This window comes from Pauljensenia sp. UMB9872 (genome assembly GCF_030212665.1).
Lineage (GTDB): Bacteria > Actinomycetota > Actinomycetes > Actinomycetales > Actinomycetaceae > Pauljensenia > Pauljensenia turicensis_B.
The window spans coordinates 1-57,671 of the sequence record NZ_JASOER010000007.1; the positions used below are offsets into that span (position 1 = coordinate 1).

Below are 57,671 nucleotides of genomic sequence, written 5' to 3' on the forward strand. Positions count from 1 at the left end.
CGCGTCATTAGCTCAATTGGCAGAGCAGCTGACTCTTAATCAGCGGGTTGAGGGTTCAAGTCCCCCATGACGCACAAACGAAAACGGAGCAACCAATTGGTTGCTCCGTTTTGTTGTTTCCTGCCCTGAATTAGTGTTTCTGTCCCTGCTTCGAGAAGCGATGATGAGACACGGCGATCAAGGAAAGACGTATAAGGCGACAAAGTTAGCCACGGGCCGGTATCAGTCGTCCAGACCGAGGTCGCGACATAGGCGCGCCACATGACCCGTCGCCTTCACGTTGTACTGAGCAAGCGCAACCGTGCCATCCTTGCCAACAACAATGGTCGAACGAATGATGCCCGTGAAGATACGGCCGTAGTTCTTCTTTTCACCCCACGCGCCCCACGGTTCAAGGATTGCATGCTCGGGATCCGAGATCAGCGGGAAGTTAAGTCCCTGCTTCTGAGTGAACTTCTCCAAGGCTGGAATTGTGTCCGCGCTTACGCCCACAACCGTGTACCCAGCTGCCTTCATTGTGTTCAGGTTGTCACGGAAATCGCAGGCCTGCGTCGTGCAACCAGGGGTCGAGGCCTTCGGATAGAAGTAGACGATAACGCCCTTTTCACTGCCCGCAAGCAACTCAGGCAGTGAGATCAGTCCCTGCGTAGATTCAGCGGTAAACTCCGGAGCCTTCGCTCCAATTTCAAGTTGAGTCATGTCAAAAGCATATCGACGCCGATAGCGCTGCGCTCGTCGAATCCTGCACTACCCGCGCAATCAAAATGTCCAGAGTAAGAACACCGAAGACGCGGCCTCATGCGCCTTGCCTAGCCTGAATTCATCCCAACTGTACTGAGGAGACCCCCGTGACCGAGGCATACCCCGTTCTCACACTCATCCCACCGATTCTTGCGATTGCTCTTGTCATCACGACCAAGAAGGTCATCATGTCGCTCGCAGCCGGCGTTATCTCCGCTGCATTCCTGATCGAAAACGGTGGAATCGTAGGAACAGTCGTCAAAATCTGGGGTGCGTTCTCTCAGATATTCTGGACCGAAGGGGCAATCAACGCCTATTACGTTCTGATTCTCTTATTCCTTATCACGTTGGGCATCATCACCTCGCTTGTCCTGATGGCTGGTGGCACCGCAGCGTTTGCAGAATGGACGATGACGAAGATCAAAGGTCGGCGAGGTGCCCACATTCTCGCCGCCGCACTCGGTACCGCGATTTTCATTGACGACTATTTCAACGCGCTTGCCGTAGGCCAGGTGGCACGCCCTGTTAGCGACCGCCACAAGGTGTCTCGCGCAAAGCTCGCCTACCTGATCGACTCATCGTCGGCACCGGTCGCTGTTCTTGCACCGTTTTCTTCGTGGGGCGCCTCGATCATCGGCATCATGGCACCGATCGTTGCAGCAACCTCAATTCAGGTGACCGACGCGGGCGCATTCCTGCGTAGCGCGGGCATGAACTATTACGCCATCGGCGCAGTCATCCTGTTGTGGTTGACCGTCATCTTCGAAGTCGACTTCGGCTCGATGCGACGCGAAGAACGTCGCGCGGTCGAGCACGGTCACGTCTACGATCCGGGAGAGCAGATTCCCGGCCAGTTGACCGACAACCTACCACGTCACGAACCTGGCGCCATGCGCGCACTGATCGTCCCCTTCGTCATCCTGATCCTGGGCGTTCTTGCTGGCATCGCATGGACCGGCCATTCTGCTTCTAAGTCGTGGAATGCCCTGGATATCTTGGCAAACACCGACGTCGCCGTGTCGCTGAATGTCGGTGGTGTTCTTGGCCTGATCTCCGCGGCATACTACTACTTCCACTACACGCACAAGGATCCTGCTTTCGAGCTAAAGACTGCCGGCAAGGGTGTCGTCGAGGGCGCTCGTTCGATGCTTCCGGCTATCGAGATCCTGCTGTTTGCATGGATGCTGGGCTCGCTCATTTCTGAGCTCGGTACCGGCGCCTACCTTGGTGCGCTGGTTGAATCCTCAAGCCTGCCTGCCCAGTGGCTGGTGCCACTGATATTTGTCATCGCAGGTGCTATGGCGTTCGCGACGGGCACATCGTGGGGTTCCTTCGGAATCCTGCTCCCAATTGCCGGCGAAGTTATGGCAGCTGTTCCCAACGGTTCCGACCTGCTGATTCCCGCGTTCGGCGCTGTTCTTGCTGGAGCCGTCTGGGGCGACCACTGCTCCCCGATCTCCGATACGACGATTCTGTCGTCGACCGGCGCTGGCTGTAACCACATCACGCACGTCAACACTCAGCTTCCCTATGCGCTTGCCGGTGCAGGAGCTGCGTTGCTTGGCTACATCACGTTCTCCATCACCAGTTCAGGACTCATCGGCCTGGCGATTGTGCTCACAGCGCTCGTTGCACTGACCGTGTACGTGCGTACTCGCCTGCCGCTCATCGCCTGATCCTTACGATTCATGGTTGTGCCTCCGAGACTTTCCTCTTGGAGGCACAACTGTATTCGGGCTATTGGCGAAAGAAGGACACCAGCATTTAGCTGGTGTCCTTCCGTTGTGCGCGAGATGGGACTTCGGACCCATCACAAAGACCAACAAAGCGTTAGCCCACTCTTGCGACCACAGTCCTGCTAATGGTCTGACCACCCAACAAAGGCTCACCAGAAACTGGACACACCCCACCACCCATCAACGCTTCCTCCTTCTGCGCCTCTTCCTAGACCGGCGACCGCCAGCCCCACCCGAGTCAGCCCCTGCCTTACCCATGACATCGCATTACCTCCTCACCCTCGACCCCCACACATTCATGGCGGAATCACCTCCTCCTCAGGCATTTCGCACCCTAGGCATTGGTAACAGGAGTTGACAATATGGGGAATGGTAACTATAGTTACCGTTATGGGGTTTCTGAACAGCGCCTGGAAACATGGCTTCTCTCGCCAAGAGATCGACCACGCTTTGAACAACCCCATCCTTGTCCACTATTTCGACGGCTACGTCATAGTCATCGGCTCGACAGCTACAGGCACACTCCTCGAAATCGGCGTGAATAACGAAAACAACGTTTTCCACGCCATGCCCGCCCGAAAGAAGTTCCTCAGGAAGAAGTGACCCATGAAAACCACTGCACAGATGCTTAACGAAATCGAAAACGCCAACAACGGAGCAGGACCCGATCCTCTGACCACCATTGACGATCCGACCCTGGCTAGGATCGCAGTCGCTCAACTGCGCGCCCGCGAAGCCGAAACAGCCCTTGACGCCGCCGTTGCGTCCGCCCGAGAAGCAGGCATTTCCTGGCAAGCAATCGGCGACGTTCTCGGCATGACCCGCCAAGGAGCAAACAAACGCTTCCATGCCGCCTGACTTACAGCTCATCGAGCTTACTCCCGTCATTGTGATCGAGGGTGGAAACCACACGAAGGGGCCGACACGGTCGATGAGGGCGCAGAAGTCGAGGGCCTGCCGGTAAGTCTCGAAACGGTCGGACGTTGGGGTCGCGCCGGGGCGTAGACGGTATTGGACGCGGTAGATGATCGTGCCGCTTTTGAGAACGACGGGGGGACGGTTTGAGCATGAGGATACGCCTCGCAAGGCCATCCGAAACTAGGTCAACGATTCTTCAAGATAACCCCTTGCACTGGCCATCTGTAGTCTCGCTGTAGTCTCGGTGCTTGTGGCACCTCGGCCTTTCCGCAGAATCATGCGGGAAAACCTGGTGCGCGAGATGGGACTCGAACCCACACGTCAAAGACACTGGAACCTAAATCCAGCGCGTCTGCCAATTCCGCCACTCGCGCGCGAACCTGTTTTCGAGGGTGACGAGGTTCCGCATGGAACCTATGCTCGCAAACAGTGCTCGTTTAGTGTACAAGGTCGGTGGTAGCCCCGGCGAACTGAGCTTATCTGTGGACCTCGTAAGAAACCATCAGGCTGCGAACGACGAGGCTCGGCTTGCCCGCATGATCGTTGCTTCCCCCAAGACACGGGTGTCACGGTATATGACCAGCGACTGGCCGGCAGCAACGCCACGGATCGATTCGGAAAGGGACACGACCAAGTGGCGTTCCCCTCCTTCACGCGCCTCGTCTTCGGAGTCGTGCTCGACTAGGGAAACGGGGACGGGCGTACCGTGGGCGCGAACCTGGACAAACAGGTCATCCGTTGAGGCCCCCAGATCGTCGGGAGCCAACCAGACGACGTCCTCACATTCAATTCGATCCACGCTGAGCAGAGTCGATGCTCCAACGACGACCTGGTTCGATTCCGGACGGGTTTCCAGAACATAGCGAGGCTTGCCATCTTCGGCGGGACGATCAATATGCAGACCTCGTCGCTGACCAACCGTGAAGTTCCAGTAGCCCTGGTGGGTGCCGAGGACCTCGCCGTCGGGGCTCACGATCTCACCTTCATCGCTACCCAATCGAGTGCGCAAGAAGCCCTGCGTATCTCCATCGGGAATGAAGCAAATGTCATAGGAATCCGGCTTGTTGGACACGCCCAAGCCAAGACGCTGCGCTTCGGAGCGCACCCACGCCTTGGTGGGCGCATCGCCAAGGGGTAGTAGAACGCGTGACAGTTCATCACGCCCCATGATTGCCAGAACATACGACTGGTCTTTCAGAGAATCCGCGCCGCGGTGCAATTCCGGGCCGGATGGACCATCAACGATTGCAGCGTAGTGGCCAGTGCAGACAGCATCAAAACCCAGTGCCTTCGCGCGCGTTGCAAGTTCACGGAATTTCACGAACTCGTTGCAACGCACACACGGGTTCGGCGTATGCCCCAGCTTGTACTGTTCAACGAAGTCTTCGATGACGGTTTCTTCGAATTCTTGGGCGAGGTCCCACACGTAGAACGGGATCCCCATGATTTCGGCTGCTCGCGCAGCATCGCCCGCATCTTCAACGGAGCAACAACCTCGCGAGCCGATACGGCATTCCTGCGGTTGACTCGACAAAGCCATGTGGACGCCGACAACATCGTGGCCGGCCTCGACCGCTTTCGCTGCAGCGACAGCCGAATCCACCCCTCCGGAAAGTGCGGCAAGAACACGCATTCAATTGTCCTTTCAGTGGGTTCGACCGTGCATGCGGTCTCGATCGTGAGAGTCTAACGCCTGCCCTGCAAGGACGGCGCGTTCAAGAGCATCCACGAATGCATCAATATCCGCTTCGGTCGTGTCATGTCCGGTGGAAATGCGCAGGACTCCCAGCGCTTCAGCTTCGGTGGCTCCCAGTGCCAGGACAACGTTGGACGGGCGCGTCACCCCCGCGTGGCACGCAGAACCAGCAGAGACGTGGACATCTGCCATGTCCATCGCCATCAGGACCGCTTCAGGATGCGACGTCGGAATCGACAGATGAACGATCGAAGCCAACGCGTCATCCGGAGAAACAGTCAGTCGCGCACAGTCCGGCAGAGCGCGCGCCAAACGATCGCGCAGAAGCGTCGCGCGGACCTGCCACTCTTGGCGCTGAGCAACCGTTTCTTCAAGCGCTACTGCGAACGCGCACGCGCCGGCAACATCGGGGGTTCCTGAACGAATCCCGCGCTCGTGCCCACCGCCGGGACGATCGGTTGGAATCTTCAGCCCGCGACGTGCAACCAGCACGCCAGTCCCTGCCGGCCCACCAATCTTGTGACCACCCACGGTCATCAAGTCAACGCCGAGTTCCGCATAGGACACGTCCATCAGAGACATTGCCTGCGCGGCATCGGTGTGGGTCAGTGGACGCTGAGCGATCGGCATGGAGCGACCATCAAGTGCCTCGACCATCTGCGATACCGGCTGAATTGTGCCAATTTCTGAGCTGACCAGGGTGAGCGAAGCAAGAGAACACTGATCTTTCACCTGCGCCAACGCGTCAGTATCGATGACGCACACGCCGTTGGACGCCACAGGGAAAAGCTCAACAGCAAACCCGCGCGATTCTAAATACTCGCGCTGATTTCCTACAGCATCGTGCTCAACCGGGGACAGAAAAACAGTGTTCCGATCAGCACTAAATGCACGCCCAGCGAGCGCTCCCCCGTGTACGCCGATGGCATCTGACTCAGTAGCACCGGAAGTAAAGATCACTTCGGGCTTCTCGCAGCCCAGGGCGATAGCGACACGTTCGCGGGCGTCCTCCAACATCCTCTTTGCGCGTCTACCGCCACCGTGCAATGAAGCCGGGTTCCCGGGATGGGCGCTGAGCTCACGCTGAGCCTCGACCCATGCCTCCAACGCTGAAGGACGGATCGGGGTTGTTGCAGCGTGATCCAGGTAGTGCGTCACTCGGCGTCGCGCGCCTTCTTGATTTCTTCCAGTGCAGCCGGAATAACCTCGAACATGTCGCCAACAACGCCGAAATCTGCGATCTCAAAGATCGGAGCATCAGGGTCATCGCAGACAGCGACGATGTGGGCGCTGGACTGCATACCAACCGTGTGATGGATAGCTCCGGAAACACCCAGTCCAATGTAGAGGTTCGGTGACACTGACAGACCGGTCTGGCCGATCTGCATGGTACGAGGTGCCCACCCTTCGTCGCAGACAACGCGGGTAGCGCCGACGGCCGCGCCGAGTTCATCTGCCAATTCATTGACGATGTTCATATCACCGTTTGTTCCGCGACCCGCAACAACAACGGTGGAAGCCTCGGTCAGCGAAACGCCCGTTGACTCCAGTGCAGACGAGCAGACGACCGTCACTGCACGAGCCTCATCGCTGAGCTCAACGTCGATGGATTCGACGACCGGACTAACCGGCGCGGACTCGAGGACATCAAAGGATCCGGGTCGAAGCGCCACAACCGGAAGCGAACCCGAGACCTTCAGGCGATTCGACCACGAGCCCGCGAGCGCGGTGGTCGTGACAACCAGGGAGTCGTCATCGACCTCAACGCCGATGGCGTCGCAGACAACTCCGGAGTTGGTCAGGGTGGCGATACGAGATGCGACTTCACGGCCTCGGTAGGTCGAGACAACGAAGAGGGCTCCGAATTCCTGTGTCGTGACTGCGGATGCGACGGCGTCTGCGACGACTGCGCTGACGCGTGCGTCGGAGTGGTCAATACCGGGGATGAGGATCTTTTCCACGCCGAGGGTGCCCAGCGTGGTCATATCCGGGTTCGTGGTTAGGGAAAGTGCGACAACTCCAGCGTCACTCAATGTGGAGGCGAGAGAAATGATCTGCGCCGATGCTGGGGTCAGGTGCCAGCCGTCGGCGTCACTGCCCTGGTGGTCAGCAAGGACGAGGATCGGTTGAGAAAGAGTTGCCATGTCACTTCACCACTTCGAGGAGGTACTGGGCCAGTCGGACGCCTGCATCACCGGAGTCGGGGATGATCGTTCCGGCGCTGTCGCGGGTGATCTCGTTGGATTCGAGGACCTCGGTAACCTGGCCACGCTGGGCGATAGCCGAGCCGGCAACGCTTTCTTCGATGTCGGCCAGTTCCCAGGTGTCCATTGGCTTCTTGCGTGCGGCCTTCATGGCCGCGAATGCCGGATAGCGGGGTTCGTTGATCTGGTCGGTGACCGAGACAACTGCCGGCATGGGTGCGGAAAGGACGTCCTCGTACCCATCGGCGTTGCGTTTGATTTCAATGGTCGAGGCGCCGGTATCGACGGAGATTTCGTGGGCCAGACCGAGCAACGGGAAGTGTAAGCGGGTCGCAAGCGCCGCGGGAAGCATTGAGGTCATCGAGTCGAGCGATGCCATACCCGTAATAACAAGGTCAATGGGTTTTTCGTCGGCGAGCGTCTGAACGGCTCCAGCCAATGCGAGCGCGGTCAGACCGGCATCAGCTCCAGCCAGTGCCTCGTCGCTGATAAGAACACCCCGGTCGGCCCCCATCTGGAGCGCGCGCATCAGGGCGTCTTCAGCGTCCTCGGGCCCCATGGTCAGGGCGATGACTTCACCGCCGTTATCTTCGACCAGTTGAACGGCTGCTTCAATGGCGTTTTCGTCCAGTTCGTTGAGGACGTCATCTTCGCCACGAACAATGCGACCATCTTCGAATCGGCGTTCCGACTGCATGTCTGGAACGTGTTTCACGCATACGACAATTCTCATAGCTTCTAGCGTGCCACAAAGGGCGAGTAAGCCCGAAGAGCAAGGGGTGTGAGATGGGTTTTCCCACACGCTTTGACTACGTTGCGTCAGAAACCTTGCCGGCTTGCAATAATAGTGCGGGTGGTAGCGCACATTTTTTGAGTATGTGCGCGATACATTGACAAGAAGACGCAGTTCCCATCAACAGTTTCTTGAACCATTACCGTTCAAGCATGTTCTGGCTAGAGAGAGGACATCATGGGCCACGACCATTCGCACGATCACTCGGTGGCGCTCGTGAATGTTACTCAGCCGAACCCTGTTCCTCCTCGCTTCGGTGTCCACGTTGCAAACGGTGGTCTTGACGTTTCCGTCGTGGCACGCCTGGCGACGCGCGTTGATTTCTGTGTTCTGGAGTCTGACGACTCTGAAACGCGGTATGCGCTGATTCCTAGCAACGAGGGCATTTGGCACGGTCATATCAATGGCTTGGGTGTGGGCACGCGTTACGGTTTCCGCGCTGATGGCCCGTGGGATCCCGATCATGGCTTCTTCTATAATCCGGCGAAGTTCCTGTTGGATCCCTATGGACGAGGCCTCGAGGGAAGCGTTGACATGAGTGCCGCGGTCTACGGGCATATCGTTGACGAGAACCTATATCCGACTTCTTATCCATTTGCACGTTCGCCTCTTGATTCGCGTGAGCATGTCCCCTGCTCCGTTGTCGTTGATTCTCGCTTCCCCGTGGCACCAAAGCCACGCATCCCGTGGGAAAAGACGATTGTGTACGAGGTCCATGTCAAGGGCTTTACGAAGAACATGCCCGGTATTCCTGGCGAATTGCAGGGAACATACGCGGGCTTGGCACATCCTGCGTCAGTGGATTACCTGAAGAACCTGGGAATCACTTCCATTGAACTTCTCCCCGTTCACGCGAAGTGTGAGGAACCGTTCCTATCGGAACGTGGTCTGACTAATTACTGGGGTTATTCGACCCTGAACTTCTTCACTCCTGAGCCTTCTTACGCAACTCATTCAGCGCAAGAGCGTGGCGCCCAAGCGGTCGTCGACGAGTTCCGTGGAATGGTGTCGATCCTGCACGAGGCAGGGATCGAAGTCATCCTCGACGTCGTCTACAACCACACGTGTGAAGGTGGCGACGCCGGCCCGTCACTTTCGTGGCGTGGACTCGATTCTGACCTGTACTACCGCCACACGAACACGGTTCCCGTCGCCTGTATTGACGACACGGGCACCGGAAATACCGTGAACGTCGACAATCCCAAGACAATGTCGATGATCCTCGATTCCCTGCGCTACTGGGCAGACACAATGGGCGTCGACGGTTTCCGCTTCGACTTGGCCGCAACCCTTGGACGCTTCGCCACGGGATTCGACCCGAAGCACCCGTTGCTGATGGCAATGGCAACCGACCGAACACTGTCAACGGCAAAGCTCATCGCTGAGCCCTGGGATATCGGCCCCGGAGGCTGGCAGACCGGCAATTTCCCGCTCCCCTTCTCAGAGTGGAATGACCACTACCGCGGGGCACTGCGTGGCTTCTGGCTCTCCGACGTTCGTTCCCTCGTCGAAGGTCACGGCGCGTCTGGCCCGAATAACCTAGCGACCCGTTTGGCCGGTTCCCGCCCCGTTTTCGATCATGGCACCGGAATCGGACGCGGGCCTCGTGCCTCAATTAACTTCATTACCGCGCACGACGGCTTCACCCTCGCTGACCTCACGGCGTTCGATACCAAGCACAATTGGGCGAACTTGGAAGGCAACCGCGACGGATCGAACGACAATCGTTCATGGAACCACGGAATTGAAGGCTGGGTCGCATCAATCGCGAACATGACCGATGACGAAGTTGACCCGGTTGAGGCAAAAGAAGCAATCAAAACGACCTCTCGTCGTCGCTACCAGACCCAGCGCAACCTACTGACCTCCCTGCTCATTTCTGCGGGCACCCCGATGATCCTCGGCGGCGATGAATTTAGTCGCACTCAGCAGGGCAATAACAATGCGTACTGTCAGGATTCCCCAATCTCGTGGTTCGACTGGAATCTGACACCCGAGCAACTGGCACACAAGGACTTCGTTCGTTGGTTGATCAGCCTGCGTCAAGCTCACCCCGTATTGCGCCCCGATGTCTACGAATCAGGTACACCCGTCCCCGGCGATTCAATCCCGGATGTGGCGTGGCTGGATAAGACCGGTGCTCCCATGCCGACAGAAGGCTGGGCTCTTTCCGACAATCGCGTGTTCCAAATGTTGCGTTCGGGCGTACGTTGGAACGACCGCGACGCTCTGGTCATTGTGAACGGCGCTTTGGACGAGCAGAATGTGAGCCTTCCGACCGGCCACGGCGTCGATTGGCTCGTATGCGTGAATACAGCGTGGACTCGCCTTGACGAGGGTGTTCAACCGGGGACCGATCCTCGCGCATTGAGCCTGAGCCTGGGACAGGTCGCCAATGAGTCCATCGTGACTCTTCGACCGAACTCGATGCAGGTCTTGCTTTCCGATATTGCGGTACCGCCCAAACGCTAACTGCGGGCGGACGCGAAATAGCGTTAGGCGCGTCTTTCGATAGAATCACACCCATGACTTCCAGTGAAGACGCACTTGCACACTCGACATCCGACGCATCGCTTGCTCGTTCGAAGGCTCGTTCAGCCGAAATCGACCTGGCCATTGATGAAGATCCCACTCGCTTCCGTATCCTGACCGGTGACCGACCGACCGGGCACCTGCACCTCGGTCATTACTTCGGTACGCTTCGTAACCGTGTTCTGTTGCAGAACCGTGGCGTTGAAACGTGGGTTCTGGTTGCCGACTATCAGGTGATCACGGACCGCGACGGCGTTGGCCCAATTCGTGAACGCGTCCTTGGTCTGATTGCCGACTACATTGCTGCCGGTATTGATCCGGAGCGTTCGACGATTTTCAATCACTCTAGCGTTCCGGCGCTCAACCAGCTGATGCTCCCCTTCCTGTCTCTCGTCACCGAGTCTGAGTTGCACAGAAACCCTACGGTGAAGGCAGAACTCGAAGCCACCGACGGTCGCGCTATGACTGGCCTGATGCTGACTTACCCAGTTCACCAGGCTGCTGACATTCTGTTCTGCAAGGCGAATCTTGTTCCCGTTGGTCAGGATCAGCTGCCACACTTGGAGCAGGCTCGCCTGATCGCCCAGCGTTTCGATAAGCGCTATGGTCGCGCTAATCCTGAGGTTCCCGTCTTTCGTCGTCCCGAGGCCCTTTTGTCCGAGGTCCCGCTGTTGCTCGGCACCGACGGCACGAAGATGTCCAAGTCGCGCGGCAACACTATCGAACTTGGCATGACCGCTGACGAAACGGCGAAGATCCTGAAGAAGGCGAAAACTGACGCTGAGCGCACGATCACCTACGATCCCGCGAATCGTCCTGAGGTCGCGAACCTTTTGATGCTGGGCTGCCTAGCGTCCGGTCAGGCTCCCGAGGCAATCGCCGCGCAGATCGGCGATAAGGGTGCCGGCACGCTCAAGATGTTCGTCACCGAGGCCCTCAATGAGATGCTTGCTCCACTGCGCGAAAAGCGTAGCGAACTGATCAACAACGAGGACTACTTGCTCCAAGTGTTACGACTTGGTAACGAAAAGGCGAATGAGCAGGCGAACGAGACCCTCCACGAGGTACGTACCGCCATGAAGATGAACTACTGAACCACCATTTTTGCTGGTCATGCCGACTAACTATGGGTGCCCTCAGCGCATTGAGGGCACCCATTTTTAGGTAGTACAAAGGTCCTAGAGGCGCGCTTTTCCTTGCTAGCGGGGCAGTCTTTTTCTCCCTAGTTTGAAAGCATGACGACTCTTATTCCGTTCACTTTTTCCGACTCTGTCAAAGGCTCACCCGTCGCTTCAATTGCGCCTGTAGCCCAGAAGAAGGAGTCTCTTGCTGCTCGCCTCAACTGGTTGCGCGCAGGCGTTCTTGGCGCCAATGACGGAATCGTGTCGATTTCGGGTCTTCTTGTTGGCGTCGCGGCTGTGAACCCGGCAAACACGAAGGCCATCGCTATTGCAGGTGTAGCCGGTATCGTTTCTGCAGCCCTATCAATGTCCGTCGGCGAATACGTCTCCGTTTCCACCCAACGCGACACGGAGCGACAGATTGTCGCCGACCAGAAGGCTGCCCTGGCGGCTGATCCAGCTGGTCAAGAAAAGCGCCTTGCGTTCTTGTGGGAAGAACGAGGCCTGCCGAAAGACACCGCGACGTTGGTAGCACGAACGTTAAGCGAAAGTGACGCACTGGATGCTCACCTGTCGCTTGAACACAACATTGACCACGACGATCTGACGAACCCGTGGGTGGCAGCGGGATCTTCCTTCCTTGCCTTCCTATGTGGATCGCTCCTCCCCCTGCTCACGATGCTGTTGTTCCCACCCAGCATACGTATCCCCGCAACATTCATCGCCGTTCTTGTTGCGCTCGGTTTGACTGGGTGGATCTCAGCGATTCTTGGTCGTGCACCTCGCCTTCCCGCAATTGCACGTCTGCTCATTGGCGGTAGCGTCGCAATGGCACTGACCTTCGTCGTCGGCCATATATTCGGCGTCGCAGTCTGAAAACGCGGCCGACCTCGCCAATTCGGCGACGAAGCCGGTTTTATCTATCTGAAACTGACCGCCACCACAAACACGAACCTCCAGCCCGGCGCTAACCACGCGAGCGCCCCAACTGACGTAGGCTGGTGACGTGAGCGACATTCTTCTTCCTCGAATCCCAGTCACTGAAGTTTTCCCTGTCGTTGAAGACGGCACGTTGGCTGCAAAGGCAACAGAAAACGAGCCTCTTCCCATTCGCGCGACGGTTTTCCGTGAAGGACACGACGCATTTGCGGCCGAAGCGGTCTTGCTCGACCCCGATGGCGTCGAGCACATGCGCGCTCCAATGGCGGACATCGCGCCTGGCCTTGACCGGTACGAAGCGTGGGTCAAACCCGATCGCCCCGGCACTTGGTCTTTCCGCGTCGATTCATGGTCGGACCCCTATGCCACGTGGCGTCACGACGCAACCATTAAGGTTGACGCAGGTGTCGACGTCGAATTGATGCTGGAAGAAGGCGCACTCCTGATGGAACGCGCCATCGACGGAAATGCCCTGAACAACCCCCTGCAAAAGTCCCTCGATGCCAAGGACGCCGAGGTTCTGCGTGACGCTGCAGCCCACCTGCGCGATACGTCGCGTTCGGTTCAGCAACGCCTGTCCGCGGGCGTATCGTCACACGTGCGCGCCGTGTTCCGGGCCCACCCCGTACGTGACCTTCTTGGGTCTTCACGCGAATACCCTCTGGCTGTTGCCCGTGAGCGCGCCCTGACCGGTGCTTGGTATGAGATCTTCCCGCGTTCAGCCGGCGCGTTCCAGCGTGAAGATGGATCGTGGGTGTCGGGAACTCTAAAGCAGGCTTCCTACGAGCTCGACCGCATTGCTAGAATGGGCTTCGATGTCGTCTATTTGACGCCTATTCACCCGATCGGCACGACAAATCGTAAGGGTAAGAACAATACGCTGGTCGCCTACGAGGGCGATCCTGGTTCCCCCTACGGCATTGGTTCCCCCGATGGCGGACACGATGCGATTCACCCCGAGCTGGGCGATTTCAATGACTTCGACGATTTCGTTGAGCGCGCGTTAGAGCTTGGACTTGAGGTCGCCCTCGACTTCGCGTTGCAGTGCTCCCCCGATCACCCGTGGGTCACCGAGCACCCCGAATGGTTCACGACCCGCGCCGACGGTTCGATTGCGTTCGCGGAGAATCCGCCGAAGAAGTACCAGGACATCTATCCACTGAACTTCGACAACGACTATGACGGCATCTACGAGGCCATTCGTGATGTCCTCGAAGTGTGGATCGAGCACGGCGTGACGATATTCCGCGTCGATAACCCGCACACGAAGCCGGTGCGTTTCTGGCAGGAAATCATCGCTGACGTCCACGATACGCACCCGGAGATTATTTTCCTTGCTGAGGCATTTACTCGCCCCGCGATGATGCGCACTCTGGGCGCGGTCGGATTCGATCAGTCCTACACGTACTTTGCCTGGCGTACGCAAAAGCAGGAGATCGAAGAGTACCTGACCGAGGTTTCGACGCAAACCGCTCACCTGATGCGTCCGAGCTTTTGGCCGACCACTCACGATATTTTGACCCCGCAGATGACGACGGGCGGTACTGCGATCTTTGCGATTCGTGCAATGCTCGCCGCTCTTGGCGCTCCGAACTGGGGGATTTACTCGGGCTACGAGTTCGTTGAGAACGTTCAGCGTCCTGGCTTTGAAGAGCAGAACGATAACGAGAAGTATGAGTTCCGCCCACGTAATTGGGAAGATGCTGAGCCTCTTGGCATTACACGCCTGTTCACCCTGTTGAATGCGGCTCGCGCGAAGCACCCGGCCCTGCGTCAGCTTCACCAGCTTCGAATTCACCCGACCTCTCACCCAGAGATCATTTGTTTCTCCAAGCAGGTTTCCGGAGCATTCACCGAGTCCGGGAACACGGACACGGTGATCTGCATCGTGTCGCTCAATCCTCATGAAGGTGTGTCAGGCACCGTGCACATTGATCTGAACGACCTGGGAATTCAGACCGCCGGTGGTCATTTCCGCGTTGTCGACGAACTTGATGGCGCCACCTACACCTGGGGATCCGAAGGCTGGGTTGACCTTTCCCCCGTTACTCGTCTTGGTCATGTGTTCTCTGTTGAGCCCACAACTGACCTCGAACCTTGGACCAACCGACACTGACATCGAGAAAGGATGGCTCTCACGGTGTCTTATGGCGATCTTTAGTGTCGCCTAGCTCACAAAGATGCCGATGACGTGCGAGAATGTGGACATGACTAATGACTTGACCCCCATCCCCGTGGATCTAGCGACGCTCGATGCCGTTGGCAACGGCGCTCACTACAATCCTCACTCTGTCCTCGGCGCACATATTGGTGATTCATCAGTCACCATCCGCTCCGTTCATCACCTTGCCGACGCAGTCGACATTGTCACCGCAACTGCAGCGTACCCCGCGACCCACGAACACGCCGGCGTGTGGGTTAGCGTCCTTCCCGGTGAAGAGATCCCCGACTATCGCGTTCGCGTCACCTACGGTGATCAGATCACGACTCTCGACGACCCCTATCACTACCTGCCAACGCTCGGCGAGATGGACACCTACCTCATCTCCGAAGGCCGTCATGAGCAGCTTTGGAAGGTTCTTGGCGCACACGTTAAGCACTACAGTGGCGACATGGGCGACGTCGACGGTGTTGCCTTCGCCGTGTGGGCACCGAACGCACGCGCTGTCCGCGTTGTCGGCGACTTCAACTTCTGGGACGGCACTGCAACCGCGATGCGTTCCCTCGGCTCGTCGGGCGTCTGGGAAATCTTCGTCCCCGGCGTAAAGGTAGGCGCACGCTACAAGTTCGAAATCCAAGGCCCCGGTGGCAACTGGTTCCAGAAGGCTGACCCGCTGGCACGCGCCACCGAAATACCGCCGGCAACAGCCTCCGTCGTCACCGACTACTACCACGAGTGGGCCGACGAAAAGTGGATGACTGACCGCGCCGAGCGCAACGTCCATGAAGGCCCGATGTCGATTTACGAGGTCCATGCTGGATCGTGGAAGCAGGGTCTGGGCTACCGCGGACTGGCTGACGAGCTTGTCCCCTACGTCAAGGAAATGGGCTTCACGCATGTTGAGTTCATGCCTCTGGCAGAGCACCCTTTCGGCGGGTCGTGGGGCTACCAGGTGACCTCGTACTACGCACCCACCTCGCGTTTCGGCACACCCGACGATTTCCGTTACCTTGTCGACGAATTCCACAAGGCCGGAATTGGCGTCATTCTCGACTGGGTTCCCGCTCACTTCCCAAAGGACGACTGGGCGCTTGCTCGTTTCGACGGTACTCCCCTGTATGAGGATCCGGATCCGTTGCGTGGCGAGCATCCTGACTGGGGAACCTACGTCTTCAACTTCGGTCGTCGCGAGGTCCGCAACTTCCTGGTTGCGAACGCCCTGTACTGGCTCGAAGACTTCCACATTGACGGTCTGCGTGTTGACGCTGTCGCCTCGATGCTCTACCTCGACTACTCGCGTAAGGATGGCCAGTGGCGTCCAAACCAGTACGGTGGTCGCGAGAACCTTGAAGCGATTGAATTCCTGCAGGAAGCTAACGCGACCGCCTACCGCACGCATCCTGGCATTGTCATGGTCGCAGAAGAATCAACCGCATGGCCGGGCGTGACCGCACCGACCAGTGGTGGTGGCCTGGGCTTTGGCATGAAGTGGAACATGGGCTGGATGAACGACACCCTCCACTACATGGCAGAAGACCCGGTGAACAGGCGTTGGCACCACGGCGAACTCACGTTCTCGCTGGTCTACGCATTCTCTGAGAACTACGTGCTACCGATCTCCCACGATGAAGTTGTTCACGGCAAGGGCACCGTCGTCGAGAAGATGCCCGGTGACGACTGGCAGCGTTTCGCTGGCACCAAGGCACTGTACGCCTACCAGTGGTCGCACCCCGGCAAGCAACTCCTGTTCATGGGTCAAGAGATCGCCCAGCGCCAGGAGTGGAACGAGTCCTACTCGCTCGACTGGTGGATCACCGACTTCGAAGGCCACGCTGGTGTTCAAGCGCTGGTCTCCCGACTCAACCACCTGTACGCCCAGAATCCCGCTTTCTGGGATGACGACTACACGGGCTTCGAGTGGATCGATGCATCCGACGGGGATCACAATCTCATCACCTACCTGCGTAAGGGCAAGCGTGAAGGCACCGAACAGCCGGTCGTCGTCTGCGCAGCAAACTTCGCTGGTAACCCGCATGAGGGCTACCGAGTGGGACTGCCCTTCGGCGGCGAATGGACTGAAATCCTCAACACCGACTCCGAAGAATTCGCAGGCTCCGGCGTGACCAACCCAGGTGTGATCATCGCAGAACCGATCCCGTGGAACGGCCGTCCGTTCTCAGTCGAACTGCGTATTCCGCCGCTCGGTGGACTCTGGCTGGCACCCGTCAAGCCTGACACAAAGCACTGACACCTTCAGGGCGGACTCATTCATCGAACGAATGTCGATAGAATGAGTCCGCATTTGTGTTGCCCACACAAGGGCAGACACGAATGCACCTGCACCATCAGCCGATGCTCCCCATCCGTCAAAGGAGACTAAACAGTGAACACCTCGACCTCGCACCTGTCGTGGCCCGCAGATGAGGACCTCCTTGCCGGGCTTCACGCATGGATGCAGGACCGCCGTTGGTTTCCACTGAAAGGTGACGCAGCACCGACACTTGATGAACTCAGCATCCACGCCGATGTTGCATTGGGCGACACGATTCGTGATCTGTTGATCAGCGTGAAACGCCCCGACGCTCTCGACGAGGCCCCCGTTCTGATTCACGTCCCCTTAGCCCTAGCACCCGCTTCAGACCTTGATTCCTTTGCTATCGCCGGCGAAATCCCCGGATCGCATGGTTTCGTCATGGAAAGCACCCCCGAGGTCGCATTCATTGACGGTCCGCACCACCCCGATTTCTGGCGTGCGTGGGCGAGGCTTGCCCACACGCAGGGATTATTCCTTGACGATAAGGGCATCGCTGCGATCGAAAGACGCGCCAATAGCGGACGAGTCATGACCGGTGAGCAGTCGAATACGAACGTCGTCATGCGTAGCGGTGAGGGTGATCCTTATGCTGATGACATTGTCATCAAGCTTTTCCGTGTCCTCGCCGCAGGTCGCAACCCCGATGTTGAGGTGTCTGTTGCATTGGCAAAGGACGGGTGGGATCGCGTCCGCACACCCGTCGCATGGTCCACACTCACCTGGAACGACGCTCTAACGGGCGAAACCATCCTGACCGACTCCGCGGTAGCCTGCACCTTCATTCCAGCCGCTGACGACGGTTTTGAACTCTTCTGCGACTATGCCACCCATGACAACCAAGCGAATGGAACAGTTCGTAGCTCCGCAAAAGCACTAGCATTCGCTCTCGGTCAAACGACCGCCCAGATGCACTCCCATATGGCCACCTCCCTAGGTACATCCGCCCCCGTTCCCCCATCAGAGCTTGCCCACTCCCTGCGATCACGCGCCTCGTGGGCGCTGGCAGAAGTCGCCTTCCTTGCAGAACGCATTCAGAATTTCGAAGAGAAAGTCGACCGCGTCTTCGCACGCCTCGAAGCTCTTGATCGCCTCGACGAAGCAACACGCATCCACGGCGACTACCACCTGGGGCAGGTTCTCCACGAAAAGGATCTTCCAGAAGGCGTAGAACCACGCTGGTTTGTTCTCGACTTCGAAGGCGAGCCCCTACGTCCGCTTGCCGAACGCTCAATGCCTGACCAACCCATGCGCGACGTTGCCGGCATGCTCCGTTCCTTCGACTACGCGGCAGCCGTCGGAAAAGCCACCGACGAAACATGGCGAACCGACATGCGCACCGCCTTCATCGATGGATACCGCGATTCATTCGGTGACATGAACGAGGCAGACACAGAACGTAAGCGAGCACTGATCGCGGCCCTCGAACTCGACAAGGCTCTCTACGAAGCCGTGTACGAAGCACGAAACCGCCCCGACTGGATTGACATTCCAGTACGAGCCATCGAAGCTCTCATCACTGAAGACTGAAGCGCCATCCTTGCGTCAACCACTGTGGGGCGGACATCATCACGATGCCCGCCCCACAAGAGTCTAAGAAAAATCTTGTTTTCTACGTCGCTCACACAAGCACGAGCGTCGACAAAACCATGCGCGCCTTCATGACGTCGGGAGTGTTACCGGCGACGCGGAACAGATCCAGCAAGCGCAACCGCGCTACATCCTTTGCTTCCGTATCATCGGCCGTCGCAATGATCTTCAGCAACAGGTCAAACGCACCTTCGTGATCACCGGACGTAAAGAGAGCATCAGCACGGGCGGCCGGATCAGACGCATCAGCTGAAGCACTCCGCGCAGCAACACGCACACGCGCCAAGTGAGCCTTCGCGGCCTCGTCCTTCGGATTCAGATCCAGAACCTTCTCCCACAAAGCGATTGCTTCATCCAATTGTCCTGCTTCTTCGGCAGCAAGAGGGGCCTCATGTGCGGGCGGAATCGGAGCAGCCGTATCCTCTTCGGACACCGCAATACGACCGTTAATCCCCATCTGAGCGCCAGCATCCAACACCTGATCGATGATCGGGCGCACCTGATCCTTCGGCGCAATTCCCTGGAACAACGGAAGCGGACGCTGATTCATCAACGCCACAACGGCAGGTACACCCTGAACCTGGAACGCCTGCGCAATCTGAGGCGATGCATCAACATCGCCAGTCGCCAACTGGAAACGACCCGCATAGTCGCGAGCAAGATCCTCCATCGAAGCAACAAACGGCTTCGACTCCAACTGCGACGACGAATACATGACAATGACAACCGGAACGGTCGTTGAATTCGCCATCAGATCTTGGAAGTTCTCTTCACTGACCTGCACAACCAGCGGCGCATTCAATCCCACCTGAGCCTCAGATGACACCGTTTCCTGGCCAGAAACCTGTCCGGAAGCTAAAGCCCCCAGCTCCACTGCCCCATGCGAGTCAGCGGGCATCATGCTCGGTTCATTCGGCATTGTTCCTCCAATGTATTTCAGACATACGTCGGCGGTGGTACCAATCAAGCAAGCACCACTAAAGTGTGAGAACTTTAATTGTCGGGGTTCGTTGATTCGTCCATCGTCACGGATTCAAGAACACGTTCAGCGCCGATAATACGCGCGACACCGCCTTGTTCGCTCGACGGAATATTCATCATCACGGTCGCCACGTAGGTTGCAACCGCAGTGCCCTTGACCGAATCATCGTCTCCGGCATTCATGGTTGCCGTCTGGCCACCCAGTCGCATCGTCGAGCCGGCAACCGTACGAGAGTACGTCAACGTGTACGAGAATGTCGTAGCGACAAGAGCCGAACCATCTTCCAGTACAACGCCCGTCACCGGGTTCTCCGTCAGACTTGCCGACGCAGTCACATTACCGGCAGCCGCCAGCGAGGAATTCAACGACGATGCCGCATCGAGGTACTTGGACGTGAACTCGTCCGAAGCAAAGTTTTCATTCGAAGACAAAGATGCGTTCAGCATGTCCACATACGCTTGCGCAGCGTCACCGGGTGTCATGACAAAGCCCTCGGTGTCATTCGTGACGTATGCCGACCCCTTCGTCACCGCAGGAGTGGTCAGCGAAGTTCCCCCGAGCATGCGCGCCCACGCAACCAGCGAGTATTCGCTACGAGCATCGTTCTGCACGAGCATCTCGATGACGGGCAACTGCGACGTGTCGGCTTGGCGGATATTCACGATGGCACGAGGCCACTGCGACGAGTTTGTCACTGCTATCGTCTGAGGAGTCAGGTCAAGCTGGGGAACAGCCTCACCAGACGCAACAGAGTAAGCGTATTGGGCTTCACGCATACGAGCTGCGCCACCGGAAATACGGCCGTCAAACACGTCACCATTGAGCGCTTCATCAGCACTGTTCAACGTTTCTTGAACCTTTGCCAGCGCTGACGAAATCCGCTCTTCATCAAGGTTCGGAGAAACGGAGGCCGACTGGTTGGTGTCAGGAACAGTCAGTTCTCCCCCGCCGCATCCAGCCAGGCCAAGCGTCGCTACAAGAGCGGTCGAAAAGACGAGAGTGCGTCGTTTCATTGCAATCTCCTTCGTCAGTTCTTCTTCAACCAGCTAGACAGGAGCTTCGTCCACGAGTCACTTCCACTACGGGAAGCAGACGAGGATTCTTCAGACTCTGATCCCGTCGAATCATCAGAATCCGTCTGGTGCACGATCGGGATCAGGCCGGTGTTGAACTCGCGTCCATCGATCACGATCTTCTCTTCGCCCTTCTCACGAGCTTCGCGCAGTGCGCGACGGCTTGGAAGTGTGACGCCGGGGCGGATGCTCGACAGATCGATGATGCCGGTATCGGTTGAGACCTTCTCCGGCGGATCCTGGTCTTCGGTGCCCGTCCATTGACCGTGGCGGCCAGCCACCGGCTTCAGCGTTTCTTCTGCTTCGGGGGTTTCTTCTGAGGGGTCATCTTCACCCACAGCTGAATCTTCAGATTCTGCTTGAGCAACCTGCTCACTGTTGTCGGAAGCAGGGGCAGCATCGAAGGCCACTTCATCAGAAGTGGTCGCCTCACTGGTCTCTTCAGTGGTTTCGCTAGCGTTTACTCGGTTATCCGTCGCCCATTCGTCGATTGCCTGCTCTACTGTCTCTTCAGAATCGCTGACCTTGTCTGTAGCTTCAGTATCTGCGACTTGGAGGGCTTCATCTAAAGTGTCCTGCTGCGCAGACTCTTCGTTTTCCTCGGTGGAAGTGTCCTGAACAGAAGCTTCTTCGATTTCTTCGACCTTCTTTGCATCGGCTAGAGCGTTCACCGCATTAACGTCAATTGTTTGAGTATCGGTCGAGTCAGCGCTACGACGCTCTTCCAGCGCCTTCGCGCGCTCGGCACGATGACGAAGAAGCTGGTAACGGCTCAGGAATGCCACACCTGCGATCAATGCAAACAGGATCGCAAGAATAAAGGAAACAATCGCAAGAGTATTCACACTACGGGTTGCCCACGTCAATGTCAGGGTCGTATCAGAAGCACCCGACGTAGAGACTGCCAGCACCGAAAGACCTGCGGAAACATCATCTAAAGACATGGATACCGTGCCCTCACCCGTCACAGAGTGCAACCACATATCAGACTTGGATGCGTCGGCAACCAACTGAGCAGGCTCAGTCCCCACCTGAGATTGAGTAGCACCAGGCTGAGCGCCCGACTGAGCACCGGAGTGCGACGTATCCGAGCCAGACTGAGCACCAGACTGCGGGCCCGACTGACCGGTATCACCAGCAGCGCCTTCGTGCTGATTCACCTTTAGGACACTACGATCCGAGGTCAGACCAACAACTTCGGTGTAGGGATCGTTCCCGATCCAACCGAGGACGTCACCGGGAGTGCCGACACCGAGCGTCAGCTCAGCGCCCGATTTTGACGTCGCCGTCACGACAACGTTCTTGTCAAGCAACGGCAGAACGCGGTCATGCGTCATGATGATCGCCGTTGGCGACTCAATAGACGACGACAGTTCCTTTGCCGGCTGAAAAACGGTCAGAGCAAGGACACCAATGATCACAAAAACCAGTGCGATCGCGCCAGCGGTGGTAGCAGCGGCGTACGCCTTGATTCGGTCCACGCGTTGCCTCCTCGGTTATGAAGTAAAGACTCTAACCGTTCAACGATACGAGGAAACGCGCGAACAGACACGTTAAATTCACTATCTCGTGATAAATAACATGAGATTAAAGGGCATTTCCAAGCGCCTAGGCCACTTCCTAGTTCGGACGCAGTCCCCTGTTCCAACAATCCGTGTGCCAATGACGCCTACCATCGAGCCCCTGAGGCAAACCATAGGGAGCTTCTTCTGGCCACGCAACAACGTGCGCTGCCCCAACAAGCACCGGACGCAAACAACCCGGGCATGTATATTCCTTCGAAGATGACGAGACGCGACGAACCTGATAATCACTACCATCAGGCCCTGTTTCCGTATGCGGCATCGACGAAAGCCGTGTCATATCAAGTTCACGGTGAGGCTCACCCCATCGCCGTTTCATTGAACGCCGTGCCATGGCCCCTACTTCTCCATTCGCTTCTTCATCATGGCGATAGATGTCAGCGCGCGTTCGACAACATCAGAACAGACGTGACTCAGGATCATCGAAGCCACGCATAGCGTCATAATCGAGTACAACACAGCGGATGCCACGATCCTCGGCCAGAGTACGAGCCTGCTTCGAAATCTCCTGGGCGGCAAAAATGCCCGACAAATTCTTCAGCAACGGATCGCGCGACAAAAGCGAAAGGTAGCGAGTCAGCTGCTCAACACCATCGATACCGCCACGACGTTTCACTTCAATAGCAACGTGCTCACCCTGCGGGTTCTTCACCATCAAATCAACGGGGCCGATCGGAGTTTCAAACTCACGGCGAACGAAAGTCCAGCCTTCACCCAAGACTTCAGGAACCTGCTCTGCCAGCAACGCCTGAAGATGTGTCTCAACGCCGTCTTTCACAAGACCGGGATCTTCGCCCAAATCAACATTCACATCCGAGACGATGTCGTGAATCGAGATGACAAGACGGTCATCTTTCTTATCTGCTTGGACAGTCCAAACTTCAGTAACGCCGTCGACTTCCTCATCACTTTCAGGCACTTCCACAGTGACCGTGCACGGGGCATTCATCCAGTTCAGAGGCTTATATGATCCACCATCGGAGTGGATCAAAATTGAACCATCCGCCTTGAGCATGATGACGCGCGTGGCGGGGTCAAGGTGGGCTGACAGACGACCGGAATAATCAACGGTGCACGTTGCAATGAGGACTCGCACGCCCCAGAGCCTAACAGGTGAAGGCACCCGATCTTTACTATCAACGCCTCAGACGTGGCGAGATGCTCAAATTTCAAGGCTGTAAAGCAGGAAGCAAGCAACCTAGTAGCAGTGCATGAAAAGAACTCAGACTTGAGGCGGACCGGATTCGACCCACGAGACAAGCGCATTGTATGTTTCCTTTGACAATGCGATCTCATAGCGCTTCTCGTTGGAGAGCAGGCGAATCTCAACAAGTTCGCCATCTTTAGAATGCGGGTTCGCCGCTAAGATCTGAAGGCCTCGACGCTTCACGGAATACACGGGCTTATTCGTCAAGCCAACCAAGCGATACCACGACAGCGATTCAACGTCGTAGAGGCCCAGTCCCGCCGTCCATCCCGAGTGCTGATCGGGACGTGAGAATGACCGGAATGCGCCAAGCTTGTTTTCCAAGTGACGAGCACGCACGTTAATTATCAGCAAGACAAGCAGACCAATAACCACAACACATGCCACGAGCCACACCACAATGACGAAAAGCGAAGTCATGAAGCACCTCCGTTCAAAAATGTGAAAGTGCCCCCGCTCGGATTCACCCGAGCGGGGGCTCCTTATCAGGAAATCGTACCGTGATCAGCGACCACGGTCACAAAATCAGAGTCAACGGACGCAAATCCGCTGTCAACGGTGAACGTCTGGATACCTTCCTTGGTCGTCACCAGCACAGTGCCTGCATTCAGCATGGCAAGCATGGGCTGACGACCCGGCAGAATACCCAGCTGTCCATCAACCACGGGGATCTGGACGGACGTGCCAACGCCGTGCCAGAGACGTCCCTCGTGGGAGACGATTTCGACTTGGAGTACCTTGTCGGCCATCAGGCATCCTTCTTGAGCTCATGCCATGCACGCTCAACGTCTTCGATGCCACCAGCATTGTAGAACGCTTGCTCCGGAGCCTCGTCGTAGTAACCCTCGGCAAGACGCTTGAAGGCTTCGATGGTTTCAGACAGCGGAACCGTCGAACCGGGAACACCGGTGAACTTCTCAGCCATGTACATGTTCTGTGCCAAGAACTGTTCAATACGACGTGCACGTGCGACCGTGACCTTGTCTTCTTCGGAGAGTTCATCAACACCAAGAATCGCGATGATGTCCTGGAGTTCCTTGTTCTTCTGAAGAATCGCCTTCACGTGGGTTGCAGTGTCGTAGTGTTCGCGACCAACCAGAGTCGGATCAAGGATTCGTGACGAGGATGCCAGCGGATCCACTGCCGGGTAGATGCCCTTCGATGCAATTTCACGCGAGAGTTCGGTGGTTGCATCGAGGTGGGCGAAGGTCGTTGCCGGAGCCGGGTCAGTGTAGTCGTCGGCAGGCACGTAAATGGCCTGCAACGACGTAATCGAGTGACCGCCTGCGGAGGTAATACGTTCCTGTAACTGGCCCATTTCGTCGGCCAAGTTCGGCTGGTAGCCGACGGCCGAAGGCATACGGCCAAGAAGCGTTGAAACCTCAGAACCTGCCTGAGTGAAACGGAAGATGTTGTCAATGAACAGAAGCACGTCCTGATGCTGAACGTCGCGGAAGTACTCAGCCATCGTCAGACCGGTGAGTGCGATACGCAGGCGCGTGCCTGGCGGTTCGTCCATCTGACCGAACACAAGCGCGGTCTTGTCGAAGACGCCTGCCTCTTCCATTTCGCGGATCAGGTCGTTGCCTTCACGGGTACGTTCGCCAACACCGGCGAACACGGACACGCCACCGTGGTTCAAAGCAACACGCTGAATCATTTCCTGAATCAGAACGGTCTTGCCGACGCCTGCACCGCCGAACAAACCGATCTTGCCACCCTGGACGTAGGGGGTCAGAAGGTCGATAACCTTGATGCCCGTTTCGAACATCTTGGTGCGGGCTTCAAGCTGATCGAATGCCGGAGGCTGGCGGTGAATTGGCCAACGCTCGGTGATTTCGAGTTGCTCGCCTTCCTTCAGGTTCAGCGGTTCGCCGGTCACGTTGAACACGTGGCCCTTGGTGATATCGCCGACGGGAACCGAGATCGGTGCACCCGTGTCAGTGACAACAGCACCACGAACTAGACCATCGGTCGGCTTCAGCGCGATGGTACGAACAAGGTTGTCACCGAGGTGCTGCGCGACCTCGAGGGTCATGGTGAAGGATCCTTCACCCTCGCCCTGTCCGGCAAGATCAACATCGACCTTCAGTGCGTTGTACAGCGGAGGAATGCTGTCTGGCGGGAACTCGACGTCAACGACTGGGCCGACGACGCGAGCGACGCGACCTTCCGCTTTTTGTTCTTCCTGGCTCATAGTTCTTCTCCGTGTTCTGGGGCTCAGCCCGCGACCAATGCGTCGGCCCCGCCCACGATCTCACTGATCTCCTGGGTGATGTCCGCCTGACGGGCCGAGTTGGCCAGGCGCGTGTACTTGGTGATGAGCTCTTCTGCGTTATCGGTTGCGGTGTGCATTGCGCGCTGACGCGACGCAAGCTCAGAGGCAGCCGACTGCAGGAGCACATTATGAATACGACTTTCCACATACAGCGGAAGGATCGCATCGAGTACAGCTTCCGGGGATGGGATAAATTCGTATTCGGGGAACGTCGATGATGGATCGTCGTAGTAACCGCGTTCTTCCCCGCGTTCTTGGTCCGATTCGGGAGCGTCAACAACAGAAAGCGGAAGCATCTGTCGGACCTCGGGAACCTGACTCATCACGGACACGAAACGCGTGTATACCAGGTGAACTTCTGAAACACCCGTCATCAGGGTGCCGTCCAAGAAACGGGAGAGAAGTTCGGTTGCGATCTCACGAGTTGTTTCAAGAGTCGGCGAATCAGATTCACCTTCCCATGAGCGTTCGATGGCGACTCCACGGAATCGGAAATACGAGCGTGCACGACGACCGAAGGTATAGATGATGGGCTCTTTACCCTCGTCCTTCAGGCGAGTAATCAGGCGTTCCGATTCACGAAGAATCGTCGCCGCATAGGCACCCGCCATGCCACGGTCGGAAGCAATGACAAGAACAGCCACGCGATGCGTATTGTGACGTTCACGCGTCAGTGCGTGATCCAAATCCGTGTGGATCGCGACTGCTGCAACTGCCTGCGTCAATGCCTTTTCGTACGGGCCAAGACCCGAAGCCGCGCGACGCGCAGCTCCAATCCTTGACGCTGCGATCATTTCCATCGCGCGGAAGACCTTTGCCAGCGTTTGAGTTGACGCAATCCGCTGCTTGTAGATCCTCTGCTGACCACCCATGGATCAGGCCTTCTCGTTCGAGGGACGCTGACGGGTGATTTCTTCGCGAGTCTGAGTTGCTTCCACCTCTAAGTCATCCAGTGTGGCAACGCCTCGACCAGCGCTGACCCACTGATCATGGAATGCCTTCACCTGGGATTCCAGTTCAGCTTCTGTTTCACTTTCCAGCAAACCGGTTGATTCGATCGTGCTCAGAACTGAAGAGTTCACGCGCAGGTGATCCAGCAGGGAGCGCTCGAAGGAAAGAACCGCGTCGACCTCAAGGTCATCCAAGTAGCCATGCGTACCAGTCCAGATCGAAGCGACCTGCTCTGCAGTCGAATACGGCGATGCCTGCGGTTGCTTCAGAAGCTCCATCAGACGCTCACCGCGAGTCAGCTGCTGGCGGGTTGCCGGATCAAGGTCAGAAGCGAACATGGCGAATGCAGCCATCGAACGGTACTGAGCGAGTGTCAGCTTCAGCGTGCCAGCAACCTTCTTCATTGCCTTCACCTGTGCGTCGCCACCAACGCGAGAAACCGAGATACCGACGTCAACGGCCGGACGCTGATTCGAGTTGAACAGATCGGACTGCAAGAAGATCTGACCATCGGTAATCGAAATGACGTTGGTCGGAATGTAGGCAGACACGTCGTTTGCCTTGGTTTCAATGATCGGAAGCCCCGTCATTGAACCCGCACCGAGCTCATCGGAGAGCTTCGCACAACGTTCAAGGAGACGAGAGTGCAAGTAGAAAACGTCACCGGGGTATGCCTCACGCCCTGGTGGACGACGCAGAAGAAGGGAAACCGCTCGGTAGGCTTCAGCCTGCTTGGAAAGGTCATCGAAGATGATCAGAACGTGCTTGCCCTGATACATCCAGTGCTGGCCAAGTGCAGAACCCGTGTAGGGGGCCATGTACTTGTAGCCTGCGGGGTCGGAAGCCGGGGAGGCAACGATGGTCGTGTATTCGAGTGCACCGGCATCTTCCAGAGTTGAACGCACAGAAGCGATCGTCGAGCCCTTCTGACCGATCGCAACGTAGATGCATCGCACCTGCTTGTTCGGATCACCGGATTTCCAGTTTTCGCGCTGGTTCAGGATCGTGTCCAGAGCAATCGCGGTCTTACCGGTCTTGCGGTCACCGATGATCAGCTGTCGCTGTCCGCGACCAATCGGGATCATTGAGTCGATTGCCTTCAGGCCGGTCTGCAACGGTTCGTGAACCGACTTACGCATCATGACACCGGGGGCCTGCAGTTCGAGTGCGCGTCGGCCATCAACATCGGTGATCTCGCCCAAGCCATCGATCGGGCGACCCAGCGGGTCAACCGTACGTCCAAGGTAGCCATCACCAACCGGAACAGAAAGAACTTCACCCGTTCGGTGAACAACTTGGCCTTCTTCGATGCCACCGAAGTCACCGAGAATAACGGCACCGATTTCGCGTTGCTCCAGGTTCATTGCCAAGCCAAGTGTGCCATCGGAGAAGCGGAGAAGCTCATTGGCCATTGTGCCCGGTAAGCCTTCGATGTGAGCGATACCGTCGGCGGTCTCGGTGACGTGGCCAACCTCTTCGGTGGCTACTTCACTGGGACGGTAGGACTGCATGAAGGAGTCCAATGCGCCACGGATCTCCTCGGGACTGATAGACAGGTCAGTCATGAGTAATTCCTTCTGTAAACGTTTCTAATCGGTAGTGGTGGCTGTTAGGAAGCCAGAGCCTGTTTCATATCTGAGATACGAGTCGAGAGGCTGGCATCGATCGATGTTGTCTGTGCACGTAATTTGAAGCCACCGACAAGACCGGGAACAACCGAGATAGCAAGTGAAATCTCTGAGTTAAAGCGCTTTTCCAAGAGCGAACGCAAACGAGAAATCTGCTCCGGTGACATTTCGACCGCGCTTTGAACTGTGACAAGCCGCCTATTTTGGATGACAGCTGACCATTCGGCGAAGCGTCGAAGGTTCACCAGAAGGCGCCCGCGACGAGAACGACCGACGGCACGACGTAGCAAACGCATCGTCCACACTGAAAGCTTCGATTCAAAAATCGCGGTGGCTAGATCACCACGTTCATGGGATGTGCCTAGCGAAGCATCGGAAAGCTTCAAGCGGAGTTCACGGTTGCCTTCAAGGAAATGGCGTACTTCAAAGAGTTCGGATTCGACTCTATCGAGGCTCGAAGCGCGATTCGCATCTGAAAGAACTGCGAGGATACCAAGGACCTCCGTGGCATCGGCAAAGCTATCGAGATCCGACCAGTGTTCACGCACCATCATTTGAAGAACGCTGAGTGAAGCGTCCGTTGTAAGGTGCGAGCTCAGCAAAGTGCGAACCAGCTGGGCTTTGTCCTCACCACTACGTGATGGATCAGTGAATGCACGAATAACCCGCGGTTCTTTCTTCACGAGGTCAGTGATGGAGAAGAAGTCCTCTCCCACTGCACGCGCGTCGACATCGCTCTGGGCTAGTGCGTCTTCGAGTTGCGTTGCACATGCAACGCTAGAGAGTCGACCGAGTTCACTCATCGATTCGTACGCTCGCTTTCACGGAGAGTATCCGCCTCAAGATCGTCAAGGAAACGATCGACGACACGGCTGGTCAGCGCGGTGTCGCTCAGATGTTCACCAACGATCTTTTCTGCCAACTCGGTTGCCAGAAGACCAACGTCAGAGCGCAGGGAGATCTCAGCTGCCTGCTTTTCGGCAAGAATCTGACGTTGCGCGTTCTCGAGGATACGGGTTGCTTCGTTCTGTGCTTCCACCCGCGCGTCAGCAATGATGCCCTGCGCTTCTTGGGAAGCCTTTTCACGAATCTCGTGAGCTTCGATGTTCGCCTGCTTCAGAGCGTCTTCACGATCGCGTGCTACACGTGCTTGGTCTTCCTTTGCCTTTTCGGCAAAAGCAAGGCCCTCTTCGATCTTCGCTTGGCGTTCGTCCATTGCAGCGTAGAGACGCGGAAGAGCGAACTTACCAACGAGGAGGAGGACGATGAGCAGAACAACCGCCGACCAGAAGATCTCGTAGAGCGGAGGAAGAATGACAGCGAGGCCACCTACTTCCTCACTCGCGGCGATTACCTGGTGCATAGCGATGGTCACTTAACGATGAGCGGAAGAACGAAGCCGATGAGGCCGAGTGCCTCGACCATGCCGGCGCCGATAATCATGTTGGTGAACAGACGGCCACCAACCTCAGGCTGACGAGCGGTGGATTCCTGAGTCTTTCCGACCAGGAAACCAATGCCGATCGCAGGGCCGAGGGTTGCAAGACCGTAGCCGATGTAGGCAAATGCTGCGGTTGTCATAGTGTTCTTCCTTTTGTGTTGGACGCCAAGAGGCGCGGTTGGGCTCAGTGAGCTTCGATGGACAGTTTGATGTAAACGGCGGAAAGGATCGTGAAGATGTACGCCTGAAGGAACGCAACGAAAACCTCGAAGGCCGTCATAACAAACATTGCTGCGCCGGTCAGCACGCCGAGGGAGCTCATTGCGTTGAGCTCGTGTAAAAGGATTGCGGTACCGAAGTAGGTCATACCCAAGAGCAGGTGACCAGCAATCATGTTCGCCAAAAGCCGAAACATCAGTGTGGACGGGCGAACGATGAACGTCGAGAGGAACTCAATCGGCGTGATCAGCAGGTACATTGCCTTCGGCAATCCCGGCGGGAAAAGCTGGGACTTGAAGTAGTGGCCAACGCCTTGGGCCTTGATACCGCTTCCGACGAAGGTCACGTAAGTGATGATGGCGAACACCATCGGAACAGCAACGACCGAGGATGCCGCAATATTGATGCCGGGAATAACGCCGGCAAGGTTCATGGCCAAGACGCCAAAAAATGCGAACCCGATGAATCCTGCAAAGCGACGACCGTTCTTATTACCAAGCATTTCAAGCGCAACATTCGCGCGAATAAAATCGGCGAGGAATTCAACGGCCATCTGACCGCGACCTGGAATGAGCTTCGGCTTACGGGCAACACCAACCAGTGCAAGGCAGAGAACAAGCGCCATGATCACGCGGGCAAGAGTCAAGCGTGAGAACTGAAAAAGAGTTCCTTCCCCGAAAATTGCGCTCGGGAAAAAATCCTCAAGTCCGGGTTGATGGGGGTGCTGTGTAAAAGCGGGGACTGCCGTAACAACGATAACGATGACGAGAACGACAAGAAGCGTCCAATACCAGACCGGTTTTGCAGTGCTTGCTCGACGGCTCGTCGAGGGCGATGACGTGGACAGGGTGTCCTCCCGGGTAGGTTAATCGACTTTGACAGGCATTTTCACCGTTGATGAAGCGGTCTGATTATCGTACCAGCAGTGTGAGCTTTGATTCATCTTTAAACATGAGCTCACCAGATTGTTGTGGCTCACGTTTTCCCACATGGGAACGAACGGGCGTTCAGAGGAGGAGTTCGCACGCAGTCGAAAGCCAGTCACGAGGTTCTTTCTGTGCCTCGTGAACCTTCGCACACCTAGTCGACGTTAAACTGGCGCATTCGCACCAGCGCCACCAACTCGAACAACAGAGAGGCGACGATCGCAATCAAAGCGCAGGTAGCGGGAAAACGCACCGGCTGGGCAAAAGCGGTCGGTAGGTAGACGAACAGAGTGATTGCGCCGATGCGACCGATGTACGAAAAGGCAATCCACGCCAGAGGATTGCGGGCGGGCTGGCCGAGCGCCAGAAGCGACCCCACATGAATGCCAATAATTGACGCGATCGCGCCGATAGCAAGGAGGATTGAGAGGATCTGCGCTTCCCCCGCGTAGCCCAGTGCTCCTACACAGAGGATCGCCACCGCTGCGGTCACGATTTCAAGACGCGCAAGCTTTGCCACGGTCGAAGCAAAGAAAGCGGGACGAGAATCGTCTACTCCTTCGTTTTCCTTCGGTTCGTGATTGTGGGAGGGAGTCGTCATTGCAGGTAGTTCTTTCAAAAGTGGGCGACAGATATTCAGCGTGCGCTGTAGCGGGCAGTGGGGAATTCGCGCAGTGTCAGACCGACAGCAACAGCCAAGAATGGGCTGGTAATCAGCAGAATGATCTTCCAGTCGACCACAAGCAGGCAGACTGCGGGAATACACACGAGGGCCGTCCACATCCACATGATCGCGACAACCGTGCGGTGTGAGTGTCCTCGCATGATCAGACGATCATGGAAGTGGGATCGGTCGGCGTGGAATGGGCTCTTGCCTCGAAGCATTCGCCTGATCGACGTGACAACCAAGTCAAGAATCGGGATGAAAATGACCGACAAGGGCAGGACAATCGGGAGCACCCCGACAAAAATCTGTTGCGTTCCCAGCAGCGATGGGTTAATTTGCCCGGTCATGATGATGCCGGCTGCGGCCAAAACAAGGCCGAGCGTTTCCGCTCCCCCGCCCATCATGATTGACGATGGGTGGAAGTTGAACCAGAGGAAGCCGACACATACGCCTACCAGCGTGATCGTAATCAACGAGGCCGTCGTCGCATACGATGTTGCGCCGACGATGCGGGTCACCGAATAGGAATAGACGAAGAATGCCGCCGCCCCAATAGCGATAATCCCCGCTGCTAGCCCATCAAGACCATCAATGAAGTTGACGGCGTTAATGATGCCGACGACAAGGAACACTGTCACGATCAAGGACAGGCGCGATGACCCGATGGTGACGCCGAAGATCGGGAAAGATACCAGCTGAACACCGTTAAACGCCATGATTCCGGTGATCAGGATCTGCCCGGACAGTTTCGCCATCCAGTCCAGTTCGATGACATCGTCGATCACTCCAAGGATGCACATTCCGAGGGTGGCAAAAAGGACTGCCCAGGGAATACTGGTTGCATACAGGGGACTCATGTAGGGAATCCTCGACGCCAATAGAAGCGTCGCGACAAGACCGACCGTCATCGCGATTCCACCAAGGCGAGGAATCGGGTCCTTCTGGATGTCGCGGGAACGCAGCTTGGGAACAATCCCCCACGCAATGCACGCACGCCTGACGATGGGAGTCATCAAAACGGTGACTCCCATGGCGACGAGCATGAGCAGAAGATAGACCTTCATCGGTCGGGGGTCCCAAGCCTTTCAGTGTGAATCGGTTGCGATCACTTCGACGTGTTCGCGGGTTCGATGGTGGTTCCAGCGGTAAGCGATAACTGTTCTAAGGATAGTGTGCCCAGACGGATTGCCCGCACCCCACCCTTCGTGAAGTCGAGGATTGTTGAGGGTGTCGAACCGGAAGTCGGGCCACCGTCAACGTAGAGCAGAACCTGCGTCCCAAAGTAGTCCACTGCTTCGTCGACGCTTGTTGCCGGTGGATTTCCTGTGGTGTTTGCGCTGGTCAGAGCCAGTGGTCCGACCGTATCCAACAGCGTGCGGATGCGAGGCTCGTTCGGCATACGCACACCGATTGTTCCCCCGGTTTCACCCAGATCCCAGCCAAGATTGGGGCGTGCCCGCAGGATCAGAGTCAATCCGCCCGGCCAGTATTCATCTGCCAAGCGGTATGCAACCTCGGGGATATCGACGCAGAGAGTTTCGATTGATTCGCGCCCCGGAACGACAACGGGCGGCGGCATCTGGCGACCTCGTCCCTTGGCGGCAAGAACGCGAGCCACTGCGTCAGGATTACTCGCATCGCACCCGATTCCGTACACGGTGTCTGTCGGAATGACGATCAGCTGACCGCTTTTGACAGCGGTTGTCGCTTCCTTCAGGTCTGAGCTATCCCACGTGGGGGTGCAAGAAATGATTCGCGTAGTCACATCGGCATTGTGCCACGTCTGGTAACAAGGTAGCGATCACGACCCGTCAGATCGGGCATGGTCTGAGGGTGCGTGAAGCCTGCCCGTTGTGCAGCGGTACGCATCAGTTCTGATTGACTCGGCGAGTGTTCAACAATCACCCAACCGCCGGGCTTCAGCAAGGTGGCGCTGCGCGCGAGGATCGCAGATGGAATCTGCATGCCACTCTCCCCCAGCCCGTAGAGTGCCATATCCGGGTCTCGCTGGGCTTCTGCCTGCGTCGGAGCCTCGTTAAAAGGAACGTAAGGCGGGTTCGAGACAACAATGTCGACACTGCCGTCAAGGTCAGCCAAAGTGGCCGGGTCAGTTGCATCACCGTTCACGAGGCCAATGCGCCCGCCACCGTATTTTTCGCAGTTTTCCCTGGCGCATTGGAATGCCACCGGCGACAGTTCAACGGCGAAAACATCGCCTTTGGGGATTTCGTGTGCGAGCGAGCAGGCGATTGCACCTGATCCGGTACACAGATCGACGAGGCGCACGCTGTCACGAGTTTTCAGGATCTCGCGCGCCTGATCGATCGCCTGGCCCGCAACGACTTCGGTTTCTGGACGGCACACGAAGACACCGGGCATTACGCGCAACGTCAAACCGCGGAAGAACATACGCCCAGTGATGTGTTGCAGTGGAACACGTTTCATTCGTCGTTCAACCCCATCAATAAAGCGATGAATGATCGGCGGGGCGATAGGCTCACGGATTGACCACACTGAGTCCACATCCGCCGCCCATTCCAGAAGTTCGCGCGCCTCGGAAGCTGGAGCGGCCTCGTCGATCTGAGAAAGCTGGGCGCGTGCGAAGGCAAGAGCGTCGCGGACGGTGGAAATCTCGGCAGTCATTGGACGGTCTCGGTGAAATGGTCGCGAGAGACTCTCAGGCGCTGGCAGAGGCGAGTCGCTCGGCTTCATCGGCTTCGATCAGCGAAGCGATGACGGGCTCAAGTTCGCCGGCAAGCACCCGATCAAGATTGTGCGCTTTGTAGCCGGTGCGGTGTTCAACGATGCGGTTTTCTGGGAAGTTGTAGGTGCGTACGCGCTCGGAACGGTCAACGGTGCGAACCTGGCAGAGGCGCTGGGCTGATGCTTCAGCTTCGCGTTTCGCACGAGCTTCGGCCGCCAAACGGGACGCCAAGACGCGCAGGGCTGCTTCCTTGTTCTGTAGCTGCGATTTTTCGTTCTGCATCGAGACCACGATGCCCGACGGAATGTGGGTGATGCGGACAGCGGAATCCGTGGTGTTCACCGACTGGCCGCCGGGACCCGAGGAACGGTAGACGTCAATGCGCAGGTCGTTCGGGTCAATGACAATCTCAGTGTCATCTTCAATTTCGGGCATGACGAAGACGCCGACTGCGGAGGTGTGAATACGACCCTGCGACTCGGTGACGGGCACGCGCTGCACGCGGTGAACTCCGCCCTCAAACTTTAAGTGAGCCCACACGCCTTCTTCTGGGGTCACGGTTCCCTTGGCGCGAATTGCCAGAGTGATGTCTTTATAGCCACCGAGTTCAGTGTCCGTTGAAGAGAGTTCTTGGACGTTCCACCCCTTCGATTCGGCGTAGCGCGCGTACATGCGAGCTAGGTCGGATGCAAAAAGAGCGGATTCTTCGCCGCCCTCCCCCGCTTTAATTTCGAGGATGACGTCGAGGGCATCCTCGCTGTCGCGCGGTGCGAGGATTTTCAGTAGCGCGTCGTAGGCGTCTTGCGCCTCATTTTCGAGGCCTGGAATCTCGTCAGCGAACGATGGATCTTCCATGGCCAATTCACGGGCAGCGTCAAGGTCATCTCGGGTGCTCGAGAGTCGATCAGCAGCAGCCTTGATACGAGACAGCTCAGCGAAACGCCTTCCCACGCGACGCATCTTCGCAGGGTCGGAAAGAGTATCCGGCGCCGACATCTCCTGTTCGACGCTTTCGTACTCGCTCAAGAGTGCTTCAAGGGCACTCAGACCTTCACTGGTCTCGTTATCGACTGCCATGGACTTCCTTTAAAGCTGAGTGGTCAGATACGCCTCGGCGCCGGGCGCTTAACGCTCCCGGCGCCGATCAAAACGCAACGTATGCTGGCCTCATTTGGAGGGGCGAACACGCTTCCCGTAACGTGCCTCGAACTTAGCGACGCGACCGCCGGTGTCGAGGATCTTCTGCTTGCCGGTGTAGAACGGGTGGCAAGCGGAGCACACGTCCACGCGCATCTCACCGGTGGTGAGGGTGGAACGGGTGTGGAAGCTGTTACCGCACGTGCAAGTCACGAGGGTATCCACGTACTCGGGGTGGATGTCCTTCTTCATGGAGTATCTCCTGGGTTCGTTGGTGCCCCGGGTCCGGATCCGCAGATCTTCCCACATCTGGTGGCAAGTATCCTTCCGCCTTGGAGTATCCAATTGGAGTATCCAAACGGTGGCGAACCGGTGAACCGATGGCCGACGGCGTCAATTGTGCCACTTTCGGCGTTCTTACGTCTATGTGGCAGGGCCCTCATATGCGTGAAACGCGCGACCTTTTGACGTGCGTTTCACGTCAGGGGTTCTCAGTCAGCACTGGGAGTGGTCTTTTGGACCATCATCAGGAACTCAGCGTTCGACTGGGTTTCCTTGAGCTTTTCAAGGATCAGTTCCAGACCGGACTGCTGATCCAGCGTGCCGATCACGCGGCGAAGCTTCCACATGATGCGAAGTTCTTCAGGCTGGAACAGCATTTCTTCACGGCGGGTACCGGACGCATTGACGTCGATCGCCGGGAAGATACGACGGTCTGCCAGCTGTCGCGACAGACGCAGTTCCATATTGCCGGTGCCCTTGAATTCTTCGAAAATGACCTCGTCCATCTTCGAGCCGGTCTCAACCAGAGCCGACGCGATGATGGTGAGCGAGCCACCTTCCTTGAGATTACGGGCGCCGCCGAAGAACTTCTTCGGCGGGTACAGGGCGGATGCGTCAACGCCACCCGACAGGATGCGGCCGGAAGCCGGTGCGGCCAGGTTGTAGGCGCGCGACAGTCGCGTGATCGAGTCAAGAAGAACGACAACATCCTGGCCGAGTTCAACCAGACGCTTTGCGCGCTCTATGGCAAGTTCGGCGACGATCGTGTGATCCGATGCGGGGCGATCGAAGGTCGAGGCAATGACCTCACCCTTGACGATCGAACGCATATCCGTCACTTCTTCCGGACGTTCGTCAACCAGGACGACCATCAGGTGAACCTCGGGATTGTTGATCTCGATAGCCTTCGCGATCTGCTGGATGACCATCGTCTTACCGGCCTTCGGTGGCGAAACGATCAGGCCACGCTGGCCTTTACCGATCGGAGCGACCAAGTCGATAACGCGTGGCGTGTATGCCTTTGCGGACGTTTCGAGGCGTAGTTGCTCATTCGGGTAAACCGGGGTGAGCTTGGAGAATTCGCGACGAGCCTGCGCCTCCTCAATCGACATGCCGTTCACGGAGTCAACGCGAACCAGAGCGTTGTACTTCTGACGCTGCCGTTCGCCTTCACGGGGCTGGCGAACGGCACCTGCAACGGCATCGCCCGCACGCAGACCCCAACGGCGAACGTTGCCAAGGGTGACATACACATCGTTCGGACCGGGAAGGTAACCAGAAGTGCGGACAAATGCGTGATTGTCCTGGATATCCAAGATGCCAGCGATCGGAGCAAACTGTTCGTCTTCGCGCACCTGTTCTTCGCGGTCACCCCGATCATTACGGTCACGGTTACGACGATTATAGCGATCGTTGCGGTTGTTGCGATCACGGCGACGGTTGTTGCGATCACGGCGGTTACGACCGCGCTCTTCGCCTTCTTCCCCTTCGGGAAGCTCAATGGCGTCCAGAGACGGAGCCTTGACGGAAGCGTTTTCTTCCGCTTCGGGCTTCTCGCTGCCCTTCTTGGGAGCCGGCAGTTCAATCGTCGCCGGTTCGGTTGGTCCAGCGGTCGCGACGCGACGACGACGCGACTTGCGCTGGGGCTGTTCAGCGTCGTCATTCTTCGTTCCCTGATCCTGGGCAGGCGCCTGGGTAGCAGGCGCAACCTGGTCATGTGAAACTTCAGCGGTAGCCACACGACGCGTACCACGGGCACGACGCGCGGGAGCCTCGTCAGATGAAGCGGAAGCCTTCGTAGCTGGCGCAGACGAGGAAGAAAGAGCTTCGATCAGGTCGGACTTACGCATCTTTGACGTGCCCTTGAGACCTTGGCTGGAAGCTAGCGCCTGGAGTTCAACCAGCTTCATGCCCCGCAATGCAGACCGTGTCTTGGGGGCGACTTGTTCGTTTGTCACGAATGAATCCTCACTGGATATGGAGTGCTCTTTTCGAGCAAATGGGGATCTCCCTTTGAAACGGGAGGAATACGTTGCGATAGCGCTGATCGCGTGACGTAAGGGATGAGCCACCAAAACGTGGCAGGCCGTAAGACCTGCTTCAAGTGTACCAACCGTTTGTCTCGATGCGCACCACAACGTTAAAGTCGCGCGCTTGTGCGCATAAAGTCACACGAAAGTGAAAGAAAACAAAGAAAACAGAACTGAAGGATAATCAGTAGAGTTTCGCCAGTCGCCCGCGAGTAATCGCTGCACCTTTGCTTGGCACGTCAAGAGTCATGACTTTCCAGCCCACTGATCTGGCGTCCTGGCAGATTTCGTCCGGCACCGTCTCCATGGCCAGAACCGTCGGTCCAGCACCAGAAACTGTGGCCGCGATGCCGGCATTGCGCAACCAATCCACCAGCGCAAGCGAAGGCTCCATAGCTTCGCGTCGGTATTCCTGGTGCAAAACATCCGCCGTGGCATCCATCAGCAGATCGTGGAACGAGGCCTGCCCTACCGAACGAGCCTGTCCTGAAAGGAGGGCAGAAAGAAGAGCGGCTCGGGCGACATTGAAGCGCGCATCTGTATGGGTGACCACTTGCGGAAGAGCGGAACGGGCCTTTTCGGTTGCCAATTCAAAGTCAGGTATAAAGACGACGGGGGCAATGGCGGTAGGAACCGAGAGTGAAACTGCAGCCGGCCGGCCGTTATCGACCCACGCGATTGTTGCTCCACCAGCGATTGCTGGCGCAACGTTGTCGGGGTGTCCTTCCAGTTCGGTACCGATCATGAGGACTTCTTCATCCGTCAGGACATCTTCGCGCCCGATAAGCGCGCGGGCAAGAAGGATTCCCGCAACGATCGCACTGGCTGATGAACCCATTCCGCGCGAATGAGGAATACGGTTTGTGCAACGCATTTTCACGCCAATCTGCGGTGCGCCCGCACGATCGAGCGCTAAGCGCATCGCTTGGACGACAAGATTGTCTTCACCGGTTGCAACGTTCCCTGCGCCCTCACCTTCAACGGTGACGCTTGTGTGGACTCCGGAGGTTGCGTGAACTGCGACTTCGTCCCAAAGGTTCAGCGCCAGCCCCATCGAGTCGAATCCTGGGCCAAGGTTCGCGCTGGTTGCGGGGACACGGACGGCAACGAATTCTTCGGTGACTCTCACGTCACTCCCCTTCGACGCGAATTACGCTGGTGACTTCACGAACCGCGGGCGAGCACGACAGGGCGTGTGCGACTGCCGCCAGATTCGCTTCGCGGGCAAGGTGGGTTGTCGCCACGATAACGCAGGCACCCGGTTCCTTGTCGTCGCGCTGGTGCACAGACTGGATGGAGACGCCGTGGCGAGCGAAGATTCCGGCAACATCGGAAAGTACGCCAAGGCGATCCTCTACCTGCATACGAATCTGGTAGCGAGTGAAGACCGTGCCCGGGTCAAGAATCGGCAGGTGAGCGTAGACGGACTCACGGGGTGCGTGTCCGCCGAACGCGCGGTGGTGGGCAGCAGCGACGAGGTCCGAAAGAACGGCGGACGCGGTGGGAGCACCGCCTGCACCCTGACCGTAGAACATCAGACGGCCTGCTGCTTCACCTTCGACGAGGATGGCGTTGAACGCTCCGTCGACACTGGCCAGAGGCGAATCGAGCGGGACGAGCGCAGGGTGGACGCGCATGGCAACGCCGTCTTTACCATCTTCTCCAACACGACGCTCAGCGATGGCAAGAAGCTTGATCGCACGACCGAAGAAGGCAGCTTCTTCCATATCTTCTGCCGTTATCTTGGTGATGCCTTCAACGGCAACGTCATCGATTCCGACGCGCGTATGGAAAGCCAACGAGGCCAGAATTGAACATTTTGCTGCCGCATCGAAACCGTCAACATCTGCGCTGGGATCAGCTTCGGCAAAACCGAGCTCCTGGGCTTGCTTCAGCGCTTCCTCATAGGACAGACCGCGCGATGCCATCGCATCGAGGATGAAATTGGTCGTGCCATTGACGATGCCCATCACCTTGGTGATGCGGTCACCCGCAAGCGATTCGCGCAGGCCGTAAACGACGGGAACTGCGCCCGCAACCGAGGCCTCGTAGTAGAGGTCTGTGCCGGTTTCAGCCGCAGCAGCATACAGCTCTGGACCGTGAGCAGCAAGAAGCGCCTTGTTGCCGGTCACCACGGAAATGCCCTGTTTGAGTGCACGGATGACATAGGTCCGGGCTGGCTCAATACCGCCGATCAATTCGACAACAATGTCTTGGCCATCGATGGCTTCTTCGGGATGAATCGTCAGAAGTGCAGGATCCACATCGTAGTCACGGGGTGCATCAAGCCTGCGGACCGCCACCTTGTTCACCCGCATACGCGCACCCGAACGAGCTTCAAAATCATCGGCCTGCTCTGTGAGCATGCGGATTACCTGTGACCCGACGGTACCTGCACCGAGAACACCGACTTTCAGTTCGGGGCTACGCTCTTCCACCGAGAAACTCCTTGACCACTCACGTAGGTGCTTGCACTGTTGGTATCGAGCATAGGCATAGATAGGACTCAATACATGCGCGCGTCCATTTCTTTGAGAGAGAAAAACAGTCGAGCGCGGCCTCGTACTTAGAGAACATCACACCCATACTTGGGACTAAGGTCCCTATTAAAAATGTTTATTGTTAACAATCGTGCAGGTTGTGAGAACCCGCACCTGTGACAAATGACCTCTGTATGGAAACCCTCACTATGTAGGTACACAATTGTTACAAGGTACCTACCGGTACACATTCGAGAATCATCTAATGCAGTGCGATACAACGATCGTCCGTAAGCATTTATTGAGAAGAGGAACGATGACAGAGCAGACCGCTCCCAGCATCCCCACACAAGACGCTTGGACCGATTTCAAAACTGGAAATTGGGACAAAGAAATCGACGTCCGCGACTTCATCCAGCGCAACTACACGCCGTACGAGGGCGATGCCTCCTTCCTCGCAGGTCCCACCGAAAAGACGCTTCGCGTCTGGGACACCCTCGAAAAGGAGTACCTCTCCGAGGAGCGCAAGGTCCGCATCCTCGATGTCGACACCCACACCCCTGCCGACATTGACGCCTTCAAGCCCGGGTTCATCTCCTCCGACGACGACGTTATCGTCGGCCTGCAGACAGACGCCCCCCTCAAGCGCGCGATGATGCCCAACGGTGGCTGGCGCATGGTCGAGACCGCCATCAAGGAGGCCGGTAAAGAGGTCGACCCCGAGGTCAAGAAGATCTTCACCCAGTACCGCAAGACCCACAACGACGCGGTCTTCGACATCTACACGCCTCGGATCCGCGCCGCCCGCTCCTCGCATATCATCACTGGCCTGCCGGACGCCTACGGCCGTGGCCGCATCATCGGCGACTACCGCCGAGTCGCCCTCTACGGCGTCGATCAGCTCATCGAATGGAAGCAACAGGACAAGGACCGCTACGCAGACCAGCCGTTCTCCGAGCACTGGGCGCGCTACCGCGAGGAGCACTCCGAGCAGATCAAGGCGCTCAAGAAGCTGAAGAAGATGGCGGCCGACTACGGCTTCGACATCTCCGGGCCCGCGAAGACCGCGAAGGAAGCGGTCCAGTGGACCTACTTCGGCTACCTTGCCTCCGTGAAGAGCCAGGACGGCGCCGCGATGTCGATCGGCCGCCTCTCAGCCTTCTTCGACATCTACTTCGAGCGCGACCTCGCCGCCGGTCTCATCACCGAGTCCGACGCCCAAGAGATCATTGACGCCCTCGTCATCAAGCTCCGCATCACGCGCTTCCTCCGCACGATTGATTACGACCAGATCTTCTCGGGCGACCCCTACTGGGCAACCTGGTCGGACGCAGGCTTCGGCGACGACGGTCGCACGCTGGTCACCAAGACCTCATTCCGCTTGTTGCAGACCCTGCGTAACCTGGGCCCCGCCCCCGAACCGAATATCACGATCTTCTGGGATGAAAACCTGCCCAAGGGCTACAAGGAATTCTGCGCAGCGATCTCGATCGAAACCTCGTCCATCCAGTACGAGTCCGACCCGCAGATCCGCCAGCACTGGGGCGACGACGCCGCCATCGCATGTTGCGTCTCCCCGATGAAGGTCGGCAAGCAGATGCAGTTCTTCGGCGCACGCGTCAACGCTGCAAAGGCCCTGCTCTACGCCATCAACGGTGGTCGCGACGAAATGAGTGGCAAGCAGGTCGTCACCGGCTACGCCCCCATCGAGGGTGACGGCCCACTCGACTTCGACGAGGTCTGGGCCAAGTACGAAGAGATGCTCGACTGGGTTGTCGGCACCTACGTTGAAGCCCTCAACATTATCCACTACTGCCACGACCGCTACGCATACGAAGCAGTCGAAATGGCACTGCACGATTCCGAAATCATCCGCACCATGGGTTGCGGTATCGCAGGCCTGTCGATCGTTGCTGACTCGCTGGCAGCCATCAAGTACGCAAAGGTCACACCGATCCGCGACGAAACCGGACTGGTTGTCGACTACACAACCGAAGGCGAATTCCCGACCTACGGCAACGATGACGACCGCGCCGATGACATCGCCGCAACCGTCGTCCACACCGTCATGGACAAGATCCGTCAGATCCCGATGTACCGCGACGCAATCCCGACGCAGTCCGTCCTAACGATCACCTCGAACGTCGTCTACGGCAAGGCAACCGGCGCATTCCCATCCGGGCACCGCGCAGGCACCCCGTTCGCACCGGGCGCAAACCCGGAGAACGGCATCGACACCCACGGCATGGTTGCTTCCATGCTGTCGGTCGGCAAACTCGACTACAACGATGCGCTCGACGGCATCTCGCTGACGAACACCATCACCCCGTCCGGCCTTGGCCGTACAAAGGACGAGCAGATCGACAACCTTGTCGGAATCCTCGATGCAGGCTTCGTCCCGGACGATACCTGTGAAATGATTTCCAGTAACTAATCATTCTTACCGGGAGCGGGGCGCTACCGAGCCTCGCTCCCGCGACCAGCCAACACCCCATAAGGAGAAAATCATCATGGCAACCAAGACCTACGAAGAGCGCCTCGCAGACATGAAGCTAGCCCGTGAAGAGCGCGGCGAGTCCGACGGCCTGTACCACGCCAACATCAACGTTCTTGATCGTTCCACCCTGGAAGACGCAATCGAGCACCCCGAGAAGTACCCGAACCTGACCGTTCGTGTTTCCGGCTACGCCGTTAACTTCGTGAAGCTCACCCGCGAGCAGCAGCTTGACGTTCTCTCGCGTACCTTCCACCACTCGGCCTGATATCCGCTTTACGCTGGCGTAAAACAGATTCAGCATCTTCCGCTTCGGGGCGCGGGATTCTTCCTGCGCCCCGAATTGCGTCGGCAGCCCTTGACAATTGCGCACTCACAATGAACAGAGTGTGAACGTGCCCCTCGTTCCCCTTCATTCACAATCAGGACACCATGACTGAGCTTTCCCACACCGCCCCCGTAGGCGATGGATCTTCAATCGTTCCCACCGGACCCATTGATTCCCACTCGAAGCTCCGCGATCAAGACTTCCAAGCACCGACCGGTCGCGTGGGCGGTCAAGGAGTCGCAGGCCTGGCTGAGCTGAGCGACGTGGAACGCACGGAGCGTCTGCGCAAGATGCATGACGGCACGCTGGGATCCGTTCACTCGTGGGAGCTTGTGACCGCTGTCGACGGCCCGGGAACGCGTCTGACAATTTTCCTCAACGGCTGCGGGCTCCGCTGCCTGTACTGCCACAATCCCGACACGTTCTTAATGAAGGATGGAACGCCCGTTGAGATCGACGAGATCCTCTCGCGTATCCGTCGCTACCGTAAGATTTTCCGCACGACGGGTGGCGGTGTCACCCTGTCCGGTGGCGAAGCCATGATGCAGCCAGAGTTTGTTCGTCGCATCCTGGCCGGAGCGAAAGCAATGGGCGTTCACACCTGTTTGGATACGTCGGGGTTCCTTGGCGCGAACTGCGATGACGCGATGCTCGACGATCTGGATTTGGTTCTGCTGGACGTGAAGTCCGGTATCCCTGACCTCTATAAGAAGGTCACGACCGGCGACCTTCAGCCGACCGTTGACTTCGGTGATCGCCTAGCGGCGCGTGGCACGACACGCGTGTGGATTCGTTTTGTCTTGGTGCCGGGACTGACTGACGGCAAGGACAATATCGAAGCGATCGGAAACATCATCACACAGTGGCGCAATGTCATCGACCGCGTTGAGGTCCTCCCCTTCCATCAGATGGGTCAGGATAAGTGGGATTCGTTGGGCTTGGATTATCAGTTGCGTGACACAAAGCCTCCCTCACCTGAGGCGACCGAAGAAGTTCGTGATTACTTCCGCTTACTGGGCTTCGAGGTTCACTGACGCTCAGTCACTGTTCGTCCTATCGACGAGGCCCCACATGAGTCTCTCTACTCTATGCGTCATGCACTTTGCGGGTATTCTTTCGTGAAATGGGCGTGTGTTCACACGATTACACCTTCAACGTCGAGTTCGAACTTCGCGAAGCTCTTGCCCCCCAGTGAAACCAGAAGACTAGTCAGTTGGTTGCAACAAAAGCGTCGAGCTCGCCCAGCAGGCGTGCACGCTCTACGTCGGAAACCCAGGCGATTTCAAGAGAATTACGTGCCAGCTGAACAAGCATGTCCTTGGTGAAGCCTGCCTGCTCGGCAAGAGCGTAGAAGTTGTCGGCAACGTAGCCACCGAAATAGGCCGGGTCATCAGAGTTGATGGTGACCTTCACGCCACGTTCAAGGAGAGCCTTCACTTCCTTGTCCTTCATATCGTGGTTGTTCGCGGTGACGAACGAGTTCGATAGCGGGCACGAGGTCAAGCCGATACCCTTATCTGCGACCAGCTGAACCAGCGCATCGTCTTCCACGATGTTCGTGCCATGGTCAAGGCGCTCGGCACCGAGCTCAGTCAGCGCACGACGGATATTGTCGATGGAGCCAACCTGATCAATGTCGCAGTGCATCGTGACATGCAGACCGTTGTCCTTCGCCATCGCGAAGACTTCGGCGAACTTCTCCGGTGGATTATCGCGCTCGTCAGAATCTAGGCCAACGGCGAAGAACTTGTCCTTGTATGGCAGTGCCGACTCAAGGGTTTCTCGCGCGGATTCTGCGCTCATATCACGCAGGAAGCAGAGAATCAGGTCAGCGGAGATTCCATCTTCGCGAGCCTTCTCAACAGCCTTGTAGTAGCCGTTGATGACAGTTTCAATCGCAATACCACGCGTGGTGTGAGCCTGGGGGTCGAAGAAGCACTCAGAGCGACGAACACCGTTCGCCTTGGCTCGTGCGAAGTAAGCGGAGGCCAGAGCCTCGAAGTCCTCTTCATCCTGCAGGACATTCATCGCCGGGTAATAGACAGCGAGGAAGGAGGTCAGGTCGGTGAAGTTGTAGCTGGCCTGAACTTCCTCGATGGTCGACTGACCGATATCGACGCCGTGCTTGGTAGCAAGAGCAAGCTTAAGATCAGGTTCAAGCGTGCCCTCAAGGTGGAGATGCAGTTCTGCCTTGGGCAGGCCGGCAACGAATTCACGCGTGACGGTGGTGGTCACGATTCCTCCTTGGTAAGAGTGTGCGACGAAAGTGTTATCCGCCCATTGTGTCACGGCCGAATGACGAACATCTAGCCATTGAACAAATTGGTAGAGTGACAGTTCGTGCCTCGTCAATCTACTTCCTCACTTTGTCACTTGTCGCAACTAAGCTTGATTGCATAAGCGCGCTAGTTCACGCATTCACCAACCGTCAGGAGCACCTATGCCTACCCGTCACGCGTCCGGTTACGAAATCCTTCTTTCTTCTGGCGAATACGAGGCTCGGATCGTTACCGTCGGCGCCGGACTCGCCTCACTCAGGTACGCAGGGCGAGACTTAGTCATCGCCCATGACGCGGATGAAATTCCCGAAGGCTATTTGGGGAAAACGCTGATGCCCTGGCCGAACCGTATTGCTGGAGGAACATACACGTGGGAAGGCGTCACCTACACGGTTGACGTAAATGAAGCTGCAACCGGCTCAGCATTGCACGGTCTGATGACCTGGATTGACTGGACGATCATTCACGCTGATTCTGACTCAGCAACACTGGGAGCATTCATCGCTCCCCGCTACGGCTACCCGTGGCCGATTGAAGCGTGGGTAACCTACGCACTCAGTGCCTGCCGTGGTCTAACCGTCACTCTAGTGGCAAAGAACGTCGGCTCCACACCCGCCCCATATGGCGTTTCATCCCACCCCTACCTGTCGCTCGATGGCAAGAAGAATGATGGATACGAGGTTACAATTCCAGCCTCTGAGATCATCCAAGTCGACCAGAACATGGCTCCCATTAAAACGATCCCGGTAGGCGATCTTGAGCGTGATTTCCGCACTCCGCGCCTACTTGGCTCACAATCTGTTGACCATGCTTTCACCGGTTTGCCCGAAGGTGAATGGACCGTTCAACTGCGTGATCCGGAAACCGGATTGACGGTTCAATTGAAAGCTGACACCCCGTGGGTTCAGGCATTCACTGCTGATTCCATGGGACGAACCGGCATCGCCGTTGAGCCAATGACCTGCCCCCCGAATGCCTTTAATTCAGGCGAGGATCTCATTGTGCTTGCCCCTGGCCAATCCCACACAATGACCTTCACGATCATCGGTTCGATCGAAAGCTGAGGCTTTAACCCATAGAAGCACTGGTGGCCGACAGTATGCACTGTCGGCCACCAGTGCACACGCTCGAGTTACAGGCGTCCAAGCGTCGCGCTTAAGAGCGTCGCTCCCACGGCTCCGGCCGTCGACGAGCGAAGAACATTTGCGCCAAGACCAACCAAAGACGCTCCAGCGTCTTGAAGCCAGCCCACTTCTTCGCTCTTCATTCCGCCTTCTGGGCCAACCACCAGCGTCAAACTTGACGCTGTGGTGAATGACGTGGAATCACTGGCAATGATTGAGCTCAGCGATTCGGTTGCTTCCTCGTGACAAATGAAAACCTTGCCTCCGGCTTCTATATTTGCCTCAACCCATGTGGCGAGCGCTTTTGAGTTGGCAACGTCGCCGACGCTGGGGATCCACGCTCGTCGCGCCTGCTTAGCGGCCGCACGAACGACGGATTCCCACTTCGCTTTACCTTTTGAGGCTTTTGGACCGTTCCACCGGACAACCGAATACTCAGATTGCCAGGGAATCACTTTATCAATCCCGATTTCGGTGCAGGCTTCAATCGCCTGTTCGTCTCGTCCAGCCTTTGCAAGCCCCTGAACAAGAATCAGTTGGGGCGTCGCCTGAGGTTCGATCACACGCCGATCAACACGAAGATCAAGACCTTTCTTCGAGGTGGAGAGAACCTCGCACGTGAGCCTCGTACCGTGGCCATCCATCAGGTCGATCCACTCACCTACTCCGATACGCCGAACGGTGGCCGCGTGATGGCCTTCAGTTCCTTCAAGCGAGACTGTATCGCCCGCATCCAACTCGCAGGGGACTAGGTCGCCCTCGTAAATGAAAACGGGACGTGTCATTGGCCGGTGAACGCTTCACGGATCTTATCGAACATCGACGAGGGACGGCGGTCTGGTTCGATACGCGTCTCTTTGCGAAGATCCGCAAGCTGCTCCAGAAGGTCACGCGAACGATCATCAAGCTTCTTCGGGATCTCAACATTCACGTGGACGTGCAAATCACCGCGACCAGAACGCTGCAAACGACTGACACCCAAATTCTTCAGTTCAATATCAGCATTCGGCTGAGTACCAGCCGGGATCTCGACGTGTTGCGCACCGTCGAACGTATCGAGGTCAAACTTCGTCCCCAAAGCAGCCGTTGTCATCGGGATCGTGATCCACGTGTGTAAGTCATCGCCTTGGCGGACGAAAACATCATCCGCCTTCTCGTTGATCTCAAGATAGAGATCACCATTCGGACCGCCACCGGGGCCAACTTCAGCTTCGGAACCAACCCTGATACGAGTTCCTTCGTCTACACCGGCGGGAATATCAACCGTAATCGTACGACGCGAACGAACACGCCCCTGACCGGCACATTCATGGCAGGGCGATGCAATAATCGTGCCATACCCCTGACAGGCCGGGCAGGCTCCACGCGACTGCATACGGCCGAACATCGTGTTCTGGACGCGCGTCACCGAGCCCGTTCCATTACACGTCCCGCACCGTGTGGGCTCAGTATCCGGAGCACACATTGAACCATGGCACGAATCACACAGAATATACGTTCCGTATGAAACTTCCTTCTTCGCGCCGAAAACAGCGTCCTTCAAGGAAATCTCCACGCCGATCAGCTGGTCGGAACCACGACGAACGCGAGGCACCGGCCCGGAAGCTTGACCGGAGAAACCAGAGAACATCGCATCAAAGATGTCAGAAAACCCACCACCAGCACCACCAAATGGTGAACCACCACCACGCACGGCATCCGGCCCTCCAAGGTCATACATTTGACGCTTCTGGGGATCTAAGAGCGTTTCGTAGGCGACAGAAAGCTCTTTGAAAGCTTCTTCTGAATCGGGTCCAGCGTAGTCAGGGTGTAGCAGACGCGCTTTCTTGCGATACGCCTTCTTAATCTCGTCGGCGGTCGCATCCTTTGATACGCCAAGGACCTCGTAGTAGTCGTTCACTTCTCTTCGTTCCTTATGTTCTTTCGTGCGATCACCGCATCGGCGGTGAAAACTAATGGGAGGTGATCTAGCGATTCAAGTAGCGCGAAAGATAGGCAGCAACAGCCCTGACAGAAGCCATCGTTCGCGCATAATCCATGCGGGTCGGGCCAACAATACCAAGGTGAGCACGCGTATCACCGCTACGTGCAGACGCATGGTACGTGGAAGCCACAACCGATGCTTCAGCAAGCGCGTCATGTTCATTTTCCGCACCGATCGAAACATAAACATCATCATCAAGCTGCAGTTCAGAGAACAGGCGCATCAATACCACCTGCTCTTCCAAAGCGTCTAAGACCGGCGCAATATCATGGAAGTCAACCGCTCCTCTGGCAAGATTCGACATACCAGCCATGACGATCTTCGATTCACCACTGGGGCGAAGGAGATGCGCAATGCTCTGGGCAAGAACATCTGCCACATCATGCAAACGCGTTTCAAGAAGCGCCTTCAGGGCCTCGACGCTACCGAGAATCTCATCGGGGCCAAGAACTGAAAAAACAGCGTTGAGCTTCTCGCGAAGAACCGCAATATCTCCGCTATTCAACTGCGTGCGAAGCTCAATAGTGTCTTGAGAAACGCGTCCGGAATCGGTCACGACAATGACCAGCACGCTGCTTGCAGCAAGATCAACGATCTCTACCCGCTTCAACGTCTGCAACGTCAACGTCGGATACTCAACAACAGCCACCTGATGCGTTACTTGCGCCAGCAGACGCACGGTTCGGACAACCACATCATCCAGGTTCGATGAGTCCTCAAGGAAATGTTCAACAGCACTGCGCTCCGGGCCACTCATCGGTTTCAAGGCGGACAGGGAATCAACAAAAAGCCGGTAGCCCTTATCCGTGGGAACACGACCAGCACTGGTATGAGGTTGATAGATCAAACCGGCTTCTTCCAACAGAGCCATGTCATTACGAATCGTCGCAGAAGAAACACCTAAATCGTGCGACTGAGCAATCACCTTCGACCCCACGGGTTCACGGGTGTGCACGTATTCAGTAACGATCGCTCGAAGAACGCCGAGCCGACGATCGTCGTTCATGTGTCCTCCGTTCCAAGCGAAAACTGACGCGGAGTACCACGCGCCATCAAAGCCGTGATGTGAAGGATCGGTTTCGACACGAATCTGGCACTCGCTCTATCTGAGTGCCAATTCTACTCCCTGCCCATCAAAGCGCCCAGCCGAAGTAACGAGCACAACGTTGGCGCTACCTCTTCACAACGGGCAATACTCAAGCAAAGCCTTTGCTTTCAGTCCCGGCCTCGTCACTACGAAACAATGAATGGCGGTGGAACTATCCCCCAACTGCGCAGACGCTAACGAGTACCTGGTTCAGTGACAAAATCAATCAGCTCTTCAACGCGCCCCAGCAGAGCCGGCTCAACATCCTTGTAATTGCGGACCTGGGCGAGAATTCGCTTCCACCCCATCGCAATATCCGCTTGATTTGCATGCGACCAGCCCAGCGAATCGAGAGTGCCATGCTTAATATCCGTACCTCGCGGAATATCCGGCCAGCGCGTCAGCCCCAGACGAGCAGGTTTCACGGCCTGCCAAATATCCACAAACGGGTGACCAACAACCAGCACACCGCTAGACCAACGCGACTGAACACGCTGGGCAATCCGCGACTCTTTCGACCCCTCTACAAGGTGATCGACCAGAATACCGGCGCGAACTTCATCAGACGGTCCGAAGACTTCCAGGATCTCTTCAAGATGATCCACGCCCTCAAGCAACTGGACGACTACTCCCACTTCTGCCAGATCATCGCCCCACACGTGTTGGACGAGCTCCGCATCGTGGCGACCCTCAACCCAGATCCGCGACTGCTTCGCTATCTTCGGGACCCTCTTCGGCCCAGCAATCGAACCCGAGTTCGTCACCGCACGCCCACCGTAGGTAGTCAACTGAGGCCTGAATGTGGGCACGTCAGATTCGTGAGGGCGAGGCGGTGCAAGCGTAACGGGACGGCCCTCCAGCCAGAAACCGCCACCGAGAGGGAAGGACCGGACTGCCCCTCGCCGATCTTCTAATTCAACGACGTGCATACCACCCGATTTTTCAACGCGAACAACAGCACCAACCCAGCCTGTTACCACGTCCTCTAACACCATGCCCAATTCAACCGGGATTTCCTGCGAACGCGGGCGAGGCGCATGTGGCCCATCACGGTGCGGGTCAGAGCTCAAAATATCCGTGCCATACGGGTCGAACGAAGTCGAATATGGGTCGAAGCGGTTTTCTTGGGACATCACTCGACCACACTAAGCAAGATTGCGGGGCAGTGCCCACCCGAAACGCAGGTGCCCGGCACCCCTAACGGGCACCGGGCACCCTAGCGCGCAATCACCAGAACGCGTTAGTTCACGTTGATCACTTCAGCGTGTCCTTGCGGGTCTTGGAGTACAAGAAGCCGATCACACCAGCGAAAACGACCAGGCCGAGCCACTGAGCAACTCCCGCGAACGAATCAGGCATGAACGCAAGTGGTGCGTCCTTACCGGAGAAGCCGACGATACCGGCGTAAACGACGCCCCAGAGGGACTCACCGACAATCAAACCGGTGGCAACCAGGGTACCCATGCGCTTTGCCTTCTCGGGATCCTTCTGCTTGGCGGCCCACTTGTCGTGGACCATACCGAGTAGCGCACCGATCGGAATAGTCAGGGTAATCGAGATCGGCAGGTACATGCCCATGCCGACAGCCAGACCGGGAAGTGACATCTTCTTGGTGGTCTTCTTCAGGACCTCGTCGATGATGATAACGACGATGCCGATCAGTGCGCCGATGCCCAACAGATTCCAGTTCAAGTCTCCGCCGAAGACGCCCTTAATCAGATCAGAGATCAGAGAGGCCTGCGGAGCTGCAAGAGCGTTTTCGCCAGCGCCCGGAGCGCCCTGGAAACCGAAAGCGTTGCCCATCAGGTTCAGAACCGGCGGAATGATGATCGCGCCGAAGAGAACGCCGATAACCAGAGCAACCTGCTGCTTCCACGGGGTTGCACCCACCAGCTGACCGGTCTTCAAATCCTGCAGGTTGTCGTTCGAAATCGTGGAGATACCGAAGACAACGGCTGCAGTGAACAACGTGTAGGCAACCAGGGCGGACAGTTCGTCACCGGATGCGGTGCCGTGAATAGCCTTCACAACCAGGGCAGCTGCGATAGCGACGATGATGCCGACACCGGAAATCGGCGAGTTGGAGGCACCAATCAAACCCGCCATGTAACCGCAGACGGATGCAACAGCAAGCCCCGTAATCAGGATAAACAGGATCGAAATGATGATCAGGCCCAACGAGTTGTGTGCAATGGCGGTGTCTTTTAAGAACAGCCAGAGCAGAACACCGATCGGGAGCATCACTGCAAGGGTCACGCCGATAACGATCTTGCCGGACAGGTCCTGCTCGGTCAGCGGGACAGTTTCACCCGACTCGCGCTTCGCAGTCGATGCAAGCGAATCCTTAATACCGATGACGATGGGGCCGATCAGCTTGATCAGCGTCCACACTGCTGCAACAGCAATCGCGCCAGCGCCGATCAATCGGACTTCAGAACGGAAGACGGTACCAACCGTGTCAGCAAGAGCCGAGGGGTCAACAATTCCCCAGGTCCGCCACGGTAGCAAGACGATGTACGAAATCGCCAGGCCGACGATCATTGCGATACCCACACCAATGCCAACCAGGTGGCCAACACCGATCAGGGCCAGCGAGAAGGAAGCCGAAGCCATGGTGCCACCCGCACCGAACTTGAAAGCGGTGCCGATTTCGGTGCCGAGAACCTTCATTGAGCCGAGGATGGCAAAACCAGCTGATGACAGACCGCCCCAGATAATGGCGAGCAAACCACGCTTGGATTCTTCGGCGCCTTCGTTGGTGTCGCCAACCTTCAGAACCTCGGCGGCAGCGACGCCTTCAGGGTAGGGGAGGTCAGAGTGCGTGACCAGTGCGCGACGTAGCGGGATCGAATACATAACGCCGAGAATGCCACCGAGAGCGATGACGAAGACCGACTGCCAGTATGGGAAACCTTGCCACCAACCGACCATGACGAGGCCAGGGAGAACGAAGATGATCGCGGACAGTGTGCCTGCCGCGGACGCGATCGTTTGAACGATGTTGTTTTCTTGGACCGTATGGTCTTTGAAGTAACGCAGAATTGCCATCGAAATGACGGCCGCGGGGATGGAGGTTGCGAAGGTCAGGCCCGCCTTCAGGCCGAGGTATACGTTCGCTGCGGTGAAGATGACGGTGATGATGCCACCGATAATGACGCCTCGCAGGGTCAGTTCCTTCAGCGACGTCCCCGTCGATTGTGTTGTCTTGGGCATATAACCGGACTCTCTACTTAATAGAATGTGCCGACGGGAGTTTATCACCGCAAGATTTCTCAGCAAATTCGGCAAACCTTTGTCATTATTGCAGTTCACGTGAATGCTCAGCCTCTAGTTTCGCCGACGAGACAACGCGATGGGACTACAGGCTGGATTCGAATGGAAGCAAAAGCGGGTGATACCGGATCACTCCGGTATCACCCGCCCCTTTTAAGGCTCAGCCCTTCTATGAAGCTCAGTGTTCGCCATGCTCCAAGGCTTCGGCTTCTATGGCTTCTTCGTAGGTCACGTGGATGGTGCCATGTGCGTGCTCTGGCGGAGCGTAGATCGAATAAACGCGAAGGGGCTCACCACCGATTGCGGTGACGTTGTGCCAGGAGCCAGCCGGAACGAAAATGGCATCATCGTCTGAGGCTTCGACCTCGAAGGACAGATCATCCTTGGCCGGCCCCATCTGCACCAGGCCTCGCCCGCCTTCGATGCGGAGGAACTGGTCGTGGTCTTCGTGAATTTCCAGGCCGATGTCGTGTCCGGGCTGGATGCACATGACGGTGAGCTGCAAGTTCTTACCAGTCCACAGGGTGGTGCGGTAGTTGGTATTTTCCATCGTCGCTTCTTCGATGTTGACGACGTACGGGTTGGGTCCCATGTCTTGGCTCATTGTGCCCTCCTATTGACGGATCATCTGCGGCCAGTAATGACCGCGCTCCCTTTCAAGGATAGAGGCACCCCTATAGGAATGCAGTGGCAACGAGAGATGAAGGTCAGAATCCCATGAGTTCGCGGGTCACATAATCGGCGAGAAGTCGCCCTTTCAGCGTCAGAACGACCCGCCCTTTCAGCGCATTTACTCCGTCGATCAGCTGGTCTGCGATCAAGCCTGGCAACGCGTGGATATTGATGACATCCGACGTGCGTATGCCTTCGGAGGTGCGCACGGCGAGCATGACTTTCTCCAGTGCTCGAGCATCGGACTGAAGTATTTCGCCCGCGAGCGCCGGAGAAACTCCCGCTTGCACGCGCCCCGCGTAGGCGGCCGGGTGTTTGACGTTCCACCAGCGGTAACGTCCCACGTGCGAGTGCGCGCCGGGTCCTAGCCCCCACCAGTCCCAGTCACGCCAGTAGGCCAGGTTATGTCGGCTTGCGTGACGTAGTTCGGTCGGTTCCACACCAGCTTCGTTTACGTCCGGGCGCGCAAAATTCGAAATTTCATACCATTTGAAGCCCGCGTCAGCAAGGACCTGGTCAGCGAGTTCGTACTTGATTGCTTCGTCGTCCGCCTCCGGCATGGGCAACTCACCGCGAGCGACCTGCACGCCCATTTTTGTGCCCTCTTCGATCACCAGCGCATACGCACTAATGTGATCTGTTTCCAGGGCGACTGCGGCGTCCAACGACCGATGCCAATCATCGATGCTCTCCCCCGGCGCCCCATAGATCAGGTCGACGGACACGTCCAAGCCAGCATCGCGCGCGGCTTGGACGGCAGAGGGGACTTTCTGGGGATTGTGCGTGCGGTCCAACGTTGCAAGCACCTGAGGTACTGCTGACTGTATCCCGAAAGAAACCCGAGTGACGCCCGCCTCCTTTAACTTGAGCAGCCCCTTGGCGTCGATTGAATCGGGGTTCGCTTCAATCGTGAGCTCGGCTTGTTGTGCGATCCCAAAATGATTTCGCAGGCTATCGAGGATGTGTGCCAGTTCGTCGGTGTCAAGAAGAGTGGGCGTTCCACCACCGATGAAGACAGTTTCGGCTGGTCGCGGTTCAAATCCGGCATTCACGAGGCCGCGCCTACCGAATTGTGCTTCGGCTTCAATGGAGCGTGCGTATGAGCCAGGCTCTGCCCCCACACCGAACCCTGTTGTGTACGTGTTGAAGTCGCAGTATCCGCATCGAACCGTGCAGAACGGGACGTGCACGTAGAGCGAAAACGGACGCCCTTGGTCGACTTCAGCTAATGCTGGATCAAGATGGCCATCTTTCGGCCATTCAATTCCATCGGGTTGGACCGGAGGCAACAGCCAGCTCCTTATTCCGCCTGATCGGAAGTGTTTTCACCCTGGGGCGTACGTACATTCGTGGTTTCACGAGGCAAACGAACTCCGACAACGTCGTGGGCAACACGACCTGCGTCAAGGCCCCGGGTTTCAAAGTGCGTGACAATGCGACCTGCAAAGCGAGGGGCAAAACCACCGCGAGTCGGTTGTTCATCGGCTTCGTCGGGGCGCTCGCCTTCGTAGGGGTTAGCCAGCAGCGGGCATTCCTCTACTACGTCGCGCATCTGCCAGGCGTAGTTGTCCCAGTCGGTTGCAAGTCGCCAGATACCGCCGTCGGCGAGGACTCGTGCAACCTCGAGCGCAAACTCGGGGGACACAAGACGACGCTTGTGGTGACGCGATTTCCTCCACGGATCGGGGAAGAATGTCCAAACCTCGTTAGCGGCTGAGTCGGCGAAAACAATCGGGAATGCCTGCTGAGCATCGGCTTCGATCACACGAACATTCGTTACTCCAGCCTCAACGGCTTTGGAGATCAGCTTCGCAATACCGGGCACCCACACTTCAAATGCCAAGTAATCACGTTCAGGGTGCGTGCGAGCTGCTTCAACGATCTGTTCGCCTGTGCCCGATCCGATTTCAACAGTCAGAGGGGCCTTGCGAGCGAAAAGTTGAACCGGATCCAAGCGGAAAGTATCGGCGACAGTCGTATAGCCGTTCCCCCGCTCAGGTTCGATCACATACTTCGACGCGTGAGCATCCCAGGTTCGCTGAAGATTCATCGGGAGCTCACGACTACGACGCGTAAACGACTTGGTCCGCGCGAAGAAGACTTCCCCTTCGGGAGCCTCTCCTGGACGATAACGGGGGCGATCCGCCACAATCACTTCTTTCCGGTCGGAACATCCGATGTCAGGGCTGCGATGAAGGCTTCCTGTGGCACGTCCACGCGACCGATGGACTTCATGCGCTTCTTGCCTTCCTTCTGCTTTTCAAGCAGCTTGCGCTTACGCGTAATGTCACCGCCGTAGCACTTAGCCAGCATGTCCTTACGCAGTGCCTTGATCGTTTCGCGAGCGATAACGCGTGCACCCACTGCTGCTTGAACAGGGATTTCGAACTGCTGGCGGGGGATCAGTTCCTTCAAACGCTTCGTCATCCGCTGACCGTACGCATATGCAGCATCGCGGTGAACAATCGCGCTGAACGCGTCAACGCGGTCACCGTTGAGCAAAATATCGACCTTCACCAGATCGGCACTCTGCTCACCCTTCTCCTGGTAATCGAGCGAGGCGTATCCGCGAGTGCGCGACTTCAACTGATCGAAGAAGTCGAACACGATTTCTGCCATAGGCAAGGTGTAGTGGAGCTCGACGCGTTCTTCGGACAGGTAGTCCATGCCCTTCATGGTTCCGCGACGATCCTGGCAGAGTTCCATGATTGTGCCGGTGAAATCAGTCGGCGTCAGGATTGTTGCTTCAACAAGAGGCTCGCGAACCTCTAAGATCTTCCCTTCGGGGAACATCGCCGGGTTTTCAACGATGATCTCGCTCCCGTCTTCTGCAACGACCGTGTAGACAACGTTCGGCGCTGTTGCAATCAAGTCGAGTCCGAATTCGCGTTCCAATCGCTCCCGGATGATTTCGAGGTGCAACAGGCCCAGGAAGCCACAACGGAACCCAAAGCCGAGGGCTGCCGACGATTCAGGTTCGAAGGTGAGCGCCGCGTCATTGAGCTGAAGACGTTCAAGGGCATCTCGCAGATCAGGGAAGTCCGAACCGTCAACCGGGTAGATACCGGAGAAGACCATCGGACGCGGATCCTTGTATCCGGACAGCGGTTCCTCAGCGCCTCGAACGTTCAATGTCACCGTGTCGCCGACGCGCGACTGACGCACGTCTTTCACGCCCGTGATGAGGTAGCCTACTTCGCCGGCGGCAATACCTTCGCTGGGCATCGGTTCTGGCGAAATCACACCGATTTCAAGCAGTTCGTGGGTCGCGCCGGTCGACATCATCTTGACGCGCTGGCGCGTGGACAGGGCACCATCAACGACACGAACATAGGTCACCACACCGCGGTAGATGTCGTAGACGGAGTCGAAAATCATGGCTCGGGTTGCACCGTCTGGGTTGCCATTCGGAGCGGGAACGACTTCGACGATACGATCCAGCAACTCGGCAACGCCTTCACCGGTCTTACCCGACACTTTCAGGACCTCGGATTCATCGCATCCAATCAGCTGAGCAACCTCACCAGCATACTTTTCAGGCTGAGCACCGGGCAGATCGATCTTGTTCAAAACGGGAATGATCGCAAGATCGTTTTCCAGAGCGAGGTAAAGATTTGCCAGAGTCTGTGCTTCAATACCCTGCGCAGCATCAATCAGAAGAACCGCGCCTTCACACGCTGCAAGCGATCGAGAGACCTCGTAGGTGAAGTCAACATGACCGGGCGTATCGATCATATTGAGCGCGTACGCCTGGCCATCTCGTGCCCACGGCATACGAACAGCCTGAGACTTAATGGTGATGCCACGCTCACGCTCAATATCCATACGATCAAGGTACTGAGCGCGCATATCACGCTGCTCAACAATGCCGGTCAACTGCAACATGCGGTCAGCAAGCGTGGATTTACCGTGGTCAATGTGCGCGATGATGCAGAAGTTTCGCAGGCGTGACTGCTCGGTGTGAGCAGGACGAATCATTTCCACTTGTGCGGGCGTAGGGATTGGCACGGTACCTCCAATAGATATTCCCCTTTATCGTCCCATTAACGCGCCCCCAAGTGCCAACTATGAGCGCGCGACCTCGCGCACATCACGTTCTT

The 57,671-nt window shown here is 57.1% G+C and carries 51 protein-coding genes and 2 tRNA genes; 14 read left to right on the forward strand and 39 right to left on the reverse strand.

Going from position 1 to position 57,671, the window contains the following annotated elements:
• The first annotated feature begins 1 nt into the window (after nt 1).
• Nucleotides 2-74 (forward strand) — tRNA-Lys (locus QP109_RS03850).
• Nucleotides 75-222: 148 nt separating this feature from the next.
• On the opposite strand, the gene QP109_RS03855 is transcribed toward QP109_RS03850, so the two are convergent.
• Nucleotides 223-699, reverse strand: coding sequence for a peroxiredoxin (locus QP109_RS03855; RefSeq protein WP_101627381.1), 477 nt, complete (start codon nt 697-699; stop codon nt 223-225).
• A gap of 149 nt (nt 700-848) precedes the next feature.
• Between QP109_RS03855 and QP109_RS03860 the strand changes: the two genes are divergently transcribed.
• The 3 genes from QP109_RS03860 (at nt 849) to QP109_RS03870 (ending at nt 3,335) form a co-directional block, all read left to right on the forward strand.
• The gene (locus QP109_RS03860; protein WP_285023401.1) at nt 849-2,417 is read left to right on the forward strand and encodes a Na+/H+ antiporter NhaC family protein; all 1,569 of its coding nucleotides are present in this window, start codon (nt 849-851) and stop codon (nt 2,415-2,417) included.
• A gap of 450 nt (nt 2,418-2,867) precedes the next feature.
• On the forward strand, nt 2,868-3,080 hold the full coding sequence (locus QP109_RS03865; protein WP_101627704.1) for a hypothetical protein: 213 nt from the start codon (nt 2,868-2,870) through the stop codon (nt 3,078-3,080).
• A gap of 3 nt (nt 3,081-3,083) precedes the next feature.
• Nucleotides 3,084-3,335, forward strand: coding sequence for a hypothetical protein (locus QP109_RS03870; protein WP_101627383.1), 252 nt, complete (start codon nt 3,084-3,086; stop codon nt 3,333-3,335).
• A gap of 350 nt (nt 3,336-3,685) precedes the next feature.
• Here QP109_RS03870 and QP109_RS03875 read toward each other — a convergent pair.
• The 5 genes from QP109_RS03875 to QP109_RS03895 all read right to left on the reverse strand — a co-directional run bounded on the left by QP109_RS03875 (nt 3,686) and on the right by QP109_RS03895 (nt 8,028).
• Nucleotides 3,686-3,769: transfer RNA gene (locus QP109_RS03875), tRNA-Leu, on the reverse strand.
• 128 nt (nt 3,770-3,897) lie between these two features.
• Nucleotides 3,898-5,028 (reverse strand): tRNA 2-thiouridine(34) synthase MnmA, encoded by a 1,131-nt coding sequence (gene mnmA, locus QP109_RS03880; RefSeq protein ID WP_101627384.1) that lies wholly within the window; start codon nt 5,026-5,028, stop codon nt 3,898-3,900.
• A gap of 12 nt (nt 5,029-5,040) precedes the next feature.
• Nucleotides 5,041-6,249 carry a cysteine desulfurase family protein gene (locus QP109_RS03885; RefSeq protein ID WP_285023404.1) on the reverse strand — a complete coding sequence of 403 codons (1,209 nt, stop codon included), beginning with the start codon at nt 6,247-6,249 and terminating at the stop codon, nt 5,041-5,043.
• The gene (locus tag QP109_RS03890; RefSeq protein ID WP_285023406.1) at nt 6,246-7,235 is read right to left on the reverse strand and encodes an electron transfer flavoprotein subunit alpha/FixB family protein; all 990 of its coding nucleotides are present in this window, start codon (nt 7,233-7,235) and stop codon (nt 6,246-6,248) included. Before QP109_RS03890 ends, QP109_RS03885 begins: the two co-directional genes overlap by 4 nt.
• 1 nt (nt 7,236) lies before the next feature.
• Nucleotides 7,237-8,028: an electron transfer flavoprotein subunit beta/FixA family protein gene (locus tag QP109_RS03895; RefSeq protein WP_285023407.1), complete on the reverse strand. Its 792-nt coding sequence runs from the start codon at nt 8,026-8,028 to the stop codon at nt 7,237-7,239.
• Between the two features lie 237 nt (nt 8,029-8,265).
• Between QP109_RS03895 and glgX the strand changes: the two genes are divergently transcribed.
• The 6 genes from glgX (at nt 8,266) to QP109_RS03925 (ending at nt 18,682) form a co-directional block, all read left to right on the forward strand.
• Nucleotides 8,266-10,560, forward strand: coding sequence for a glycogen debranching protein GlgX (glgX, locus tag QP109_RS03900; protein WP_285023409.1), 2,295 nt, complete (start codon nt 8,266-8,268; stop codon nt 10,558-10,560).
• Between the two features lie 53 nt (nt 10,561-10,613).
• A complete protein-coding gene (gene trpS / locus QP109_RS03905; protein WP_270772737.1) occupies nt 10,614-11,714 on the forward strand; it encodes a tryptophan--tRNA ligase in 1,101 nt (366 codons plus the stop codon).
• 141 nt (nt 11,715-11,855) lie between these two features.
• On the forward strand, nt 11,856-12,617 hold the full coding sequence (locus QP109_RS03910; RefSeq protein WP_285023412.1) for a VIT1/CCC1 transporter family protein: 762 nt from the start codon (nt 11,856-11,858) through the stop codon (nt 12,615-12,617).
• A 130-nt stretch (nt 12,618-12,747) separates the two neighbouring features.
• Nucleotides 12,748-14,796 carry an alpha-1,4-glucan--maltose-1-phosphate maltosyltransferase gene (locus QP109_RS03915; protein WP_285023413.1) on the forward strand — a complete coding sequence of 683 codons (2,049 nt, stop codon included), beginning with the start codon at nt 12,748-12,750 and terminating at the stop codon, nt 14,794-14,796.
• A gap of 91 nt (nt 14,797-14,887) precedes the next feature.
• Nucleotides 14,888-17,089, forward strand: a complete 2,202-nt coding sequence (gene glgB / locus QP109_RS03920) for a 1,4-alpha-glucan branching protein GlgB (protein WP_285023415.1) — start codon at nt 14,888-14,890, stop codon at nt 17,087-17,089.
• Between the two features lie 135 nt (nt 17,090-17,224).
• A complete protein-coding gene (locus QP109_RS03925; protein ID WP_285023417.1) occupies nt 17,225-18,682 on the forward strand; it encodes a phosphotransferase in 1,458 nt (485 codons plus the stop codon).
• A 91-nt stretch (nt 18,683-18,773) separates the two neighbouring features.
• On the opposite strand, the gene QP109_RS03930 is transcribed toward QP109_RS03925, so the two are convergent.
• From QP109_RS03930 to QP109_RS04040, 23 genes are all read right to left on the reverse strand, one after another.
• A complete protein-coding gene (locus tag QP109_RS03930) occupies nt 18,774-19,661 on the reverse strand; it encodes a tetratricopeptide repeat protein (RefSeq protein WP_285023419.1) in 888 nt (295 codons plus the stop codon).
• A gap of 74 nt (nt 19,662-19,735) precedes the next feature.
• On the reverse strand, nt 19,736-20,737 hold the full coding sequence (locus QP109_RS03935) for a hypothetical protein (protein ID WP_101627392.1): 1,002 nt from the start codon (nt 20,735-20,737) through the stop codon (nt 19,736-19,738).
• A 14-nt stretch (nt 20,738-20,751) separates the two neighbouring features.
• Entirely contained in the window at nt 20,752-22,278 is a 1,527-nt protein-coding gene (locus QP109_RS03940; protein WP_285023421.1) for a hypothetical protein, read from the reverse strand.
• Between the two features lie 139 nt (nt 22,279-22,417).
• On the reverse strand, nt 22,418-22,714 hold the full coding sequence (locus QP109_RS03945) for an Rv1322 family protein (RefSeq protein WP_497008164.1): 297 nt from the start codon (nt 22,712-22,714) through the stop codon (nt 22,418-22,420).
• Nucleotides 22,715-22,777: 63 nt separating this feature from the next.
• Complete coding sequence (gene nucS, locus QP109_RS03950; RefSeq protein WP_101627394.1) at nt 22,778-23,476, reverse strand: endonuclease NucS; 699 nt, start codon at nt 23,474-23,476, stop codon at nt 22,778-22,780.
• 126 nt (nt 23,477-23,602) lie between these two features.
• Nucleotides 23,603-24,007 (reverse strand): DUF2550 family protein, encoded by a 405-nt coding sequence (locus QP109_RS03955; protein ID WP_101627395.1) that lies wholly within the window; start codon nt 24,005-24,007, stop codon nt 23,603-23,605.
• 65 nt (nt 24,008-24,072) lie between these two features.
• Nucleotides 24,073-24,336 carry a F0F1 ATP synthase subunit delta/epsilon gene (locus QP109_RS03960; protein ID WP_195225233.1) on the reverse strand — a complete coding sequence of 88 codons (264 nt, stop codon included), beginning with the start codon at nt 24,334-24,336 and terminating at the stop codon, nt 24,073-24,075.
• On the reverse strand, nt 24,336-25,784 hold the full coding sequence (atpD, locus tag QP109_RS03965; RefSeq protein ID WP_006681259.1) for a F0F1 ATP synthase subunit beta: 1,449 nt from the start codon (nt 25,782-25,784) through the stop codon (nt 24,336-24,338). Before atpD ends, QP109_RS03960 begins: the two co-directional genes overlap by 1 nt.
• Before the next feature lie 23 nt (nt 25,785-25,807).
• Nucleotides 25,808-26,737 carry a F0F1 ATP synthase subunit gamma gene (locus QP109_RS03970; RefSeq protein WP_285023424.1) on the reverse strand — a complete coding sequence of 310 codons (930 nt, stop codon included), beginning with the start codon at nt 26,735-26,737 and terminating at the stop codon, nt 25,808-25,810.
• Nucleotides 26,738-26,740: 3 nt separating this feature from the next.
• On the reverse strand, nt 26,741-28,381 hold the full coding sequence (atpA, locus tag QP109_RS03975) for a F0F1 ATP synthase subunit alpha (protein ID WP_101627399.1): 1,641 nt from the start codon (nt 28,379-28,381) through the stop codon (nt 26,741-26,743).
• A 44-nt stretch (nt 28,382-28,425) separates the two neighbouring features.
• Nucleotides 28,426-29,247 carry a F0F1 ATP synthase subunit delta gene (locus QP109_RS03980; RefSeq protein WP_101627400.1) on the reverse strand — a complete coding sequence of 274 codons (822 nt, stop codon included), beginning with the start codon at nt 29,245-29,247 and terminating at the stop codon, nt 28,426-28,428.
• Nucleotides 29,244-29,807, reverse strand: coding sequence for a F0F1 ATP synthase subunit B (locus QP109_RS03985; protein WP_285023518.1), 564 nt, complete (start codon nt 29,805-29,807; stop codon nt 29,244-29,246). The genes QP109_RS03980 and QP109_RS03985 overlap by 4 nt, the downstream gene beginning before the upstream one ends.
• Before the next feature lie 8 nt (nt 29,808-29,815).
• Nucleotides 29,816-30,025: an ATP synthase F0 subunit C gene (atpE, locus tag QP109_RS03990; protein ID WP_101627402.1), complete on the reverse strand. Its 210-nt coding sequence runs from the start codon at nt 30,023-30,025 to the stop codon at nt 29,816-29,818.
• A 44-nt stretch (nt 30,026-30,069) separates the two neighbouring features.
• Nucleotides 30,070-30,951, reverse strand: a complete 882-nt coding sequence (gene atpB, locus QP109_RS03995) for a F0F1 ATP synthase subunit A (protein WP_285023519.1) — start codon at nt 30,949-30,951, stop codon at nt 30,070-30,072.
• A 233-nt stretch (nt 30,952-31,184) separates the two neighbouring features.
• Nucleotides 31,185-31,631, reverse strand: a complete 447-nt coding sequence (locus tag QP109_RS04000; RefSeq protein WP_285023426.1) for a hypothetical protein — start codon at nt 31,629-31,631, stop codon at nt 31,185-31,187.
• A 35-nt stretch (nt 31,632-31,666) separates the two neighbouring features.
• Nucleotides 31,667-32,761: a glycosyltransferase family 4 protein gene (locus tag QP109_RS04005; protein WP_285023428.1), complete on the reverse strand. Its 1,095-nt coding sequence runs from the start codon at nt 32,759-32,761 to the stop codon at nt 31,667-31,669.
• 41 nt (nt 32,762-32,802) lie between these two features.
• Nucleotides 32,803-33,462: an L-threonylcarbamoyladenylate synthase gene (locus tag QP109_RS04010; protein WP_285023429.1), complete on the reverse strand. Its 660-nt coding sequence runs from the start codon at nt 33,460-33,462 to the stop codon at nt 32,803-32,805.
• Nucleotides 33,459-34,340 carry a peptide chain release factor N(5)-glutamine methyltransferase gene (gene prmC, locus QP109_RS04015; RefSeq protein ID WP_285023430.1) on the reverse strand — a complete coding sequence of 294 codons (882 nt, stop codon included), beginning with the start codon at nt 34,338-34,340 and terminating at the stop codon, nt 33,459-33,461. The genes QP109_RS04010 and prmC overlap by 4 nt, the downstream gene beginning before the upstream one ends.
• 34 nt (nt 34,341-34,374) lie before the next feature.
• Entirely contained in the window at nt 34,375-35,478 is a 1,104-nt protein-coding gene (prfA, locus tag QP109_RS04020) for a peptide chain release factor 1 (protein ID WP_285023432.1), read from the reverse strand.
• A gap of 90 nt (nt 35,479-35,568) precedes the next feature.
• Nucleotides 35,569-35,790 carry a 50S ribosomal protein L31 gene (gene rpmE / locus QP109_RS04025; RefSeq protein WP_006681271.1) on the reverse strand — a complete coding sequence of 74 codons (222 nt, stop codon included), beginning with the start codon at nt 35,788-35,790 and terminating at the stop codon, nt 35,569-35,571.
• Nucleotides 35,791-36,029: 239 nt separating this feature from the next.
• Nucleotides 36,030-37,778, reverse strand: a complete 1,749-nt coding sequence (gene rho / locus QP109_RS04030; protein ID WP_285023434.1) for a transcription termination factor Rho — start codon at nt 37,776-37,778, stop codon at nt 36,030-36,032.
• Between the two features lie 256 nt (nt 37,779-38,034).
• On the reverse strand, nt 38,035-38,979 hold the full coding sequence (gene thrB, locus QP109_RS04035) for a homoserine kinase (RefSeq protein WP_285023435.1): 945 nt from the start codon (nt 38,977-38,979) through the stop codon (nt 38,035-38,037).
• A 1-nt stretch (nt 38,980) separates the two neighbouring features.
• Nucleotides 38,981-40,288: a homoserine dehydrogenase gene (locus tag QP109_RS04040; RefSeq protein ID WP_285023436.1), complete on the reverse strand. Its 1,308-nt coding sequence runs from the start codon at nt 40,286-40,288 to the stop codon at nt 38,981-38,983.
• 358 nt (nt 40,289-40,646) lie between these two features.
• Here QP109_RS04040 and pflB point away from each other — a divergent pair, with 358 nt between their 5' ends.
• From pflB to pflA, 3 genes are all read left to right on the forward strand, one after another.
• Entirely contained in the window at nt 40,647-42,764 is a 2,118-nt protein-coding gene (pflB, locus tag QP109_RS04045; RefSeq protein WP_270772705.1) for a formate C-acetyltransferase, read from the forward strand.
• A gap of 76 nt (nt 42,765-42,840) precedes the next feature.
• Nucleotides 42,841-43,092 carry an autonomous glycyl radical cofactor GrcA2 gene (grcA2, locus tag QP109_RS04050; RefSeq protein WP_006681276.1) on the forward strand — a complete coding sequence of 84 codons (252 nt, stop codon included), beginning with the start codon at nt 42,841-42,843 and terminating at the stop codon, nt 43,090-43,092.
• Between the two features lie 164 nt (nt 43,093-43,256).
• Nucleotides 43,257-44,186 carry a pyruvate formate-lyase-activating protein gene (gene pflA / locus QP109_RS04055; RefSeq protein WP_285023437.1) on the forward strand — a complete coding sequence of 310 codons (930 nt, stop codon included), beginning with the start codon at nt 43,257-43,259 and terminating at the stop codon, nt 44,184-44,186.
• A gap of 175 nt (nt 44,187-44,361) precedes the next feature.
• Here pflA and add read toward each other — a convergent pair whose 3' ends face one another.
• On the reverse strand, nt 44,362-45,387 hold the full coding sequence (gene add, locus QP109_RS04060) for an adenosine deaminase (RefSeq protein WP_285023439.1): 1,026 nt from the start codon (nt 45,385-45,387) through the stop codon (nt 44,362-44,364).
• Between the two features lie 205 nt (nt 45,388-45,592).
• On the opposite strand from add, the gene QP109_RS04065 reads away from it, so the two are divergent.
• The gene (locus QP109_RS04065; protein ID WP_285023442.1) at nt 45,593-46,495 is read left to right on the forward strand and encodes an aldose-1-epimerase; all 903 of its coding nucleotides are present in this window, start codon (nt 45,593-45,595) and stop codon (nt 46,493-46,495) included.
• 68 nt (nt 46,496-46,563) lie between these two features.
• Here the strand turns inward: QP109_RS04065 and QP109_RS04070 are convergent, their stop codons facing one another.
• The 9 genes from QP109_RS04070 to lepA form a co-directional block, all read right to left on the reverse strand.
• Nucleotides 46,564-47,340, reverse strand: a complete 777-nt coding sequence (locus tag QP109_RS04070) for a 16S rRNA (uracil(1498)-N(3))-methyltransferase (RefSeq protein WP_285023444.1) — start codon at nt 47,338-47,340, stop codon at nt 46,564-46,566.
• Nucleotides 47,337-48,455, reverse strand: a complete 1,119-nt coding sequence (gene dnaJ, locus QP109_RS04075; protein WP_101627416.1) for a molecular chaperone DnaJ — start codon at nt 48,453-48,455, stop codon at nt 47,337-47,339. The genes QP109_RS04070 and dnaJ overlap by 4 nt, the downstream gene beginning before the upstream one ends.
• Before the next feature lie 67 nt (nt 48,456-48,522).
• Entirely contained in the window at nt 48,523-49,545 is a 1,023-nt protein-coding gene (hrcA, locus tag QP109_RS04080; protein WP_285023446.1) for a heat-inducible transcriptional repressor HrcA, read from the reverse strand.
• A 275-nt stretch (nt 49,546-49,820) separates the two neighbouring features.
• Nucleotides 49,821-50,621 carry a DUF3097 family protein gene (locus QP109_RS04085; protein WP_502929273.1) on the reverse strand — a complete coding sequence of 267 codons (801 nt, stop codon included), beginning with the start codon at nt 50,619-50,621 and terminating at the stop codon, nt 49,821-49,823.
• 259 nt (nt 50,622-50,880) lie between these two features.
• On the reverse strand, nt 50,881-52,839 hold the full coding sequence (locus tag QP109_RS04090) for an OPT family oligopeptide transporter (protein WP_165778168.1): 1,959 nt from the start codon (nt 52,837-52,839) through the stop codon (nt 50,881-50,883).
• Nucleotides 52,840-53,077: 238 nt separating this feature from the next.
• Nucleotides 53,078-53,503: a cupin domain-containing protein gene (locus QP109_RS04095; RefSeq protein WP_285023449.1), complete on the reverse strand. Its 426-nt coding sequence runs from the start codon at nt 53,501-53,503 to the stop codon at nt 53,078-53,080.
• A gap of 103 nt (nt 53,504-53,606) precedes the next feature.
• Entirely contained in the window at nt 53,607-54,860 is a 1,254-nt protein-coding gene (gene hemW, locus QP109_RS04100; RefSeq protein WP_285023451.1) for a radical SAM family heme chaperone HemW, read from the reverse strand.
• Nucleotides 54,861-54,871: 11 nt separating this feature from the next.
• Nucleotides 54,872-55,726, reverse strand: coding sequence for a tRNA (guanosine(46)-N7)-methyltransferase TrmB (gene trmB, locus QP109_RS04105; protein ID WP_285023452.1), 855 nt, complete (start codon nt 55,724-55,726; stop codon nt 54,872-54,874).
• Nucleotides 55,723-57,549, reverse strand: coding sequence for a translation elongation factor 4 (gene lepA, locus QP109_RS04110; protein WP_502929274.1), 1,827 nt, complete (start codon nt 57,547-57,549; stop codon nt 55,723-55,725). The genes trmB and lepA overlap by 4 nt, the downstream gene beginning before the upstream one ends.
• Nucleotides 57,550-57,671: the final 122 nt, after the last annotated feature.

Bases quoted from the DNA above. Each gene is read 5' to 3' on its own strand.
- QP109_RS03855 (WP_101627381.1), bottom strand. From the start codon at position 699: ATGACTCAACTTGAAATTGGAGCGAAGGCTCCGGAGTTTACCGCTGAA.
- QP109_RS03865 (WP_101627704.1), top strand. From the start codon at position 2,868: ATGGGGTTTCTGAACAGCGCCTGGAAACATGGCTTCTCTCGCCAAGAG.
- QP109_RS03870 (WP_101627383.1), top strand. From the start codon at position 3,084: ATGAAAACCACTGCACAGATGCTTAACGAAATCGAAAACGCCAACAAC.
- mnmA (WP_101627384.1), bottom strand. From the start codon at position 5,028: ATGCGTGTTCTTGCCGCACTTTCCGGAGGGGTGGATTCGGCTGTCGCT.
- QP109_RS03890 (WP_285023406.1), bottom strand. From the start codon at position 7,235: ATGGCAACTCTTTCTCAACCGATCCTCGTCCTTGCTGACCACCAGGGC.
- QP109_RS03895 (WP_285023407.1), bottom strand. From the start codon at position 8,028: ATGAGAATTGTCGTATGCGTGAAACACGTTCCAGACATGCAGTCGGAA.
- glgX (WP_285023409.1), top strand. From the start codon at position 8,266: ATGGGCCACGACCATTCGCACGATCACTCGGTGGCGCTCGTGAATGTT.
- trpS (WP_270772737.1), top strand. From the start codon at position 10,614: ATGACTTCCAGTGAAGACGCACTTGCACACTCGACATCCGACGCATCG.
- QP109_RS03910 (WP_285023412.1), top strand. From the start codon at position 11,856: ATGACGACTCTTATTCCGTTCACTTTTTCCGACTCTGTCAAAGGCTCA.
- glgB (WP_285023415.1), top strand. From the start codon at position 14,888: ATGACTAATGACTTGACCCCCATCCCCGTGGATCTAGCGACGCTCGAT.
- QP109_RS03930 (WP_285023419.1), bottom strand. From the start codon at position 19,661: ATGCCGAATGAACCGAGCATGATGCCCGCTGACTCGCATGGGGCAGTG.
- QP109_RS03935 (WP_101627392.1), bottom strand. From the start codon at position 20,737: ATGAAACGACGCACTCTCGTCTTTTCGACCGCTCTTGTAGCGACGCTT.
- QP109_RS03945 (WP_497008164.1), bottom strand. From the start codon at position 22,714: ATGGCACGGCGTTCAATGAAACGGCGATGGGGTGAGCCTCACCGTGAA.
- QP109_RS03955 (WP_101627395.1), bottom strand. From the start codon at position 24,007: ATGACTTCGCTTTTCGTCATTGTGGTGTGGCTCGTGGCATGTGTTGTG.
- QP109_RS03960 (WP_195225233.1), bottom strand. From the start codon at position 24,336: ATGGCCGACAAGGTACTCCAAGTCGAAATCGTCTCCCACGAGGGACGT.
- atpD (WP_006681259.1), bottom strand. From the start codon at position 25,784: ATGAGCCAGGAAGAACAAAAAGCGGAAGGTCGCGTCGCTCGCGTCGTC.
- QP109_RS03970 (WP_285023424.1), bottom strand. From the start codon at position 26,737: ATGGGTGGTCAGCAGAGGATCTACAAGCAGCGGATTGCGTCAACTCAA.
- atpA (WP_101627399.1), bottom strand. From the start codon at position 28,381: ATGACTGACCTGTCTATCAGTCCCGAGGAGATCCGTGGCGCATTGGAC.
- QP109_RS03980 (WP_101627400.1), bottom strand. From the start codon at position 29,247: ATGAGTGAACTCGGTCGACTCTCTAGCGTTGCATGTGCAACGCAACTC.
- QP109_RS03985 (WP_285023518.1), bottom strand. From the start codon at position 29,807: ATGCACCAGGTAATCGCCGCGAGTGAGGAAGTAGGTGGCCTCGCTGTC.
- atpE (WP_101627402.1), bottom strand. From the start codon at position 30,025: ATGACAACCGCAGCATTTGCCTACATCGGCTACGGTCTTGCAACCCTC.
- QP109_RS04000 (WP_285023426.1), bottom strand. From the start codon at position 31,631: ATGACGACTCCCTCCCACAATCACGAACCGAAGGAAAACGAAGGAGTA.
- QP109_RS04005 (WP_285023428.1), bottom strand. From the start codon at position 32,761: ATGAAGGTCTATCTTCTGCTCATGCTCGTCGCCATGGGAGTCACCGTT.
- prmC (WP_285023430.1), bottom strand. From the start codon at position 34,340: ATGACTGCCGAGATTTCCACCGTCCGCGACGCTCTTGCCTTCGCACGC.
- prfA (WP_285023432.1), bottom strand. From the start codon at position 35,478: ATGGCAGTCGATAACGAGACCAGTGAAGGTCTGAGTGCCCTTGAAGCA.
- rpmE (WP_006681271.1), bottom strand. From the start codon at position 35,790: ATGAAGAAGGACATCCACCCCGAGTACGTGGATACCCTCGTGACTTGC.
- pflB (WP_270772705.1), top strand. From the start codon at position 40,647: ATGACAGAGCAGACCGCTCCCAGCATCCCCACACAAGACGCTTGGACC.
- grcA2 (WP_006681276.1), top strand. From the start codon at position 42,841: ATGGCAACCAAGACCTACGAAGAGCGCCTCGCAGACATGAAGCTAGCC.
- pflA (WP_285023437.1), top strand. From the start codon at position 43,257: ATGACTGAGCTTTCCCACACCGCCCCCGTAGGCGATGGATCTTCAATC.
- QP109_RS04065 (WP_285023442.1), top strand. From the start codon at position 45,593: ATGCCTACCCGTCACGCGTCCGGTTACGAAATCCTTCTTTCTTCTGGC.
- QP109_RS04070 (WP_285023444.1), bottom strand. From the start codon at position 47,340: ATGACACGTCCCGTTTTCATTTACGAGGGCGACCTAGTCCCCTGCGAG.
- hrcA (WP_285023446.1), bottom strand. From the start codon at position 49,545: ATGAACGACGATCGTCGGCTCGGCGTTCTTCGAGCGATCGTTACTGAA.
- QP109_RS04085 (WP_502929273.1), bottom strand. From the start codon at position 50,621: ATGGTGTTAGAGGACGTGGTAACAGGCTGGGTTGGTGCTGTTGTTCGC.
- QP109_RS04090 (WP_165778168.1), bottom strand. From the start codon at position 52,839: ATGCCCAAGACAACACAATCGACGGGGACGTCGCTGAAGGAACTGACC.
- QP109_RS04095 (WP_285023449.1), bottom strand. From the start codon at position 53,503: ATGAGCCAAGACATGGGACCCAACCCGTACGTCGTCAACATCGAAGAA.
- lepA (WP_502929274.1), bottom strand. From the start codon at position 57,549: ATGATTCGTCCTGCTCACACCGAGCAGTCACGCCTGCGAAACTTCTGC.